This window comes from Sulfitobacter sp. KMM 9851, assembly GCF_057178245.1.
The window spans coordinates 1816945-1874366 of the sequence record NZ_CM169991.1; the positions used below are offsets into that span (position 1 = coordinate 1816945).

Below are 57422 nucleotides of genomic sequence, written 5' to 3' on the forward strand. Positions count from 1 at the left end.
CCCTTCGTCCGTCAGGATCGTATAGGCGCGCGCCACGGTGCCCGGCGTGATGCCAAGCCGCCAGGCCAGATCACGCACCGGCGGCAGCTTATCTCCGATCGACAGATCCCCCGCCCGCACGCCATCGCGAATTGTCTGAGCGACCACTTTGTACTTGGGTCCGGGTCGGTCCGGCAGGGTTGGCGTCCAAATTGTACCCATTACAATATTCCTCTGGCCAAATTGTATCGCGCTTTGTACCTTAATATTGTAGCAAGACTACACATTGTGTCAATACAATATTGCAAGGAGCTTTCCCATGACACACGCACGGCCCCATACCCCCGATACCATGACGCTGTTGGCGCAGGGCAACCTGCCCGTGCTTGCGGATATCGCTGTGCGGTTTGCGGTCCTCGTGACGAAATGGGCAACACGCCGACGCACCCGCATGGTCCTACGCCAGCTAGAACCATGGCAGCTGCACGACGTGGGACTGACACCGGACCAAGCCTCAGGCGAGGCTTACCGCGTGTTCTGGAAGGTGTAACATCCCTGTGCCACCTGCCAGACCTCTTCACTGGGCCGGGATTTCCCGGCCCATTTTTATTGCGCAGGTTCGTTCTGCTTTCAAAATCAACGCGGCGGGATCGCATAGGTCAGGCTGGCGCGCGCTACTGGCTTGTCCGACCCTTCGGAATAGATCAGCACGTCTGTCACCGACAGTTGCTTACCCAGTTTCAGCAGCTTGGCGTGGGCGATCAGGTTCACATCGGCCAATGGTTTGCGCATGAAATCAATCGAGCAATTGGTCGTCACCGCCAGCGCCTTTGGCCCGATCATCGCCAGTGTCACCAGATAAGCGGCGACATCAGCCAGCGCAAACATTGACGGGCCGGACACGGTGCCGCCGGGGCGAAGATGGCGATGGCTGGTCAGCAGGCGCATCGTAATCGCCCCCTCTTCGACGTGATCAATGGCAAAATCATCCGCCACCTGATCAAACACGTCGCGCATGAACACCGTCAGCGCATCCGCGTCCATTACCAAAGCCATACTTGTTCTCCCCTCAGACACTTGTCTAAAGTTGGCGTGATCAAAGGCGGAGGGCAAGGTGGCAATACTTGACGTTACGACACAAGGGGCCGTTGCACGGCTAACCCTGAACGCACCCGAGCGGCTGAATGCGCTATCAGACGAGATGCTGGCTGCTTTGCAAACTGCTTTGGATGGTTTTGCAAATGATCGGCAAACTCGGGTGATCATCCTATCGGGCGCGGGCAAGGCGTTTTGCGCCGGGCATGATCTGCGTCAGATGACTGAAATGCGCAACGGTAATGACGGCGGCGCTGCGGCCTTCAAAGATTTGTTTGATCGCTGCACCGCCGTGATGGCGCGCATCCAGTCCATGCCACAGGTGGTGATTGCCCAAGTTCATGGCATTGCCACGGCGGCAGGATGCCAATTGGTGGCCACCTGCGATCTGGCGGTGGCGGCAGAGGGCACGCGTTTTGGCGTGAATGGTGTCAATATCGGGCTGTTCTGCTCGACCCCCATGGTCGCGCTGTCGCGCAATGTCCCGCGCAAGCAGGCGTTTGAAATGCTGACGACAGGCGATTTCATTCCGGCAGACCGCGCCGCGGAACTGGGGCTGATTAACCGGGTTGTGCCGGCGGATGACCTCAGCGCTGAAACCACCACGCTGGCGGCAAAGATCGCGGCAAAGCTTGGCGTTGCCGTCGCCTTTGGCAAAGCTGCGTTTTATGAACAGTTGCAGATGACCACGGCGCAGGCCTACGCCTTTACCGGCGACGTGATGGTGCAGAATATGTTGCACGACGACACCGCCGAGGGCATCGCCGCATTTCTGGAAAAGCGCGATCCAGACTGGCAACAATGATTGTTTCCAAAAAAAGCACCAACTGTTGAAATCTTTGTGCTGGCAAATCTGACCAAATTGGGGCAATGATATGGCAAGGCACAGCGCCTTGATGATTTTGGGTCGCCGCCGGCGGAAGGTCCCTCCAGGTCAGCCTCTCACTGACCGACCATTCCCGCAGCGGCGACCCCAAAACCCTCCACCCGTATGACGAGCGACCAAGAGATGCCTTTCGGCTGTTGCCTGTTGCGCGCGTGGTCACCCTGCCCTACATCGCGCATATGACAAAAGAATTGCACATCATCGGCGGCGGAATGGCCGGATCAGAAGCGGCCTGGCAGGCGGCACATGCGGGCGTTCAGGTGGTGATCCACGAAATGCGCCCCAAGGTTGGCACTTTTGCCCACCAGACCGGTCTTTTGGGTGAAATGGTCTGCTCCAACTCTTTCCGATCAGACGATGACGAACAAAACGCCGTGGGCCTGCTGCATTGGGAAATGCGCGCCGCGAACGGGCTGATTATGGCCTGCGCCGACAAGAATCGCCTGCCCGCGGGCGGCGCACTGGCGGTTGACCGTGATCCATTTGCGCAGACAGTAACCGACACGCTGCTGGCGCATCCCAATATCACGGTCGAGTATGGCGAAATCACCGAATTGCCCACCGACGGGCAGTGGATCATCGCCACCGGCCCGCTGACCTCTGGCGCGTTGGCCGAGGCGATTGCCGCCGAAACCGGAGCCGAAGCGCTGGCGTTTTTCGACGCCATTGCGCCGATCGTATATTTCGACAGTATCGACATGTCGAAGGCCTGGATGCAGTCGCGCTATGACAAGGGCGAAACCGAGGAAGAGCGTACTGCCTATCTCAACTGCCCCATGGACAAGCAGCAGTATGAGGATTTCATTGACGCGCTGCTCGCCGCTGAAAAGACCGAGTTCCGCGAGGGCGAAACCGCTGGGTATTTCGACGGTTGCCTGCCGATCGAGGTCATGGCCGAGCGCGGGCGCGAGACACTGCGGTTTGGCCCGATGAAGCCTGTGGGCCTGACCGATCCGCATCAACCCGACGTCAAGGCCTATGCCGTCGTCCAACTGCGCCGCGACAACAAACTGGGCACGCTTTATAACATCGTCGGCTTTCAAACCAAGATGAAGTACGGCGCGCAAGCAGATGTTTTCAAAAGAATTCCCGGTCTTGAAAATGCCAGCTTTGCGCGGCTTGGCGGTATCCACCGCAACTCCTTCATTAACTCCCCCACGTTGCTCGACGACCAGATGCGCCTCCGCTCGCGCCCCAATATTCGTTTTGCCGGGCAGATCACAGGTGTTGAGGGCTATGTTGAAAGCGCTGCGATGGGCCTGCTTGCGGGCCGTATGGCGGCTGCTGAAATCAATGGGGGCAGCCTGCCCACGCCGCCCGACAGTACCGCCATGGGCGCGCTGATCACCCACATCACCGGCGGTGCCGACGCCAAGACCTTTCAGCCGATGAACGTGAATTTTGGCTTGTTCCCCCCTGTCGAGGGCCTGAAATCGGGTCGTCGTGGTCGCAAGGATCGCTACAAGGCCTATACCGACCGCGCCAAGGCCGACTGGCAGTCCTGGCTGGGCGCTGACGCTGTTCAGAATAGTTAACACTAGACGTCTTCAGCGATCATTCGTAGCGTTGGGGGATGACGGAAAAATATCTGGATAAGGTCTATGGCGCGCGGGATGCCACGCAAACCCGCCAACTTTATGATGACTGGGCCGCAAGTTACGAGACCGAGGTCGGCGCGCAGGGATATGCAACACCCGGTCGCGCGGCGGCGGCGCTGGCCAAGTTTATGACCGACCCAACTCAACCAATCCTGGATTTTGGCTGCGGCACCGGGCTGTCCGGCCTGGCGCTGCGGCTGGCGGGGTTCACGACGATTGATGGCGTTGATCTGTCTGCCGACATGCTCGCGCAGGCGCGCGGCAAAGATGTTTACCGCGCGCTCACTCAGATCGAAGCGGACGCCCCTTTGCTGCATCAACCCGGCGATTACGCTGCTATTTCCGCAATCGGCGTTATCGGCCCCGGCGCTGCCCCGATCACTGTCTTTGACAGTTTGATGCACGGGCTGGACAGCGGCGGCATGCTGGTGTTTTCCTTTAATGATCACGCACTCGCGGACCGAAGCAACGAAGCCCGCTTGTGCGAGTGGACCGACTGCGGTGCCGCGCGTCTGCTTTTCCGCGAACATGGCGATCACTTGCCAGGATTAGACATGAAGTCCACCGTGTATGTGGTTGAAAAGATTTGAAGTTCGTAACAAGATTTGCGCCATCTCCAACGGGGCCGCTGCACCTTGGTCATGCGCACTCTGCCCTGTTGGCCCATGATGCGGCCCGCGTCGCGGGTGGCACATTTCTGCTGCGGATCGAAGACATCGACCAAAGCCGTGCGCGGCCGGAATGGGAAGCGCAGATTTATAACGACCTTGCCTGGCTCGGGATCACTTGGCCGACCCCGGTCATGCGCCAGTCTGACCGTCTGCCCATCTACCGCCGCGCGCTGGATCAGCTATGGGCGCGCGGTTTGCTATATGCCTGTACCTGCAACCGCCGCGACATTGCTGCGGCTGTCAGCGCCCCGCAAGAAGGCGGCGCGGCTGTTCTTGGCCCGGATGGCATCGTATATCCGGGAACGTGCCGTCTGGCCGATCATCCAGCAGCGGCGGGCGCGCTTCGGCTTGATATGTCTAAGGCATTGAAAACTATCGGAAACCTCGACATTCAATTCACCGAAATTGGGACCGGACCGGACGGCGAAACCGGGCTGATTTCGGTCACGCCCGACACGATGATCGCCGCCGTTGGCGACGTGGTGCTGGCGCGGCGCGATATGGGCACGTCGTATCATTTGTCCGTGGTGCTTGATGATGCCGCGCAGGAAATCACGCATGTGATGCGCGGTCAGGACCTCTTTGAAGCCACTTGCATCCATGTGCTGTTGCAGCGCCTGCTCGATCTGCCGACTCCGGTCTATCATCATCACAGGTTGATCCGCGATGTGCAGGGCAAGCGATTGGCCAAACGCGACGACGCCCGCGCCCTTGAACGCTATCGCCGTGACGGCTTGTCGCCTGAGGATATCGCAGCAATGTTAGCATCTTAGGCGACACTGTTGACGTGCCTTAGTCGCTGTTCTGCCAACCTGAATCGGACAACATCACTCAGGATCGCCCAAAATGATGAGCCCGCAAAACGTGGATCAAGGCATCGGCTTGGTCAGTTCCACCTCGATGCCGCCGCGCACGGCGGTGTAAAAACAGCTGCGCCGCCCGGTGTGGCAGGCAGGCCCGGTTTGGCGCAGCAGCACCAGCAGGCAATCGCGGTCGCAGTCGAGCCGCATCTCGACCAGATCCTGCACGTGGCCGCTGGTGGCGCCCTTGACCCAGAATTCCTGCCGCGAGCGGCTCCAATAGGTCACGCGACCTGTGGCCAGAGTGCGCGCAATGCTCTCCGCGTTCATCCAAGCCAGCATCAGCACCTCATGGCTGTCGGCGTCCTGTGCGATGGCGGGAATAAGCCCCGCGTCATTGAATTGAAGACTTGCAGGATCGAACATCGTCAGGCACCTCGTGGAAAAGTTTTGCATCTGCGGTAGCGGCGCTTATGTAGTCATTTAGCGCAGGAAGGAACAGCCATGTCGGACGAGACGGACCTGATTAAACTTTATTCCGCCCGTATTCTGGCCTTGGCCGCGGATATTCCGCATCTGGGGCATCTGGATGCGCCCGACGCCAGCGTCAAGCGGCGCTCGCCATTGTGCGGCTCGACTGTGACGGTGGATGTGCAGGTTGATGGCGATGTATTGCGCGCGATGAAACAGGACGTGAAGGCCTGTGCGCTGGGTCAGGCCGCCGCGGCGGTTGTCGGTGCCGCAGCCCCCGGCACTCGACTGTCGCAGATCGTCGCGGCGCGTGATCAGTTGCGCGCCATGCTCAAGGGCCAAGGCCCGGTGCCTGATGCGCCCTTTGACGGGTTCGAGGTGCTAACCCCCGCCGTCGCCTATAAAAATCGCCACGCCTCAATCATGCTGAGCCTTGAGGCGCTGACCGACGCGATGCAACAGGCGCAGAACTCGGCAAATATTGGCGAATTGTAAGTTAATTTCACGTCGCGGTCACAAACGATCTCTCTGCCCTACTGAAAACCGCGTGAAAACACGTCGGTCCGGTTGACCCGTCGTTACCGATCAATGCCCGGCATAAAAAAACGCCGCCCATCCAATGGGATGTGCGGCGTCAGTTAAGGCGTTACTCATGTGGGACCCGGTTTTCCCCCTCAAAGTGCCGACAGGGACAGGCAAGTCAGTCGGCTGCACCAAATTGGGACGGGTGCGGGGAGAAAAGCGGCATGAGAGCGCAGGCAGAAATCAAACAAGATTGGGCAGATGCAACCCAACGACCAACATCACTATCAGCGCCGCGGCACCGGCGGCATCCTGCAACAACGTGTCTTGCGACCGGGTTGCGATGGATTTGAGCGTCTTGAGCGTGGTCATTGGCTATCTCCTCATCCTTGTTGCCTCTTTGTTCTCATTTCCTTAACGGGTTGTAAAGAACTTTTTGAGAACATTTGCGAACAAAAGGAACAGAAAGGTTTTAACCTACTGAAATTAAACGGATTGCCTCATCCTGCCGCATGAGCCACAGCAACACCCGCGCGGCCTGCCCGCGGGGGGACGTCAGACCGGGATCATCGTGCAGAAGTTTACGTGCGTCGGATTGCGCCACCGCCATCAGCCCGGCCTGCCGTTCCAGATCAGCGATGCGGAAGCGGGGCACGCCGGATTGCGCGGTACCGATCAAATCTCCAGTGCCTCGCATTGCCAGATCGGTCTCGGCAATGACAAAACCATCTTCGGTCTCGCGCAGCACCTCAAGACGCTTGCGGCCCGTTTCGCTCAACGGCGATTGATACATCAGCAGACAGGTCGACGCACCCTGCCCGCGCCCGACCCGTCCGCGCAATTGATGAAGTTGCGCGAGGCCAAATATTTCCGCCCGCTCCACCACCATGATCGTGGCATTGGGGACGTCGACGCCGACCTCGATGACCGTTGTGGCCACCAACACCTGCGTTTCGCCCGCTTGGAACGCCCGCATCGCCGCATCTTTGTCGGCGGGCGGCATCTGGCCATGCACCAGCCCCACGATCCCTTCGCCCAAAGTCGCCCGGAGGCGTTTGAACCGTTCTTCAGCCGCGATCAGATCGCTGACCTCGCTTTCTTCCACCAGCGGGCAGACCCAATAGCACTGGCGCCCCTCGTCGATGGCCTTGCGCAGCCGTGCGATCACCTCGTCGATGCGCCCTGTGCTGACCAGCGCGGTCTGGATCGGTTGCCGTCCGGGTGGTTTTTCATCCAGCACAGACACATCCATATCGCCATATTGCGCCAGCGCCAGACTGCGCGGGATCGGCGTCGCGGTCATCACCAACACATCGGCCTGCCGCCCCTTCTGCCCCAGTTCCAGCCGCTGGCGCACGCCAAAGCGGTGCTGTTCATCTACCACCGCCAGACGCAGATCGGCAAAGCTGACGTCGGCCTGAAACACGGCATGGGTGCCGACCAATATCTGAATATCGCCACGGGCCAGCGCTTCCAGCTTGGCACGTCGCTCGGCGCCCTTGTCGCGCCCGGTCAAAAGCTCCAGCACCACGCCGGCGTGTTCGGCCAGGGGTCGCAGCCCCATCAGATGCTGGCGCGCCAGAATTTCGGTGGGGGCCATCAGCACACCTTGCCCGCCCGCCTCGACCGCGCGGAGCAGCGCCATAAAGGCGACCAGCGTCTTGCCGGCCCCCACGTCGCCCTGCAACAAACGATTCATCCGCGTCGATTGCGCCATGTCGGCAGTGATTTCACCGATGGCCCGCGTCTGTGCGCCGGTGGGCGCGTAGGGCAATGATTTCAGCACCTTATCCTGCAACCGGCCATCACCAATGCTTTCGCGGCCCTTCTTGCGCCGTGCATTTTGCCGGGCCAACGCCAGCGTGATCTGATGCGCCAGCAGCTCATCATAGGCCAGCCTCTCGCGGGCCGGCGCGGTGGCTGTCAGATCTGTGGTGTTCTGCGGATCATGCGCCGCTGCCGCCGCTGCGGCGAAATCCGGCCATCCGGCATGGGCCACCTGCCCCGGATCGCACCATTCGGCCAATTCCGGCACCCGGCGCAGGGCTGCGCGGGTGGCTTTGTACATCAGTTTTTGCGTGATCCCTGCGGTCAGCGGATAAACAGGCTCAAACGTCGGAATCTCGTCGGCCTCGTCCTCTGGCACTGCAAAATCTGGGTGTACCATCTGGGCTACCCCGTCAAACAGCTCCACCCGGCCGGACACAATCCGTCGGCTGTCGGGCGGGAGTTGCCGCAGCCAGAAATCACCGCGGGCATGGAAAAACACGAGTTGAAAACTGGTTTTGGCGTCTTGGACCTGGATACGGTAGGCACCGCCACGGTTTTTCGCAGCCCGGTGCGCGCCCACAGTCACAGCTACTGTCACGGTCGCAGGCAGAACTGCGTCTTTTACACTTTCTTGTATCCGCCGGTCGATGCCAGCGTAGGGCAAGGTAAACACCAGGTCGCGCGGCGCCTGAATACCCATCTGACCCAGTAATTGCGCGGTCTTGGGCCCCACGCCTTCCAGCGTTTCCAGCCCGGCGAACAGCGGAAACAATGGTTCGGGGCGGCCCTTCATGTGCCCTCGATCAGGGCGAGCCAGCCGTCTTCGTCCAACGTGTGTATACCCAATTCCGCCGCCTTCTTCGCCTTGGACCCAGCCCCCGGCCCCGCGACCAGAATGTCGGTCTTGGCGCTGACCGAACCAGAAACCTTGGCCCCCAACCTCTCGGCGCGCGCCTTGGCCTCGGCGCGGCTCATCTTTTCCAGCGTCCCGGTAAAGACCACTGTCTTGCCCGCGACGGGGCTGCGAGACGTATCGGGTCGCTCTGCCGGGACCACCTGTAGATGGGCCACCAGCCGGTCGATAGAGGCGCGTTCACGGTCCTGCGCAAAGGCGCTGACAAGCGAGCCTGCCATCACCGCGCCAACACCGTCCACTCCAATCAGATCCTCCCACGCCGGGCCGGACAGATCGCGCGCGGCGGCCATCGCGCCCTCGAAACTGTTCCAATCGCCATAATGCAGCGCGATCAGGTTCGACGCTGCTTCGCCCAGATGCCGGATGCCCAGCGAAAACAGCAGCCGCGCCATCGGGATCGTGCGCTTGTCCTCAATCGCCTGAAATAGGTTGTCTGCTGATTTTTCGCCCCATCCCTCGCGGTTCTTGAGCTGCTGCATCCCACTGCCAAAGCGGTCATTGAGGGTAAAAATATCAGCCGGTTCAGCGATCCAGCCGTCGTGGTAGAACTGCTCGACCTGTTTTGCCCCCAGACCTTCGATGTCAAATGCGCCGCGGGCCACAAAATGTTTCAACTTTTCCACAGCCTGCGCCGGGCATATCAACCCGCCAGAGCAGCGGCGCACCGCATCGCCCGTTTCCCTGATCGCGTCAGATCCGCACTCAGGACAAATCGTGGGAAATTCATAGGGCGCTGCATCTTCGGGCCGCCTGTCGAGGTCCACATCAGCCACCTTGGGTATCACATCGCCAGCGCGATAGATCTGCACCCAATCACCGATGCGAATGTCCTTGCCGCCACGTATTTCACTGCCCTTGCTGTCCAGCCCCTTGATGTAATCTTCGTTGTGCAACGTGGCGTTCGACACAACGACCCCGCCAACTGTCACTGGCCGCAAGCGCGCCACCGGTGACAGTGCACCGGTGCGACCGACCTGGATGTCGATGGCTTCCAGTTCGGTCCAGGCCAGTTCCGCCGGGAATTTATGTGCCACCGCCCAGCGTGGCGTGGTCGACCGAAATCCAAGACGGTCTTGCAGCCCAAGATCGTTAACCTTGTAGACCACGCCGTCGATGTCATAGCCCAGCGTCGCGCGCTGCGCCTCGATCTGCGCGTAATGTGCAATCATCTCGGTCGGGCCATGGCAAAGCGCGGTCAGCGGGTTTGTCGCAAAGCCGAGTTCGGCCAACCCTTCAATAGCGCCCTTTTGCGTGTCAGCCAGCGGAGCCGACAGCGCCCCCCAGGCATAGGCAAAAAACCGCAGCGGTCGGGATTTGGTGATGCTGGCGTCTAGCTGCCGCAGCGATCCGGCTGCGGCGTTGCGCGGATTGGCAAACGTCTTGCCCCCGTTTTCCGTCTGGCGCGCATTCAGGGCCGCGAAATCCGCATGGCTCATATAGACTTCGCCGCGCACCTCCATCAGGTCCGGCGCGTTGGCGATCTTGTGTGGGATGTCGGCGATGGTGCGGGCATTGGCAGTGACGTTTTCGCCCACCGCGCCATCACCGCGCGTTGCGGCCTGTACCAGCACACCTTGTTCATATCGCAAGGACAGCGACAGCCCGTCAATTTTTGGCTCGGCGGTATAGGCCAGCGCTTCATCCGGCGCGATCCCAAGATACTTGCGAACACGGGCGTCAAATTCAGTGACCTCATCGGCCTCAAAGGCATTGGAAAGCGACAGCATCGCAACTGCATGGGTGACCTTGCCAAACCCGTCGGCCACGGGCGCACCAATCTGATCGCTGGGGCTGTCGCTGCGTTTCAGGACCGGAAACCGCGCCTCGATCGTTACATTACGTTGCTTCAGCCGGTCATAATCCGCATCCGAAAGCTGCGGCGCATCTTTGCGATGGTAGTCCTCATTGGCCTCTGCCAGCACTTTGGCCAGTCGTTCTAATTCGGCCTTGGCCTGCGCTTCGCTCAGCGCGTCCACTTCTATTTGGGATGTCAAAACCTGCCCCCGCACCTGTCATCTTTGGTTCTAGATAGGTGGCGTTGCTGGGCAGGTCTAGCGATTTCAGCCCTGTTTCAGGCGCTGGCGGCCAACTGTGCCGGTTCGGGGTCGCGCAGGACATAACCCCGGCCCCAGACCGTTTCAATATAGTTATCGCCGCCCGTGGCCTGGCTCAGCTTCTTGCGCAGCTTGCAGATGAACACGTCGATAATCTTGAGTTCGGGTTCGTCCATGCCGCCGTACAGGTGATTCAGAAACATCTCCTTGGTCAGGGTCGTGCCCTTACGCAAGCTGAGCAGTTCGAGCATCTGGTATTCCTTGCCGGTCAGATGGACCGGATTATTGTCGACGCTAACCGTCTTGGCATCAAGATTGACCGCAATCTGCCCGGTTTCGATGACCGATTGTGAATGGCCCTTTGACCGCCGGATGATCGCATGGATGCGTGCCACCAGTTCCTCGCGGTGGAACGGTTTGGTCAGGTAATCATCGGCGCCAAAACCAAATCCCTTGATCTTGTTCTCCGTATCATCGGCACCTGACAAGATCAGGATCGGCGTGTCGATCCGGCTTAGCCGCAATTGGCGCAACACTTCGTGTCCGTTCATATCCGGCAGCCCGAGATCGAGCAGGATCAGATCATAATCATAGAGTTTGGCAAGATCGATACCCTCCTCGCCCAGATCGGTTGCATACACGTTCAGATTGGCGTGCGTAAGCATCAACTCAATACTGCGGGAGGTGGTGGGGTCATCTTCGACTAGCAATACACGCATTCATTGTCTCCGCATCAAGGTGGCATTGGAATGGATCGTGAACAAAAAAGGTTAACCACCCGTTACCGCTGATGGAGATGTTAACTTAACAACCTAAAGTTGTCTATATTTTTGCAATGCAGTTGCTTTTAGCGCCGATTCACCGTGTTCTGTGACCGCGCGCACCCATTCGAAAAACTCATCCTCGCTGATGTCATAGCGTTCCAACGCATCGGACTGGCTGATCAGGCCGTAAACCACCCCCCGCACAACCGCGGCTTTGCGCGAGGCAACCCAGCGTCTGATCCCCGCATCCGGCAGATCGCCCCGCGACATAACGCTGCCATCTGCCAGCGTGACAGACCTTGGGCCGTCGACTTTTTTAAGGTACATCACATCATCCGCCATTGCTTTGAGGCCAAAATGCCCCCATCTGCCTTAACGTGAGGTGAAGCGTGCCCTTGTGAGTATGTAGGATTTTCCTATATTCCCCCACAAACTAAGGAGTATCCCATGGCCCTCGACCAGACCCCCCCGCTCAATTCATTGGGCTTTGCCAAGGCCCCTGCCGATACGCGGGTGGTCGTTGCGATGTCGGGCGGTGTCGACAGTTCGGTGGTTGCCGCGATGCTGGCCGAAGAAGGGTACGACGTGATCGGTGTCACCCTACAGCTTTATGATCATGGGGCGGCGCTGGCCAAAAAAGGCGCCTGCTGTGCCGGGGTCGATATTCAGGATGCCCGCCGCGTTGCTGAATCCATGGGTTTTCCGCATTACGTGCTGGATTATGAAAATGTCTTTAAGGACGCGGTGATCGACGAATTTGCCGACAGCTATCTGGGTGGGGCCACACCCGTGCCCTGCATCCGCTGCAACGAACGGGTCAAGTTCAAGGACCTGCTGGAAACCGCCCGCGACCTTGAGGCCGATTGCATGGCGACCGGGCATTACATCCAGCGCAAGGTGGGCGTCGAGGGGCCGGAACTGCACGCCGCCGCCGATGGCAGTCGCGATCAAAGCTATTTTCTGTTCTCCACCACCCCAGAGCAACTCTCGTACCTGCGCTTTCCGCTGGGCCACCTGCCCAGCAAGGATGACACCCGCGCCCTGGCAGCCAAATACGGGCTCAGCGTGGCTGACAAGCCCGACAGCCAGGACATTTGTTTTGTCCCCAATGGCGACTACGCCGCAGTGATCCGAAAACTGCGACCCGAAGCGGCCGATCCGGGCAATATCGTCGATCTGGGCGGCAATGTGCTGGCCCAGCACGAAGGTGTCATTCACTACACCATCGGGCAACGGCGCGGGCTTGGCATCGGCGGACTGGCCGACCCGCTGTATGTGGTGAAACTGGATGCCGACCGCAAAGAAGTGGTGGTAGGCCCGAAATCCATGCTCGCCACCCGCAAGATTCCGGTGCGCGAAATCAACTGGCTGGGCGATATACCAATGACAGACCGCGCCGAATGGCCGATCGCAGTGCGCGTGCGCTCAACACGTCCCCCGCGCGACGCGATTCTACGCCCCATCAGCGCCACCGAAGCCGAAGTCGAACTGCTGACACCCGAAGAAGGCGTCAGCCCCGGCCAGGCCTGCGTGTTCTACGACCCCGACAGCACCCGCATCTTTGGCGGCGGCTGGATTCACCGCGGCTGAACCTGCGGTTTGTACTTCTCTTTTTGGTCTTAAATATTCCCGGGGAGTTTGAGGGGCAGCGCCCCTCATCCTGCGCTAGAGCCGGTCCATCACTGCCCGCGCGGCCCGCAGGCCCGGTGCCTCACCGCCCTTGCCCAACCGCTCCATCGTCAGCGCCATGGCATCATGCTGCGCACGCGGCGCCTGCAATACCCTCAGCACGGCCTCGGATATTGGGCCGGGGCGGCAGTTGGCGCCGATAAACTCTGGCACCACGCGGGTTTCCGACACCAGATTGACCAGCGTCACCGTATCAACCTTCAGCATCCGACCGATGATCTGCCGGCTAAGCCAGCTCATGTCATAGGCGATGACCATGGGTGTGTCCGCAGCGGCCAGTTCCAGCGACACGGTGCCGGACGCCGCCAGTGCCACATCCGCCGCACGAAAGGCCGCGCGTTTTTCTGCGTCAAAGGCCACTGGGTCTGCGTCGCGCGGGTCAAGGATCAGCGGATTGCCTTCCCAATTGCGGGTTGCCTGTCTGACCAACTGCGCCACCGGGGCCGCTGCGGGCAGCACAATCCGCAGCTCGGGCTGGGCGGCAACCAGTCGTGCCATGACCTGCTGAAACACCGGCGCCAGACGCGTCACCTCGCCGCGCCGCGATCCAGGCAGGACCAGCAGCAATGGCGCATCGCCCAAGCGGTGCTGCGCGCGAAAGGCAGCGGCGTCGTCCTCGGTTGCCTGTGTTTCTGCGACAACCGGATGACCGACAAAATCACAGGCCATGCCGGCCGCCGTCATATAGGGCGGCTCGAACGGGAACAGCGCCAGCACGTGATCAACCCAGCGCGCCATTTTTTCCGCGCGTCCAGGCCGCCAGGCCCAGACCGTCGGCGCCACATAATGCACGGTGCGAATGTCGGATTTTTCCTTGACCCGCCGCGCCACGCGCAGCGAAAAATCGGGGCTGTCGATGGTGATCAGTACGTCTGGTACAGTGTCGAGCACCGCTGCGGCGGTCTCGTTGATGCGGGCCATCAGGGCGCGGTACTTTGGCAGGATCTCGGCCAACCCCATTACGCTCAACTCATCCATATCAAAGCGGCTTTGCAGCCCTTCGGCCATCATCTGCGGCCCGCCAACGCCGTCGAAGGTCACGTCCGGGCACAGCGTCTTGAGCCCTGCCATCAGCGCACCGCCCAGCCGGTCACCCGAAGGTTCCCCGGCAAGGATAAAGACCCTCACGCTTCGCCCCCGCGCCGCGACCACAGCACAAGTTCCAACTCATCCGCCAGCGCCACGCAGCGTTCCACATCGAGAATGATGACATCGCCCGCGTCCACGACCACCCCCGCCAACCCGGCAGCATGGGCGGCGCGCAGGGTGTCGGGCCCAATCGTGGGCAGGTCAATTTCGCGGATCTGGCCGGCCTTGGGCCCTTTGCACAGGATCGCGCGCATGTCGCGCGCAGCAGCAGGCAGGCTGGCCAGCAGATGGTCCGTGCCACCGATGGTTTCGACCCCCAGCACCTGACCTGCCCCGATCACACAGGCCTGCCCGATGTCCAGCGGCGCAAGGCCCGCCAGCACCGCCTCGCCGCGTGCCGCATCGCCGCGCATCTGGGCGTCGGGCCAGCGGTCCGACAGCACGCCGGGCGGCGCCACCAGATCAGGCACCAGTTCATCTGCCCCCAGCACGGCAAAGCCGGTCTGCTCGAATATATCCTTGATCACCTGCAATGCGCCATTGTCGCCCGCCGCCAGTGCCTCTTGGAACATCGGCACGAGAGGCGCGGTTTCAGCGTCCAGCAGGCTTGGGTCCAGCGCAGGCCGGTCGATCGCGCCACAAAAACACACCTCGCGCACACCACGCTGGCCTAATTCAACCAACAAGGTGCCAAGTGTCTCAAGCCGGAACGTCAGGTCTGCCGACAGCCCATTCGGCGCACAGCCCTCGTAGACGCAGATCAGCGGTGGATTTTGTTGCGCCGCCGCAACCCGGCCCGGCAAATCGCCGCGCCCAGCGATCAGCGCCAGCGTCATTTCGGGGTCAGGAAATGGCGGCCCGTATCGGCCATGACAAAATCAACAATCTGGCGCACATAATCACTTTGGGTCTCTTCGCCCAATTTGTGCGCCCGGTCGTAAAACGTGCCCTCGCCCTGCGCCAGCATTTGAAACGCCGCACGCAAGGCCGTGATATCGGCCCGCGCCACGCCTGCGCGTTTCAGCCCCACAAGGTTCAACCCATCCAGATCACCACGCGGCGCCTGCACCAGACCATAGGGAATCACATCGTTCGTCACCATCGTGACGGCGCCGATAATGGCGCCTTGTCCGATCCGCACAAATTGATGAATCCCCGACAGACCGCCGATGATCACATCATCCTCAAGCACACAATGCCCGGCCACGGCTGCCGAATTGACCACAATCACCCGGTTGCCGATGATGGCATCATGGGCAATGTGACAACCGGCCATGAACAGCCCGTCATCCCCGACACGCGTCACGCCGCCACCGCCCTCGGTGCCACAGTTCATCGTGACATGTTCGCGGATGCGGTTACGCTCGCCGATCACCAGACGGCTGGCCTCGCCCTTGAATTTCAAATCCTGCGGAATCTCGCCAATCACGGCAAAGGAAAAGATCACCGTGCCCGCGCCGACCTCGGTCTGGCCAGTGATCACCACATGTGATTTCACCACCACATCGGCATGCAACACCACCTGTGATCCGATCACGCAAAACGGGCCGACCTGCGCCGACGGGTCGATTTGCGCCCCGTCCTCGATCACCGCTGAGGGATGGATATTGCTCATGCGGCGTCCTTTGGCAGGTCCAGCATCGCCATAAACTCGGCCTCGGCGGCCATTTCGCCGTCCACCGTGGCGACCCCGCCAAATTTCCAGATTTTTGCGCCGGGTTTGCCGCGCAACGTCTTAAGATCCATGCGCAGCACATCGCCGGGGCCAACTTTGCGGCGGAACTTACAGTTGTCGATAGACATAAAGTAAATCAACATGTTGCGGTCCATCATCTCCAACGCGGCCCCCACCATCACACCCGCCGTCTGCGCCATCGCCTCGACGATGGTCACACCGGGCATAATTGGCGTGCCGGGGAAATGGCCCTGAAAATGTGGTTCGTTCATGGTGACATTCTTGTAGCCCACAGCGGACTGCGTGCCGTCAATCTCTTCGACCTTGTCGACCAGCAAAAACGGATAGCGATGCGGCAGGATGCGCTGGATCATCTGGATGTCGGCGCGCAGCAAGTCTTGGGTCATTGAATGTCCTTTGTCCTCAGGGGCATGTGAATGGCTATCAATTCAGCGCCGTGGGGGCAAGTACGCCAAAGGGCGCGTCAGGGTTTAACGACGCCTTCGCCGCTGCCCAATGTCTCGTCTAGCCGGACAATGGCATCATCGGTCACCTCCACCGCTGAGGAAGACACAAAGACCGACCGGCGCTCAAGAATAACCGCCGCCCCGCTGTCACGCATCAGGCGTTCCAGTACCGGCGCCGCTGCCTTGAGAAAAATGTCCCGCTCGTCGTCCAGCAATTCGTTCAGCGCGCGCCCCTTGGCGGCCTGTTCGCTGCGAGTCTGCTGCACCTTTTTGTCAAAGGCATCGGCCAGAACGCGGAAACTGGCAGGCTTCATCGCCGCCCGTTTTTTGGTCAATGCGCGTTCTTCATTTTCCAGATCGGCCTCGATCTTGCGGTTCTCGGCGGCAAGTTTTGCACTCTGTGCCTCGACTTCGGCAGCCACACGGCGGCCAAAGGCGCTTTCACGAAAGACACGTTCGGAATCAATGGTCAGAACCGGGCTGATTACGGCCGTCCGGTCTGTTGTTCCCGTTGGTGCCTGCTGTGCAGCGACGGGTGCCGCCCCGGTCAGGGCCATCACACAGGTGGCAATGACGAGGGCGGCACGCATCCGATCAGAACCGGGTGCGCAATGTGATCTCGAAGGATTGTTCCTTGTCGTAGGTTTCCTTGCGCAGCGCCTCAGAGACGTTGAACTGCAACGGACCAACCGGGGTTTCCCAGAAGATAGACAGACCGATCACGTGACGGAACGACCCGTTTTCGCCGACGATCGTGCCACCTGTCGTGTTTACGTCACTCAGATCCCACAGGTTCCCCACGTCATAGAACACGCCACCGGTGATGCCATATTCTTCTGGCAGGCCCAGCGGGAATTCCGCCTCGAACCGTGCCGCAACATAAAGGTTCCCGCCCAGCGGATCATCTGCCGTGCCGGATTGGTCGCGCGGCCCGATGCCACCCGGCTCAAAGCCGCGCAGGATTGACGGGCCAAGCACAAAGCGGTCAACCACGCGGTTGGTGCCACTGCTCCAGGCCAATGCGCCACCTTCGAGCGTGGCGCGCAGGGTCACTTCTTCGTTCAGGATACGCTTTTCGCCCGTCACCTTTGCGGTGGTCTTGATGTACTTGCTGTCACCACCAAGGCCGGCAAAGTCCTGGCCAAACTGGAACAACACACCCGACGTCGGGTCCAGACCGGTGGTGCGGGTATCATAGCTGTACTCATAACCGATGGACGAGCTGGCCTGCGGACCTGCGGCAATCTCCGACCCGATCACGACGCCATGTGTTGGCGTATCCCGCGCCAGCATCTCGATATTTTCGTAAGTATAGCGCAGCTGCATCCGACCGTTTTCGCTGACCGGGAAGGTCAGACTAGGCTGAAACACCGCCCGATTGGTGTCGTAGGTAGAAAAGGACGAATTCGTCTCGGCATAATCCAGCTTGAGCCCAAAGGCCACGTCGCGGCCCAACAGGCGCGGCTCGACAAAGTTCAGCCCATAGCGTGTGGCATCTTCTGCGGTCGAAATCGACAGCGACAGCTTCTGACCACGCCCGAGGAAGTTCTCTTCCTGAAAACTCACGGCCACACCGATCCCGTCGTTGTTGGAATAGGAGCCACCAAAGTTGAGCGAGCCTGTCGGCTTTTCGGTCACGTCCACATCGACGACAACCTGTTCGCCGCTTGACCCTTCACGGGCGTTGACTTCGGCCGTCTCAAAATAGCCCAGGGCGCGAATGCGTTCGGCGGCCTGGCGAATTTCACGCGGGTTGAACGGGTCGCCTTCAACACTGTCAAACTCGCGCCGGATTACCTGATCCTGCGTGGTAGTGTTGCCCTCGATGTCGATCCGTTCGACAAAAACGCGCGAACCGCGGCTTAGCTTGTAGGTGACGTTAAGGGATAGATCACGGTCATTACGGTCGATCACCGGCTCAACCCGCAGGAAATCAACGCCATCGCGGATTGCCTGGCGTTCAAGACGCGCGATATCAGCCTCAACCAGCGTCGGTGAATAGATCACACCGGGACGCACCTTGATGATCTTGCGATAGGCTGCGGCATCGACGCCCGGGATATCAACCTCAAGGTTGACCGCCCCGAATTTGAATTGCTGCCCCTCGGTGATGTTATAGGCGACGAAAAAGCCATCGCGCTCTTCGGTCAACTCGGCGTTGACCGCAGACGTGCGCATATCGACATACCCGCGAGACAGGTAGAAATCGCGCAGCATCTGCTTGTCGGCCTCAACACGGCCCTCGACGAAGGTGTCGCGCTTGACCAGACGGCGGAAAAGGCCAGCCTGCTTGGTACCCAGGACACGGCGCAGGCGACGGTCAGAATATTTGCGGTTGCCGACAAAGCTCAACCGTTCGATTTCGACGTTATCACCTTCAAAGATTTCAAACACCAGATCGACCCGGTTCTGGTCGCGGCGGATGATGCGCGGCTGCACACGGGCCGACAGGCGGCCTTCGTTGCTATAGGCCTCGGCAATGGCGGCGGCATCGGCTTCGGCTTGGGTTGGGTTGAACACCCGCCGTTCGGTCGACTTCACCAGCGCAGTCAGCGCCTCGTCCTTGATGCGCTTGTTGCCCTCAAAGGTGATGCGGTTCAATGTCGGCAGTTCGACCACGTCGATCACAAGCGTCCCGCCCTGCGGCTGAATGGACACGCTTTCAAAAAGACCGGAGTTTTGCAGGTTCTGATATGCGTCGTTCAACTGGCCGCCGCTGACCGCCTGACCGCGTGCGATTCCTGCCCGTGACAGGATGGCACTGTCGCCAATCCGTTCGTTGCCGTTGATCACAACGCTGTTAAAGCGATACTCCTGCGCCACCGCTTCACTGCCCGGCACCAGCCAAGCCACTGACAACATGACAGAAAGTGAACCAGCCCGCAGGGCCGTGGTGAATGTATCGCGCTTTGCCTGCTCGGAAGGCTGCGCGCCCTCGTTCCTCAGTCCCATGGTTCTAACCCAATCTTAAGACATCATTGACGTCCTGAGTACGCAGGTTGGTCTGATTTGTCAAAAGCAACAGGATCAAAAAAGCACTACATCATGCAGTGACCCAAAAGATTTCGACATCATGGTGTGTGAAAAGCAACGCAGCGCGGCGCCAACCTGTCAGAGTGATCCGACAAATGCGCCGGCGGCAAGCGCCACGGCGATGGTTGCGACATATAGCGCGCGATCCCAGTTGAGGTCCATCAACAGGCTCAGGCCGCGGTATGATCTTTGAATCGCTTGCATGATCTTATCCTCAGATAGGTAAGACTATGGTTATCAGCGCATTGCGGCATGATTTTGACCAAATGTGGCAATTTGAGGGCATCGCCCTGCCCGGCGGCCCATTTCCCGATTTGTTGGACCTGAAATACCCTCGGGCGGCGGCGCGTCACGCGCCGGGGGGCTGGCCCCCGGCACCACCTGCGTCCATCACGGACAGAACAGATCATTCCCCAGCGCAAAGACCATCAGCATCAACACCAGCGTGATGCCGATGCTCATCAGCACGCGAAGCGCGCCATCGCTTGGCGGTTTGCCGGCCACGGCTTCATAGGCGTAAAACACCAGGTGCCCGCCGTCCAACGCCGGGATCGGAAAGAGGTTAAGCAGGCCAACAGCGGTGGACAGCACCGCGATAAAATAGATGAACGACTGCGCGCCCTGGCTTGCCATGGCACCCGAGGTCTGTGCGATGCCGACCGGACCGCTTAGGTTACAGGTGCTGATGTTGCCAATGATCATCTGCTTCAGGCCGGAAATCGACCCGGTGATGATGCGCCAAGTATTCGCCCCCGCCCCGGTCAGCGCCTCACCCAGACCCGGAGCTTCGGTGGCGGGCTCGAACGCCATACCGCCAACGATCCCGATGCGCAGGTTCTGCACAAAACTGCCATCTGCCTGCGGCTCGTCCGTGGCCTTGGGGATCATGGTGAATTCCAGGGTTTCGCCGCTGCGCCAGACGGTCAGCAACAGCGCCGCGCCATTTGAGGATTCAACCGCCTCTTTCAGCTGGTCAAAGTCAAAGATCGGCGTGCCGTCAACGGCGGTGATCACGTCACCGCCCTGAAGACCGGCATCATGTGCCGCCGATTGCGGCATCACGCTGCTGACCAGCGGCGGTAGCAGATAGGGCCCGCGAACGGTTACATCCGCCCCATCGCGCTGGACATCATAGGAAAGCTCTGGCGCGCGTGGCAGCGCGTCCATAAAGGCACCATAGGCCCCAGCGTCTTCCAGCGACGGCACCGGCACACCTTCGACAGCGCGCAGCACATCGCCCGACTGCAACTCAGACCCCTGTCCCGGCAGAGCACGCATCTGCCCCACAGTCAGCGGATCACGGGCCGTGCCAGATGTCATCGCCACGGCAAAGAAAATTAGGATCGACAGCGCAAAGTTGAACACCGGCCCCGCAGCCACGGTCAGCGCCCGAGCCCAAAGCGGGGCGCCGTGCATGGTGTGGCGCAAAGCGGCAGGATTATCGGCTGCGGCTTCCATTGCCGCCACATCCTTGCCCGACGCGGCGTTGGCATCGCCTGCGAATTTTACATAACCGCCAAAGGGCAAGGCCGCGACCTGCCAGCGCGTGCCACGCTTATCATGGCGCGCCCACAGCACCGGGCCAAAGCCAAGGCTGAACACATCCGCCTTGATCCCGGTCCAGCGGCCCACGATGTAATGCCCGTATTCATGTATTGCGACGATCACCGACAACGCGACAACAAAGGCCAGCAACATCCAAATCACGCCGCCAAATTGCGGCAGAAGTCCCATAATGTCCAAAACGCTACCCTGCTCTTTTGTTGATCGCGGCGCGTGCCGCCTGTCGTGCCAGATGGTCGGCCTGCGCGACGTTATCAAGGGTCATGGCCACCTGCACAACCCCGCTTTGCCCGACGAGGTGATCCAGCACCTCCTCAACCACCTGCGCCATCTGCGTGAACTGCAACTGTCCCGCGATGAATCCGTCCAGCGCCACTTCCTTGGCGGCGTTGAAAACAGCCCCCGTCAAACCGCCTGCCGCCATTACATCGCGGGCCAGACGCAAGGCAGGCCAGCGGGCATCATCTGGTGCGGAAAAATCAAGCTGCCCAATGCGCCCCAGATCCAGCCGTTCCACCGGCACCTCGCGGCGCTGCGGATGGTGCAGCGCATAGCCGATGGCATGGCGCATATCGGCCGGTCCTACATGCGCCATCAGCCCGCCGTCGCAGAACCCTACCAGCGCATGAACCAACGACTGCGGATGCACCAGCACCTCGATATCGTCAGGCGCAATCCCAAAGAATTCACGTGTTTCGATGACTTCCATTGCCTTGTTGAACATCGACGCAGAATCGATCGTGATCCGCTGGCCCATGTCCCAATTGGGATGCGATGACGCCTGATCCAGCGTGGCATTGCACAAATCACCCAGCGGCCAGTCACGGAACGCGCCACCGCTGGCGGTGATGATGATGCGCTCAACCGTTGCGATATCCTCGCCCACCAGCGCCTGAAAAATTGCAGAATGTTCACTGTCCACGGGCAGGATCGTCGCCCCATGCGCGGCCGCCTGCCCCAGCATCAACGCGCCGGCACAGACCAGCGATTCCTTATTGGCCAGTGCCAGCGTGCCGCCCTGGCTTAAGGCCGCCAAACCCGGCGCAAGCCCGGCAGCGCCGACGATGGCCGACATCACCCAATCCGCAGGGCGCGTCGCCGCTTCGGTGATCGCGGCGGTGCCTGCGGCGGCTTCGACCCCGCTGTCGGCCAGCGCATCGCGCAGATCGTCCAGCAGATCATCCCGCGCGGTCACGGCCACATCGGCGCGCAGGGCAATGGCGTCGGCGGCCAGTTGTGCCACATTGCCATTGCCGGTCAGCGCCACGACGTCATAATCCGCCGGCGCGCGGCGGATCAGATCAATTGTGTTCTGCCCGATGGAGCCGGTGGCCCCCAGTATCGAGATCCTGCGCGACATCGCGGATCAGCCCAGACCGGGCGGAAAGCCGATCAGTGGCCCGACGATCAGCAAAAATACCGAAGCGCCCAGCATGCCGTCAAAGCGGTCCAGCAGCCCACCATGACCGGGGATCAGAGACGAGCTGTCCTTGACGCCCATCTTACGCTTCATCCCGGATTCGGCTATATCGCCCATCTGGGACGCCATCGACAGCGCCACGGACACGCCGATCAGGTGCAGACCCATCCCGGTGTTGATCGAGAACAGCAATCCGACGATGGCCGCCCCGACCCAGCCCGCAGCGGTGCCGGACCATGTTTTCTTGGGGCTGACGGCCGGCCAGAACTTTGGCCCGCCAATGGCGCGCCCGGCGAAGTAGCCCACCACATCCGTGACCACAACAACGGCGACCAGCCACATCAACCAGCCAAAGCCCATATCGTCGCGTACCTGCATCAGGCCAAAGCCTGCGAGCAGGATCATCACCGTGAACGCCATATAAAGCGTGCGGTTCTGCGCCAGCAGCGCAAACCCCGCCAGCGCGGGCAGCATCAGCACCGGCAGACCCAGCCCGACGGGCATATAGACCGCCGCCAACAGTGCTGCGCCGGTCAACCCACCCAGTTGCAGCGCGGTGTTGCGCGCCTCGGGGCGCAGCATCGTGACCAATTCCCACACCATCACCCCGCAGATCAGCGCGACCAGCAGGTGAAAGAAATGCCCGCCGAGCCAGATGCCCAGCACGCCGATGACCACCATCGCCGCCGCCGACAACATCCGCGCGCGCAGGTCCGACCATTGTTCCGCTGATCTCATCGCTTGCTCCTTCAGGTTTTGACCGCGCCGAACCGCCGGTCCCGGCCACCATAGGCGGCACAAAGCCGGGCAAATTCCTCACGCGAGAAATCAGGCCAGAGCGTGTCGATAAACTCATACTCCGCGTAGGCCGATTGCCACAGCAGAAAGTTGGAAATCCTCGCCTCACCGGAGGTGCGGATCACCAGATCAGGATCGGGTAAAACGTAAGTATCCAAGTACTTTGGCAGCGTTTCTTCATCCACGCTATCGGGGTCGAGCTTGCCCGATGCCACATCCTGCGCCAGCCGGTGGGTCGCGCGCGCAACCTCGTCGCGTCCGCCATAGTTCAGCGCGATGGTCAGATGCACGCGGGTGTTATGCGCCGTGGCCTGCTCAAGCTCGTTCATCAGCTTGATCAGCTTGTCATCCAACCGCACCCGGTCGCCAATGAACCGCACGCGCGCGCCAAACTGGCTGAGGCTGCGAGTTTCTTTGGAAATATAGCGCCGGAACAGGGACATAAGGCCCGCCACCTCGACCTGCGTGCGCTTCCAATTTTCGGTCGAAAAGGCAAAGATCGTCAGGTATTCCACGCCCACATCCGGGCAGGCCTCGACGATCTCGCGCACCCTCTTGGCACCCGCGTGGTGGCCAAACAGCCGGGGCCGCCCGCGCTGGGTTGCCCAGCGGCCATTGCCATCCATGATGATCGCCACATGGCGCGGCCCGCCGGGGATCTTCTGATCTGGGTTTTCGGCGGTGCTCATGGTTCGACCTTTTCCTTCAAGTTTGGCATCTGTCCTACCGGTGATGGCAGGGCAGGATTAAACTTGCATGATTTCGGCCTGTTTCGTCTCAAGCTGTTCGTCGATCAGCGAAATGAACCGGTTGGTCAGGTCCTGCACTTCGCCTTCCCAGATTTTCTGGTCGTCTTCGCTGACGTCGCCATCGTTCTTGGCTTTCTTGATCTGGTCCATGCCGTCGCGGCGCACGTTACGGATCGACACGCGGGCATGTTCGGCATACTGCCCCGCGACCTTGGTCAACTGGGTGCGGCGCTCTTCGTTCAGTTCGGGGATCGGCAACATGATGATGGTGCCGTTCAGCTGTGGGTTGATGCCCAATCCACTTTCGCGAATGGCCTTTTCGACCTTGCCCACCAGTCCCTTGTCCCAGACGTTGATCGTAACCATCCGAGGTTCAGGTACGTTGACGGTGCCAACCTGGTTGATCGGCGTCATAGAGCCGTAGGCGTCTACCATCACCGGCTCCAGCATCGAGGCCGACGCACGCCCGGTGCGCAGCGAGGCAAATTCAGTCCGCAAAGAGGCAATCGCCCCGTTCATCCGGCGTTCAAGGTCGTCGGTATCCAGCATAAATTCGTCTGACATGGTCAAGAGCCCCCGTAAATAATTGTCCGGCTTATAACGTGCCTAGTTAATCAGTGTACAGAACGTCCTTGCGCATTTTTTGCATTGCGCCTTGGCCCGCTCATTGTGTGGAATATCACGGCCCATGCGGTGAGGCACCGCAGGGATTAGCGCGCCGCTGGGTTCAGTAGCGCAAAAACTTGCCGCTTAGAAACCCGACAACCCCGCTGTCACTGCGCACCCGGTACCAGATGGCATTGGTCTCAAAACATTGGTTAAGATCGGCCATTTGGACAGCATCCATCGGCCCCCCGTAGGCCCCTTGGCACAGGGACATGCAATGGGGCGTGGCCGTGTCAGCGCCGTAAAACGCGTCGTCGGTGCGACTGACCCGCGCATCGCGTGGCACCTCGGCCACCAGCGGCGCAGCAAAGGCCGGGGCCGCGCGCAGATTGGCGAACTCTGTCACGTTGGTGACAAAAGCGCCGCCCTGCAACGCGGCACAGCGGCTGCGCAGGGGGCTCGTGGGATCAAATTGACCAGATGCCAGATAGCGCGCGGCGCGGGCCTCGATCTGACGGGCGGCGTCATTGGCCTGTGCCAAGGGCTGCGCCGGGTCCAGCACCGCGCGGGCATCGAAATCATAGACGTAGTTCAGATCGGGCGTGTCCCCGACCGAAAAGCATTCCCGCCCCCCGATGATGCGATTCTCCATGCCCAGCATCCCGCAGGCATAAAGTTGGGGCGCGGCATCGGCGCTATAGCTTTCAAGCTTGAGCAGGCAGAAATGTGGTGCGTCGCCCTCGAAATGGCCGCGCACCGCCCAGATCGCTCCGGTCGGGGTCACCGACACCAATTCGGCACCGGGATAGTTTGGGCTTTGGCGGGTCGGTTTGGGGTCATAGCGCGACTGCCAGACGCCCAGGTTGGTGCAGGCCTGATAAGCGGCATCGCCGTCCATGGCGCGGGGCAAGGCCAACCCGTCCACCTGGATGTTCCACCGCGCGGTCTTGCCGATGGTATCAATCTCAAAGTAATCCGCGCCCTCATGGGCAAACATCGCCTCGATCAGGTCCGACGGAATCATCGTCGTCGTCACCGACCCCTTATTTGCCAGCCGGACAAATTCCAGCGTGGCGGCGATGGCGATGTTGAATGATTTTTCCACCGCTGCCGCGTCAAAGGTACCGTCGTTGTTCAGACTGATCTGGGGCTTGTGAAACCCCAGACGCGCCGACAGATGCATCGCGCGGTTGGCGTTGTGACCATCCCCGACGCCCTCGTAGAAATATCGGGTGCCAAGCATGAACAGAACCGCACAGGCCGACAGGCAGGTGCTGTCGCGGGGCAATCTGGTGCCGATGCCGCTGTCATACAGAATCTGGCCCATCTTCAGCGCTTCTGCCAGTGATCCGCCGGGGCTGTTCAGACACAAAATCTGATCCGAGGTTTCACCATCTTCAAAGTCAAAGGCACCCAGATTGTCGTGCAGCCGCTGCGCGTCGCCCGCGGTGATCGTGCCGGAAAACGCCAACTGGCATTGCCCCGCCTGACCGGCGTCAAATTGTCCGGCACTGGAAGCGGTGGCGCAGAAAAGCCCAAAAAGGGCCGTGAAACAGACGGTCGTGGCGGTGCGCAGCATAGGGGGCCTTTCGTGTAGATGCCCCCCAGCCTAACCCGCAGCCGCCGTCACAACCAAGCCATTTGCGCCCGGCGTCAGCCCTGCACCCGCGTATACGTCCCCTCACCCGCCAAGATGCCTTTGAACCCGCCGGGTTCATCCAGTGAAAACACGATGATCGGCAGGTTGTTGTCGCGCGCCAGTGCAATGGCAGAGGCATCCATAACCCCCAGTCGCTTTGCCAGCACGTCATCATAGCTGACCGTGTCATAGCGTTTGGCATCGTCGAATTTGTTGGGGTCTTTATCATACACACCATCAACCTTGGTGCCTTTGAAGATCGCCTCGCAGGACATCTCGTTGGCGCGCAGGGTCGCGGCAGTGTCGGTGGTGAAATAGGGGTTGCCGGTGCCCGCGGCAAAAATGCAGACCCGCTTTTTCTCAAGGTGGCGCACGGCGCGGCGGCGGATATAGGGTTCGGCCACTTCGTTCATCGTGATGGCGCTGATGACCCGCGTGTGGATGCCCAGACCCTCAAGTGAGGATTGCATCGCGAGCGCGTTCATCACCGTTGCCAACATGCCCATGTAATCAGCGGTGGTGCGTTCCATCCCCTGCGCCGAGCCTTGGAGCCCGCGAAAGATATTGCCGCCACCGATCACCATGCAGATCTCGACGCCAAGGCTGTGAACGGACTGTACCTCGCGCGCGATGCGTTCAACAGTGGGCGGATGCAGGCCAAATCCCTGGTCCCCCATCAGCGCCTCGCCTGAGATTTTCAACATCACACGTTTGAATGTCACTTTGGGGGTGTCTTGTGGCATCGGGCGCACCTTTTTTGATCACCGGGTGGTGACGGGGTTTTCATTGGGGCGCAAAATGTCGCAAATAGCCCCAAGTTTCAATGCACCGCGAAAGGTTCACGCAAAGAAATGCCGGATATTCCCGACGCCCAGCTTGATGCCATCTTGCGCGACCTTGCCCCAGACCAGCCAGTGCTGATCGCGGGGCCGACGGCATCGGGGAAATCGGCGCTGGCGCTGGCGATTGCCGAGGCCCAAGGCGGCGTGATCGTGAATGCCGATGCGTCGCAGGTCTATGACTGTTGGAGCGTGATATCGGCGCGCCCGGATGCCGCTGATCTGGCCCGCGCGCCGCACGCGCTTTATGGGCATCTGGCCGACGACGCGCCTTATTCCGCAGGTCATTGGCTGCGTGAGGTGACACCGTTGCTGACGGCCGGCGTGCGGCCGATCATCACCGGTGGAACGGGCTTGTACTTCACCGCGCTGACCGAAGGATTGGCCGATATCCCCCCGACACCTGTCGCGGTTCGGGCGGCCGGCGATGCGATGGACCTGGCCGGTCTGCTGGCCGGTCTCGACGCGCCGACCGCTGCGGTCATCGACACACAAAACCGCGCCCGCGTGCAACGTGCCTGGGAGGTATTGCAATCCACCGGGCGCGGATTGCGCGACTGGCAGGCGCAGACCGCTGCCCCCCTGTTGCCGCTGTCGCGCTGTTATCCGGTGGTGTTTGACGTTGACCGCGACTGGTTGAACGCACGGATCGCGCGGCGGTTTGACCTGATGCTGGACCAAGGCGCGCTGGCCGAGGTGGCGGCGGTGCGCCCGCGCTATGATCCTGCCCTGCCCGCGCACCGCGCCATCGGCGTGCCGGAACTGATGTCGCATCTGGCGGGCGAGATGACCCTGAATGAGGCCCGCGCGCGCGCGGTGATCGCCACCCGGCGTTTCGCCAAGCGCCAGCGCACATGGATGCGCAGCAAGATGAGCGATTGGCACAAGGTTGTGCCGGGATAACGTGCGGCGTTTTCGGCAGCGCAAGCACCGGGGGGCCAGCCCCCCGGACCCCCCGAGGGTATTTATGACCCAGAAAAGTATAAAAGCCGCAGGTTGCTCGGGACAGGCAGCCCACGACTTGTGCAATTGCGACAGATTGTTAACCTGAGGAGGTACAACGGCTAATTAACTGTACGATATTCAACATATGGATGGGGCTGGCCCGTGGATGATATTCGCATATTGACCCTTGCCCAGCTTGCGACAGGGCAGGAATGGCAGCTCCAGCTGGCCCATGACCGGGCCTATCATCTGCTGCTTTGGGTGACCCGGGGTCAGGGGCGGTTGGTGTTGGATGGGCAGCGGCGCGGCGTTGGTGCCCATAATGCAATTTTGGTGCCTGCGGGTGCGCTCTTTTCATTGGATCTGGGACGTCAGGGTTTTGGCCAGGCGGTGGTGATCCCGCAGGCGACGCCGCTGCGCCTGCCCGCGATTCCACGTCATCTGCGCATCCGTGACGTGAACATGCAGTCCGAGCTGACGGCTTTGATCGAACAGGCCCAACGCGAACAGCAGCAGGCCCGCCCGCTGCGCCAGGATGCCGCCGAGGCCTACGCCGCCTTGATGTCGGTCTGGCTGCGGCGTCAGATCATGCGCGACGAACATGTGCCCGAGCCGCGCCGCGCCGCGGGCCGGCTGAGCGCGCGGTTCTGTGCAATGATCCCCGAGACCTATCGCACCGGGGTGCCGATGGCGGACTACGCGGCGCGGTTGGGCGTCACCCCGACCCATCTGACCCGCGCAGTCAAAGAAGCAACGGGCAAGACGGCTGCCGATCTGCTGGCCGACAGGCTGACCCATGCCGCGCGCACATTGCTGGCCGAAACCGCCGAGCCTGCGCAGGACATCGCGCGCCATCTTGGCTTTGGTTCGGCGGCCTATTTCACCCGATTTATCCAGCAGCATACCGGCCTGCCCCCCAGCAAGCTGCGCGGCGACAGGCCCCGGCGCTGACCACAACGTGGCCGACCGGCGCAGATGTCGCTTTCAAGCATTAGACATGTCGCAAAATAACACTCAAATGGTAAATCCGGACATTGACGGACCGGGGCCATCCGTGCCTCACTGACAGCACAAGCAGCGCGGGACGCCTGAAATCGCCTTTCGTGCCACTGCGCCACAAGGTGCGGTTGCCGACGGTTCGATCACTGACCGTCACGCCTGCTGCGGCGGTTTTTTCGGGCTGTTTTTCGCAGCTTTTGCACGACTGGCCGAAGGGCCAGAACAATCCGGTGGGGATCAACTTGCCTGGCCACGCAACAGGGGCACCATATGGGACTATTCATTCTTCGCCGGCTGGGCGTGATGCTGCTGACGGCGCTATGCCTGACGTTCATCGTGTTCTGGCTGACCAACCTTTATCCCAACCTCGAAAAGCTCGCCAAGACCCAGGGCAATTTCCGCATGACCGACGAGGCCGTGACCAGCTATCTGGAAAACCGCGGTTATTTGCAGCCGACCTATGACAAGTTCGGTGAATGGCTGGGCGTGATGCCCGGCTGGGTGACGGTAACCGAGGACCCGGCCAAGACATTTGGGCGCTGCTTTTCCGCAGGCACGCCGGTCGAGCAGCGCCCGACACGCTGCGGTATCCTGCAAGGCGACTGGGGCTATTCGACCGTGTTCAAGGAACCGGTTGGCGCCACCGTCATGACGCGCCTGGCGCTAACCGGCAAGCTGATGGCGTGCGTTCTGCTGCTGATGATCCCCTCGGCGCTGTTGGTGGGGGTTCTGGCGGGGATGAAGGAAGGGTCGAAGCTCGATCGGTCGCTGTCGACCTTCTCTATCGGCACCACCGCGACGCCTGAATATGTGTCCGGCGTGATCTTTATCGCGCTGCTGGCCTCGTCAAACTTTGGCATTTCGCCGCTGCTGAATGACTGGGGCTGGATCGACAGCAAGACGCTGTTTCTGGGCTCGGCCACGTCAGCCACAAAAGACGCTAACTTTTGGAATTTCTTTCTGCCGGTGCTGACGATCTCCCTTTACGGCATGGGGTATATCGCGCGAATGACGCGGGCGTCGATGACCGAGGTGATGACGGCGCAATACATCCGTACGGCGCGGCTGAAGGGCGTGAAATTCAGCGATATCGTTCTGAAACATGCCCTGCGCAACGCGCTGATCGCGCCCTTTACCGTGATCATGCTGCAAATCCCCTGGCTGCTGAACGGTGTCGTGATCGTCGAAACCCTGTTCAATTACAAAGGCTTTGGATGGCTGTTGGTGCAGGCGGCGTCGAACAATGACATCGAGCTGCTGCTGGCGGTCTCGGTTGTATCGGTTGTGGTGGTTCTGGTGACGCAACTGATCTCGGACATCGGGTATGTCTATCTTAACCCGCGCATTCGCATTTCTTAAGGGAGCATGGACATGGAAGAACTGACATGGACCGGGTCCCTAAGCGGGCTGAACATCATATTTCTGTTGGTGCTGGGGCTGCTGGGTCTGGCCGTCGTGGCGCAAATCCTGATGTCGTTCGTTCCCCAAGGCGGCGGGCGTGAGATCAACGCCGACGGTACATTGGCGGCCCATAAGGGACCTGCGGGGCTGCTGAACGCCGCTGTAGGCTATCTATTCTATGCCCTGATCGTGCTGATCCTCGTCTATGTGCTGGGCGGCATCGTGATCGGGCCGAGGGCGGGTATTTTCGGCGGCATGGCGCAACAGTTGCTGCCGGTCTGGACCGCGCTGATCGTGACCTTTGCCCTGTCGATCCGGTTCAAACGTCGGCTTGGGCTATATGGCAAGCTGTTTGACAGCACGGTGGGGATGATCGGATTTGCACTGGTGATGTTCTGGGTCTTTACCGGCATCTTCGGCGGCGTGTTTGATATGTTGGTGACCCACGACAGCCTGAGCCAAGCCTCTGGCATGAAGAACAAGTTACCCGGCACCCCCCTGCGCGGTGCGACAGAGGGCGAATACCCTTGGTACCTGCTCGGCGGTGACAATCTGGCGCGGGATGTGTTTTCGCGGCTGATCACCGGGTCATGGGTGGTGGTGCAGATCGCACCGATGGCGACGCTTTTTGCCTTTATGGTCGGGATCACGCTGGGCCTGCCTGCGGGCTATTATGGCGGGCGGCTTGATACGCTGTTGTCGTTCCTGGCCAACCTGATCCTGGCCTTTCCGGTGATCTTGTTGTTTTACCTGCTGGTCACACCGGAAATCGTGCAGACGGGCATCCCCAATTACATGGCGGTGTTTCTGTTCATCTTTCCGCTGGTGTTCCTTGCGATCCTGCTCAATTCGCGTTTCTACACCCAGCCAACCGTGCGCACACCGCTGCTGATTGTGGTGCTGGGCATCGTTGGCTGGCTATACCTATCGCTGATTTCGACCAATGGCACCGTGGTCGCGACACCAAGCTACCGTATTCCGGGGCTGCCACGGTTTCTGGATCTGTTCGACATTGATGCGGGGATTCTGGTGGTCTTTGTGTCGGTTGTGTTTGTGAATTCGCCCACGGTGTTTCGGATCGTGCGCGGCCTCGCGATGGATATCAAGACACGCGATTATGTGGCCGCTGCCCAGACGCGGGGCGAAGGGCCTTGGTATATCATGCTGTGGGAAATCCTGCCCAACGCGCGCGGACCGCTGATCGTCGATTTCTGTCTGCGCATCGGCTACACGACCATCCTTTTGGGCACGCTGGGGTTCTTTGGTCTGGGGCTGGAATCAGAAAGCCCGGACTGGGGCAGCACAATCAACGCCGGGCGGCGGTTGCTGTCGCTCTATCCGCATGCCGCAATTGCGCCGGCGCTGGCATTGCTGTCGCTGGTGCTGGGGTTGAACCTGCTGGCGGATGGGCTGCGCGAAGAGAGTTTGCGCGATTGAGCAAAGCATGTTCCGGGGGCGCTGCCCCCCGAACACCCGGAGGTATATTTGGCAAGATCAACGGGACCCCCCGGTGCTTGCGAGAGAGGACGAAATGGCCAAGCAAGACTATGACGGACCCATCTTGGAAATCGACAAACTGTCGATTTCGTTCTTTACCCGGCTGCGCGAAATCCCGGCGGTGATGGATTTTTCGGTCTCGGTCAAACCTGGCGAAGCCGTAGGGCTGGTGGGCGAATCCGGGTGTGGCAAATCCACCGTTGCGCTGGGCGTGATGCAGGACCTGGGCAAGAACGGCCGCGTTGTGGGCGGCTCGATCAAGTTCAAGGGCCGCGATCTGGGCGCGATGAGCGATGACGAACTGCGCGACATCCGCGGCAGCGAGATCGCGATGATCTATCAAGAACCGATGGCCAGCCTGAACCCGGCGATGAAGATCGGCAGGCAATTGATGGAAGTGCCGATGATCCACGCCGGGATGGGTGAAAAAGAGGCCTACGCGAGGGCGTTGCAGGTGGTGACGGACGTGAAACTTCCCGACCCCGAACGCATCCTGAAATCCTATCCGCACCAGTTGTCGGGCGGCCAGCAGCAACGCATCGTGATCGCCATGGCACTGATGTCTGAACCATCGTTGCTGATCTTGGATGAACCTACAACCGCGCTTGATGTGACGGTTGAGGCGGCGGTGGTGCAACTGGTCAAGGAACTGGGCACCAAATACGGCACCTCGATGCTTTTCATCAGCCACAACCTCGGCCTGGTGTTGGAAACCTGCGACCGGATCTGCGTGATGTATTCCGGCGAAGCGGTCGAGCGCGGGTCGATCGAGGATGTTTTCGACGAGATGCAGCATCCTTATACGCAGGCGCTGTTCCGGTCGATCCCCCTGCCCGGCGCAGACAAGAACGCGCGCCCGCTGATTGCCATTCCCGGCAACTTCCCTCTGCCACATGAACGCCCCAAGGGCTGCAACTTTGGTCCGCGCTGTGACTACTTTCAGGCCGGGCGCTGTGATCAGGCACCGATCCCGATGGAACCGGTGCCGGGCAATGACCGCCACCATACCCGCTGTATCCGCTTTCAGGAAATTGACTGGCAGGCGCCGCTGGAACTGGCCGAGGTCAAGCAGAAGGGCGAGATTGGCGAGGTGGTTCTAAAAATGGACAACCTCAAGAAATACTATCAGGTTGCGGCCAGCGCGCTGTTTGGCGGCGGTGACACCAAGGTGGTCAAAGCCAACGAAACCCTAAGTTTCGAGGCCCGCGAAAGCGAAACACTGGCCATTGTGGGTGAAAGCGGTTGCGGCAAATCCACTTTTGCCAAGGTGCTGATGGGGCTAGAGACAGCGACCGAGGGGCATATCTACCTCGATGGCCGCGACATCGGCAATGTACCGATTGAAAACCGCACAACGCAGAATGTGGCCGATGTGCAGATGGTGTTTCAAAACCCTTTTGACACGCTGAACCCGTCGATGACGGTGGGCCGCCAGATCATCCGCGCGCTTGAGATTTTCAAGATCGGCAAGACCGGAAAAGCGCGCCAACAGCGGATGCTCGAACTGCTTGATCTGGTGAAACTGCCGCGCGAATTTGCCACAAGGATGCCGCGCCAGTTGTCCGGGGGGCAAAAACAGCGGGTCGGTATTGCCCGCGCCTTTGCCGGCGATGCGCGGATCGTGGTGGCAGATGAACCGGTGTCGGCGTTGGATGTGTCCGTTCAGGCGGCGGTGACGGATCTGTTGATGGAAATCCAGCGGGAACAGAAAACCACCCTGCTGTTCATCAGCCACGACCTGTCCATCGTGCGCTATCTCAGCGACAGGGTGATGGTGATGTATCTGGGTCATGTGGTCGAATTAGGCACGACGGATCAGGTGTTCAGCCCGCCCTACCATCCCTACACAGAGGCATTGCTGTCAGCGGTGCCGATTGCCGACACCCGCGTCAAGAAAAAGCACATTGTGCTGGAGGGCGATATCCCGTCGGCCATGAACCCGCCGCCGGGCTGCCCGTTTCAGACGCGCTGTGGCTGGAAATCGCAGGTGCCGGGCAACCTGTGCGAGAAAGAGGTGCCACCAATGCGCCAGATGGCCGAGGGCCATCAGGTGAAATGTCATCTGTCCGAAGAGAAATTTGCGCAGATGGAGCCGGTGATCGAGCTCAACATTCCCGCCGAATAGTAGAATAAGGGTCAGGACTCATAACCAGAATATAACCGTTGCTGCGAGAGCGATTGCTGACAGGAAGACCTTTGGGCAGCGGTCATAACGGGTTGAGACACGTCGCCAGTCTTTGAGCCTGCCGAACATTCTTTCGATGCGGTTGCGGCGTTTGTATCGTCGCTTGTCATACTTGACGGTCTTCTTGCGCGATTTGCGCCCCGGGATGCAGGGTTTGGTGCCCTTATCTGCAAGGGTTTCGCGGAACCAATCAGCATCATACCCTCGATCAGCGAGAAGCCACTCCGCCTCAGGCAGGCCGTTCATCAAAGCCGCAGCACCAGTATAATCGCTGACCTGCCCAGCGGTTATGAACAGGCGGACAGGACGGCCGCTGGTGTCTGTTACAGCATGCAGCTTGGTGTTCATGCCGCCTTTAGTCTGCCCAATCAGGCGTCCACGCCCCCCTTTTTCAACCGCAGGCTGGAAGCCGTGCGATGCGCCTTGAGGTATGTTGCATCAATTGAGATAGTTTTGTTATCAGGGTCTTGTTCGGCCAATCCCATCATGATCCGGGCAAACACGCCCATATCACTCCAACGCTTCCAGCGATTATACAACGTCTTTGGTGGGCCATACTCCGTTGGTGCATCGCACCACCTTAAACCATTGCGATTGATGAAGATAATGCCACTCAGAACACGCCTGTCATCAACGCGAGCACGACCTCGGCTCTTAGGAAAGTAAGGCCGCAGACGCTCCATCTGCGCCTCATTCAGCCAGTATAAGTTGCTCATAATATCCCCCAAAACTGGGGATCGTAAATCATGACAACGCGACAAGCTCAATCGATTAATGGGTCCTGACCCAAAGGTGGGCGCGGACCGAGGGGTGATCCGCGCCCTTTTCCCAGGCCGGGTTGGCGGGGTATGGCCTGAAGGAAACTGTTGTCAGCGTTATTTGCTGATGGCGTCGCCAGCTGTGTTCACGTTGCTCAGACCTTCAACAACGCTGCTCGCAAAGGCCGCAACCATCGCGGCATAGAAGTCTTCGTCCGATGGCAGAACGGCAATATAGCCTTCTGGGACCACTTTTTCACCGCTATAGGCCGCGATATTTATAGGAAAGCTCAACCCGGCATTGGCGCCAGTTGGGTTTGTGATGTTAACAACGCCTTCCAACTCGTTGAATTTCTTGTGGTCCGGCAGCATGGTGGTGCCGTCCATCGAAATCTTGCGGATGTCGATGCGGATTTCTGGATCAGCGCCATCATCGCTCAACGGGACCATCGAAGCGACGGCTGTCTGGATGTCTGTGGCGATTTCAGGATAGAACTCCATAGCGTTGCTGTCGGTAGCGGCCGACATCGAGGCTTCGACGTTGACGTTTGAAATCTTGATGTCGGTGTCGGCGATGGCCGCACCGCTAAGGGCGATCATGCTGACGCTGGCCGCAAGGGCGATTTTTTTGACTTGGGTGAACATTTGGATGCTCCTGTCGTTCTTTGCGCGGTGGCGGGACAACCCCAACCTCCTGACGCTCTGACTGGACAACACCATAATGTACCTGCTGGTTCCGTTATGGTCGGTCGATTACCAAATAGCAGGGCACCGCGGCCTGACGAAAACAGGAAGATTTGCAGTCTTTATAAATTAATATCAAAGGGTTAACTCCCTCCGATAACCTTTACATAATTCATCGTTTCTTTGTAGGGCGGCACGCCACCGTACTTTTTCACGGCCCCGGGACCGGCGTTATAAGCAGCTAGGGCCAGTTGCCAGGTGCCAAAGGTGCGGTACTGTTGCTTGAGATATCGCGCGCCGCCTTCGAGGTTCTGCGCCGGATCAGCGGGATCAACCCGCAGCCTGCGCGCCGTCTGCGGCATCAGTTGTGCCAGGCCCATCGCGCCCTTATGCGAGACGGCCTGCGGGTTCCAACCGCTTTCCTGCTGCACCAACCGCAGGAACAGATCTTCTGGAATACCATGTTTGGTCGCGGCATCACGTGCCATGCCAAGGTAGACACCTTTATATTTGCCGCCATATTTCGGCACGTCCCATTTGGTGGGCGTCACCACGCTGGGCGGTTGCAAACGGACAGAAGCGGAATATTGCTTGGAGGCGCGGTTATCGAGGATGCTCTTTTGCGATTTAAACAATGTTGCGCGGTTTTTCGACGAAAACACATCTGCCGAGGCCGAGGTCGCGCACACCATGATCATCCCGGCCAATAAACCGGTCCCCAAACTTGCCTTATGCATGCCGTACTGCCCCCAGCCGTTGAATTGGGGCGACTATATCAAAAAACACCCCCTCTGCCAGTCAAAGTTTGCCGCCACCCAGGGTGGGAAAACGCGTGGTCCCTCTAGGTTATCCAAGTTATAACCTGTCGGATCAGGACGCGGGCGGATTCGCGTTCGCAGACATTCAATATAAAACAGGGGGCAGAATGGCCGGCTCAGTGAACAAAGTGATCCTTATCGGCAATCTGGGGCGCGACCCCGAGGTGCGGGCGTTCCAGAACGGGGGAAAAGTGTGCAACCTGCGCATCGCCACCTCGGAGACATGGAAAGACAAAAACACCGGCGAACGCCGCGAAAAGACCGAATGGCATTCGGTAGCGATCTTTCAGGAAGGACTGGTTCGGATTGCCGAGCAGTATCTCAAGAAAGGGTCAAAAGTATATATCGAAGGCCAGTTGCAGACCCGCAAATGGCAGGACCAGTCCGGCGCGGACCGTTATAGCACCGAAGTTGTGCTGCAAGGCTTTGGCGGGACGCTGACAATGCTTGACGGCCCAGGCGGCGGTGGCGGCGGCGCAGGTGGCGGCGGTGGCGGTGGCGGTTATGACGACCGCGGTGCCGGCGGTGGTTACGACAGCGGCGGTGGCTATGACAGCGGTCCGTCGTCTTCGGGCGGCGGTGGCGGTGGCGGTGGGTCACGCGATCTGGATGACGAAATTCCGTTCTAAGCAGTCACCACACCGAGATAGATATGAGGGCGCGCAGGGGTATCCTGTCGCGCCCTTTTTCTTGTCCGGGGCGCGCCGCCCGCTTGATCCGGGCGGCGTTTTTACGCCAGTGCGTCCCGCAACAGCCCCAACACCGCGTCGTTGTCGACCTTGGCGCCGGTAAAGGCCTGTCCAATTCCACGCGCCAGCACGAAATGTACGCGGCCATCCACGACCTTTTTGTCCTGGCCCATCAGCGCCAACAGCGCCTCGGCATCGGGCAAATCGCCTTCGATGTCACCCAGATCCTTTTTCATCCCCATCGCCGCCAGATGCGCACGCACCCGGCTAGGGTCTTCTTGCGCGCACAGCCCCAGCCGCGCCGACATCTCAAACGCCAGCGCACAGCCGATTGCCACGCCTTCGCCATGCAGCAAACGCTGGGAATAGCCTGTTGCCGCCTCCAGCGCGTGACCGAACGTGTGGCCGAGGTTCAGCAGCGCACGGTCGCCCTGCTCGGTCTCGTCGCGCATCACGATGTCGGCCTTCATCTGCACCGACCAGCGCACCGCCTCGACCCTTGCGGCCATGTCACCTGCCGCCAAGGCCGGGCCGTTCTGCTCAAGCCAGTTAAAAAACGCAGCATCCCCCAGCAGGCCATATTTCACGACCTCGCCGTAGCCCGCCAGGAAATCGCGCGCCGTCATGGTGGACAACACGGCGGTATCAGCCAGCACCAGCGACGGCTGATGAAACGCCCCGATCAGGTTTTTGCCATGGCGGGCGTTGATCCCGGTCTTGCCGCCCACAGAACTGTCGACCTGCGCCAGCAGCGATGTGGGGATCTGCACAAAACGCACCCCGCGCCGCAGAACGGCGGCGGCAAAGCCCACCAGATCACCGATCACCCCGCCGCCAAAGGCCACCACGACATCGCCGCGCTCCACCTGTTGATCCAACAACCAGTCCACGCAGGCCTGTAGATTTGCCCAGTCCTTGGTCCCCTCGCCGGGAGCCAACTCAAGCGTCACCATCTCGATGCCCTGCCCTGCCAATCCGGCGCGCAGCTTGCCCAGATGCAGCCCGGCAACATGGGTTTCGGTGATCACCGCCACGCGCGGGCGGCGCAGCAAAGGGGCGATATGCGCCCCCGCCTCGGCCAGCAGATCAGGCCCTACGACAATATCATATTCCCGCCCCGGCAGGTCGACCCGTATTGTCTCACGCATCCACGCTCTCCAGAATATCGGGGCGCGTCAGCAGGCAGGCGATGACCCGATGCGCCATGGCATCTATTGACAGGTTCGGCGCGCAGGACACCCGCAAATCCGCCTGCGCATACAGCGGCACCCGCGCATGATAAAGTTCAGACAAGGTGCGGCGCGGGTCCTTGGTATGCAGCAAGGGGCGCGTTTCCTTGTAGCGCACCCGGTTCCAGAGCAGATCCAGATCCGCGTCCAGCCAGACGGCGACACCGCGCGCTGCTATATTGGCGCGGTTGACCTCGGCCAAAAACGCCCCGCCACCGGTCGACAGGATGCCGCGTTCCTCGTCGAGCAACCGCGCGATCACCTCGGTCTCGCGCTTGCGAAAGAACGCCTCGCCGTCGCGGCTGAAAATCTCCGGCACGCTAAGATTGGCAGCGGCCTCGATCTCGGCATCGCTGTCCAGAAACGGCACACCCAACTTGACCGCCACCGCGCGGCCCACCGCTGTTTTCCCGGCACCCATCATACCCACCATCGCCACCGTCTTTTTCAAACGGTAACGTGGGTGCGGTTTTCCGCCATCGGCCATGGTTTGCTCAATTCCGCTCATTTTTACCTGAATGACGTGATCTTGCCCAAAAGGCCATATATAGAATGGACAAAACAAGCAGAAATTCGGGCAGGCGCATCTTATGGGAAAACTATTCAAGCTACTGATATTCCTGACGGTTATTGGGTTTATCGGGCTTGTGGGCTATGCCTATCTCGGCCCGTTTTTCGGAGTCGATTTTTCACCGGAACAAGTGGAAACCCGCCATCCCATCACCCTGAAAGCGGATTAAGCGCATGACAGGGCATATGTCGTTCCGGTCTGGCGGCGCGCTTGGCCTTTTGCTGCTTGCGCTGTGCGGGCCGCCCGTATCGGCGCAGGGGGCCAAGGTCGATTCCCCGCCTCAGGGCGGCACCGGCGATCAGCCCCTGTCGGTGATTGATTGGCTGGAAAATAAGCAAAGCGTGCCGCGCCGACCACCGGCCGCTCCGGTTGGCCTACCGAACCGGCGCGAACCGGCCACCGCGGTTTCCGCCAACGCGCCTGTCGTCACCGTCACACCGCTGGGCGAAGGTGCCCCGCGCGAGATCGGTCTGGTGCCCAGTGCCGTTACGGGCCTGCCGGCCGACATTTGGCGCAACAGTACGTCAGATCAGATCATCACCCTGATCGAAGACCTGCCAGACCCGCATATCCCCGCCGCCCAGGCCCTGCTATACACCGTGCTGCTGGCCGAGGCACAGGCCCCCAAGGGGCTGGCCCGCGAAGGTGACGCGCTGGCCTTGGCGCGGGTGCAGAAACTGCGCGACCTTGGCGCGCTTGACCCCGCGTTGTCGCTGATCGAACAGGCCGGCGTGGCCACATCGACAGCGCATTTCGACCTGTGGATGCAGATTGCCCTGCTGACCGGAACCGAAGACCGCGCCTGCGCCCGGCTGGTTAAATCGCCCCATCTGACCCGCGAATACAGCACCCGTATTTTTTGCAGCGCCCGGATCGGTAACTGGGACAACGCCGCGCTGACCTTTGGCTCGGCGCAAGCGCTAGGCCTGATGAGCGAGGAACAGCTTGATCTGTTCGACCGCTTTCTCAACCCTGACCTTTTTGAAGGTGCCGCGCCCCTGCGCGCCCCGCGCAAGATGGACCCGATGACCTTCCGGTTGTTTGAAACCATCGGAGAGCCGTTGCCCAGTGGCACCCTGCCGCGCGCCTATGCCGTGGCCGATCTGCGTGATCTGGCCGGGTGGAAAGCCCAGCTTGAGGCGGCAGAGCGGCTGACCCGCGCCGGTGCGCTGCCGGACAATCACCTGTTGGGGCTCTATACTGACCGCGCGCCTGCCGCCTCTGGTGGGATATGGGACCGGGTCGAGGCCCTGCAACGCTTTGAAACGGCGCTTGGCACCACAAGCGTCGATGCCGTCACCAAAACCTTGCCCAACGTCTGGCGCGCCATGCAGGAGGCCGAACTCGAGGTTGCCTTTGCCACCCTGTTTGCCGACCAACTCAGCAGCCTGCCGCTGCACGGGCGGGCGGCGGCGATTGCCTTTGACGTGGCCCTGCTGTCACCAGGCTATGAGGTGGCGGCGAACAGCCCTGCCGCCTCAGAGGCCAGCGCGGCGCGCGCGCTGCACATTGCCGTGGCCCGTGGCGAAGCGCCCGAGGCGCGCCCCGATGACGCGATGGCCGAGGCCATCTGGACCGCTTTCACAACCCCCGTTCCGCGCGCCGACCTGATGGACCAAGCCCGCGATGGTCAACTTGGCGTAGCGGTACTCCGCCTGCTGGCGCTGATGGACGACGGGGCCAACGGCGATTCCGGTGCACTGCGCGACGCGCTTGCCACCCTGCGCGCGCTGGGTCTCGAAGATACGGCGCGACGCGCCTCGCTTCAGATACTGCTGTTACAACGATGAGCCTGATGCACACTCAAACTTTCCACTGGATTTCCACCTTTCTGGAGGCGCAGGCCGCCGAACAGGGTGCGGCGACAAACACGCAGCTCGCCTATGGCCGCGACCTCAAGGACTTTGACAGCTGGCTGGCCCGGCGCGACCGCGATTTTACCTCCGTCCTGCGCGACGATGTTGAAGAATATCTGGTCTATTGCGATGCGCAGGGTCTGGCCAAATCGACCCGCGCGCGGCGGTTGTCGGCGATCAAACAGCTCTACCGCTTTGCCTTTGAAGAAGGCTTGCGCAGCGATAATCCGGCGGTCCAGATTGCCGGGCCGGGTCAGGACAAGCGTCTGCCCAAGATCCTGTCGGAAGCCGAGGTTGACCGCCTGCTCGACGCCGCGCGCGAATCCGGGCGCGCGTTGTCGGACCAGTTGCGCAACACCTGCCTGATGGAATTGCTTTATGCCACGGGGATGCGGGTCAGCGAATTGGTCAGCCTGCCGGTCAGTGCCGCACGCGGTGATCCGCGCCTGCTGCTGATCATGGGCAAAGGCGGCAAGGAACGTATGGTGCCGCTGTCGCCCCCCGCGCGCGACGCGCTGGCCGCTTGGCTGACGATGCGCGACAAGGTTGAGGCGGCAAACCTCACCAAAGGCAAACCCGCCTCGCGATTCCTGTTTCCCTCACGCGGAGCAATGGGCCATCTGACGCGGCACCGGTTCTACCTGCTGATCAAGGAATTTGCCGTAGCCGGCGGCGTTGACCCGTCCAAGGTCACACCGCACACCCTGCGCCATGCCTTTGCCACGCATCTGCTGGCCAATGGTGCCGATCTGCGCGCGATCCAGACCATGCTGGGCCATGCGGATGTCGCCACCACCGAAATCTATACCCATGTTCTGGAAGAACGTCTGACCGAACTGGTGCTGGACCATCACCCGCTGGCCAAGGACGGCAGCCGCAAACCCGGCGGCAGTACATCCTCAGAGGGCCAATAGCCGCTTTGCAGCGCGTCGCGGTAGGCGCGCGGCAGGCCTGCCGCGTCCATGTCGGCAATCGCACCCGCCACATCATACGATAGCCGGTGTACCTGGACCTCGCCCCCATCTAGCAGGGCGTAACGCGTTTGTTGCCGCCCGTCATGGGGCGGCATCCCGATAACGCCCGCGTTGATCCAGCAGCCGCGCGGGGTGTTGCGGATAAAGGCAAGGCCGGAATGCCCCGAGACGATGTGATCGACCGGGCCGATCGCCTCCTCAAGTGCGCGCCATTCCTCGATCAGCAGCGCATCCGGGGCGTCCGACCAGACAAACCGCGCCACATCCGCGACCCCGCCATGGATCACACCATAGCGCGCGCCTTGATGCCGAAAGCTGATCACATCGGGCAGCCCCGACATCCATGCCTTGTCGGCATCGCCCAAAACCTGCGCCGCATGGGCATACCAAGCCCCGCTCAGCAGATCACAGTCACTGCCCGCATCAAAACCACAGCCGCAGTCGGGCGCGCCGCTGCCCAGCTGCGCCTCGCAATTGCCGGCCACCACCGCGCAGCCCGCGTTTCGGATTGCCGCGACCGAGCGCATTGGCGCCCCGCAATAAGCCACCACATCGCCGGTACAGACCATATGATCGCCCGCGATGCCGCGCTCTGCCGCGACGGCAAGAACCGCCCCAAGCGCCTGCACATTGCTGTAGGGCCCGCCAAACAGCAGCACCGGACCGTCCAGCACCCCTAAATCGTGATGTCGTAGCGCGCGCATTGTTTTCCCCCGCAGCGCGACCCTTGAATGACCGCGCCCCTATGCCCATAACCAGTGCTGAACATATAGTGTATGGAATTGACGCAAATGGAAACGGGCACCGCCCTCTTCGACGCAAGCTTTTGGATCAGTGCCGGGATTATCCTGCTCTTACTTGTGCTGTCCGGCTTTTTCTCGGGTTCTGAAACCGCACTGACAGCCGCATCACGCGGCAAGCTGCGCGCGCAGGCCGACAAGGGGTCACGCGGGGCGCAGCGCGCGCTCAAGATCACCGAAGACAACGAACGCCTGATCGGGTCGGTGCTGCTGGGTAATAACATGGTGAATATCCTCGCCGCCTCGATGGCGACGGCGCTGTTCACCCGCCTGTTCGGGCAAAACGGCGTGGCGCTGGCGACGCTGGTGATGACGGTGCTGGTGCTGGTGTTTTCCGAAGTGCTGCCCAAAACCTATGCCATCACCAATGCCGAACGCGCCGCAGCGCTGGTGTCGCGCCCCATCGGTGTTATAGTACTGGTGTTTTCGCCCATCGTCAGTGCCGTGCGGCTGTTCGTGCGCGGCATCCTGCGCGTCTTTGGCGTGCAGATCGACCCGGACAGCAACATCCTTGCCGTGCGCGAGGAAATTGCGGGTGCGCTGCAACTGGGCCATTCCGAAGGCGTTGTCGAAAAAGAGGACCGTGACCGGATCCTGGGCGCGCTTGATCTGCGCGAACGCGCGGTCGAGGAAATCATGCTACACCGATCCGGGATTGAGATGGTTGATGCCGCGGCAGACCCCTCTGATATTCTGGAACAATGTCTGCAATCCAATCACACCCGCCTGCCCGTCTACCGCGATGATCCCGAAAACATCATCGGTGTCGTCCATGCCAAGGACCTGCTGCGCGCCATGTACAAGCTGATCGGCGGACCCGAAGGCGAAGCTGCGGCACTCAAGGACTTTGACGTCGCAAGTGTGGTGATGAAACCCTATTTCGTGCCAGAAACCTCGACGCTGGACGAACAAATGCGCCAGTTCTTGCGCCGCCGCACCCATTTTGCGCTGGTGGTGGACGAATATGGCTCGCTTCAGGGATTGATCACGCTTGAGGACATCCTCGAAGAGATCGTGGGCGAAATTACCGATGAATTCGACCCCGACGCTGACCACCCGGTGCGGCCCGCCGAAGACGGGCACCTGATGGTGGACGGCGCCATGACCATCCGCGACCTGAACCGCGCGACGGACTGGTCGCTGCCCGATGACGAGGCCAATACCGTCGCCGGGTTGGTCATCCACGAGGCGCAGATGATCCCGACCAAGGGACAGGTGTTTTCCTTCCACGGGTTCAGGTTCGAAGTGATGGCGCGCGAGGGCAACCGGATTACGCAACTCAAGATCAGACCGCTTTAACAGCTCCGGCTGGATGCGGGCCGGGCAGCGCCAGCCCGTCCGGGCGGTCTGGCGCTGTTTGACGCGCCTATCCCCTTAACCGCGTGCCCGCCGCATCAAACGGCGGTTCTGCCAGCACCACTGCATTATGCGGCGCGCCCAGCACCATCACCTGCACCACGTCGCCGGCCGCGACGCCGCGCACAAACCCCAGCGCCAGCGATTGCCCCACGCCAAAGCCATAGGCGCCCGAAGTGACCCGGCCTATTCCCTTGCCGTCTTTGAAAATCGGTTCCCCCCCAGCCGCATCGGCATTTGATGCATCGGTCTGCCCCGCATCGAGCGCCAGTACCACAAGACGCTCGCGGGCAGGTTCTGCCAGCGTCTGTTCCAGCGCTTCCTTGTTCAGAAAATCCTTGTCGAGCTTGCACAGTCGGTCCAGCCCGACCTCTTGAGGCCAGTATTCCGGACTGTATTCCCGCCCCCATGATCCATAGCCCTTTTCGATCCGCAGCGACATCAATGCGCGCGATCCCACCGGCCCCGCGCCCAGATCATCCCCAGCCTCAAGCAACGCCTGCCACAGCGCCAGTTGATCCGCCTCGGCGCAGTGCAGCTCCCACCCCAGATCACCGGTAAACGACACCCGCAGCGCCACGACCTTGATCCCTGCCAGTTCGATCCGTTTTGACCGCATGAAGGGGAAATCGGCATTCCCTAGCGGTGCATTGGTCAACCGCTGCAACAACGCGCGCGACTTTGGCCCCGCCACGTTGAACCCACAGACCGCCTGCGTCAGGCTATCAAAGACCGTGCCTTGCGGCAGTGGCACCGCACGAAAAAACCGCTGGTGATAGCGTTCTGCCATGCCGGACCCAATGATCCAAAACTCATCCTCGCCCAGCCGCGTTACGGTGAAATCCCCCGCGATCCCGCCGCGTTTGCCGATCAGCGGCGTGAGGCAGGACCGCCCCACCGCCCCCGGCATACGATTGGCAAAAAGCGCGTTCAACCACGCCTCAGCCCCCGGCCCCGCGACCCGGTATTTGGCAAAGTTCGAGATGTCGATGATCCCGGCATGAGCGCGCAGCATCCGCGCCTCGTGGCCGACCACATCCCACCAGCCCTGCCGGGTAAAGCCGTGGGTCTGATCCTCGGCACCCACGTCATCACCATAGTAAAGCGGATGTTCCCAGCCATAGTTAAACCCGAAAACTGCCCCCCGCGCCCGCTGGTCGTCATACGCCGGCCGCTTGCGGACCGCACGGCCTGCGGCGCGTTCTTCATGGGGGAAATGGATTTTGAAACGGTTGGCATATTGGTCGCGGACGCGCGCGCGGGTAAAGGCCGCATCGGCCCAATCGCCAAAGCGCGCCACATCCCAGGCGAACATGTCATAGCGCGTTTCGCCCGTGACGATCCAGTCTGCGGCCAGCAGCCCCATACCCCCCGACTGCGAAAACCCCGGAATGATCCCGTTGCAGCAAAAGTAGTTGCGCAGCTCGGGCACCGGGCCAAACAGTACGTTTGCATCGGGCGACCAGATCATCGGCCCGTTGATCACCCGTTTGATCCCCGCCGTGCCGACCGCCGGCACCCGGTCAATGGCGCGCATCATATTGTCTTCGATACGTTCCAAATCGTCGGGAAACAGTTCATGGGCAAAATCCAAGGGTGTGCCTTCTTCGGCCCAGAACCGCATGTCTTTTTCATAGGCACCGATCAGCAGGCCCTTGCCCTCTTGGCGCAGGTAATATTCGCCGTCGCGGTCGGCCACCGACGGCAGGCGCCGGTCCATGGCTGTGATTTCGGCAATCGCTTCGGTCACAAAGTACTGGTGTTCCGTCGGTTGCAACGGCAGTTTCAGCCCGGCCAATGCGGCCACCTCGCGTCCCCAGAGCCCGGCGGCATTGACGACCCACTGCGCCCTGATATCGCCTTTTTGGGTCCGCACGATCCAACTGCCGTCAGGCTGCTGTTCGGTCCCGGTGACGGGGCAAAAGCGCACAATCTCGGCACCCGCCGCCCGCGCGCCGACCGCATAGGCATTGGTCACGCCTGACGGGTCCACGTTGCCGCCATTTTCCTCAAACATGATACAGCGGATGCCGTCGTAATTGACCAGCGGATGCAATTCTTCGGCTTCAGCGCGGCTGACCTCGCGAAATGGCAGCCCGTAGTATTTCGCTTTGGCTGCTTGCAGACGCAACTGGTGTTCGCGCGCCTCAGTCTGCGCCAGATACAGTGATCCGGGCTGAAACACACCGCAGCTTTGCCCGGTTTCGGCCTCCAGCGCGTTGTACAGATCCATCGTGTAATTTTGGATGCGGGTGATGTTGTTGTTGTCGTGCAGCCCATGAATGTTTGCTGCCGCGTGCCAGGTTGATCCCGAGGTCAGCTCATTGCGCTCTAGCAACACAACATCGGTCCAGCCCAGTTTGGTCAGGTGATAAAGGATAGAACAGCCAATGACGCCGCCCCCGATGATGACAGCCTGGGCATGGGTGCGCATGTTGGCTCCTGATGTGACAATGCTCTGGCCCCATCCTCGCCCCGGCACGGGGGAACAGGGTTGCCCATAACCGACACAGATGGTCGCCAAAGGCCAAGAGGCACGGCTTTTGCAGCCCACCGCCTGCCGCCCGCGTCAATTTTCCACATAAACTTGGCGGCGGGCTTGGGGATTACAAAGCCCCCAGCACCGGCGGCTTGGTTACCGAGCTTGGGTGACCGCATCGCGCACATCACTGCGCGCAGCACTCAGTACCCGCGCCCGGTCAGGCTCAAAACCAATCGCCTGTAACGCGCGCTGCAAATGCACCTCCGCCGCCGCCCGCGCGGCCTTGCTTAGCCCGATGTCCGGGTGGCGCATCAGCCCGGCCAGCACCTCCTGCAGGATTTGTTGCACTTCGACCACGGTTGCACCGTCGCGGGCCAGTGGGCCAAAGCCGTCTTCGATCAAGTCGTCTGGTTGGATCGGTGCAACATGCAGATGCGACAGCGTAACCTCGCGTTTGGCCGCGGCCTCGTCAGAATACAGCGACAGTATCCGCCCGATGCGGGTGATCACGTCGATGGCGGTGCCGGGGTCGTTAACGCCCGGCGACAATGCTTTCGACGCCACCTCGCCCATCACCACCAAACCGAAACGCGGATCTTGGTCAAAGCTGCGCAGATCGCCCAGGCGAATATTGTCACGGACCGCCTCCTCCAGACTTTCCCAATCGTGGTCACTGTCTTTTGGCGCGCCGCGCGGGGCCGCCATCAGCAGGGGTTCGTTGAGAAAGACAAAATCCCCGATATTGCGCGTGAGATACAACGCGACCCCATGATCTGCGGCCTGCGCGTCCAGCGCTTCGGGATAGATATGCTGGATATAGCCGCTTTCGTGGGCGCAAATGACCCGTGCGTCATCGGGTGGCGCGGCGGTCAGGGCATGGCCGCCCAGGCAAGGCGTATCCAGACGTTCCTTGAATTGGGCGCGGGTGACCCGTTCGATCTGCCGGGTGGTGTCGATCAGGCTGCCGAAGCCCTGTAGGTGCAGCACCCAGCGGATCAGGTAGATGACGATAACGGCCAGCACCAGCACCGTCGTGGCAAACAGCACAAGCGCGCGTTCGTCAACATAGACGCCCAATTCGCGCAGAATGATCGCGATCAGCGCATAGACATAGGCCCCGATGAACACCGCCAACGTGTTCTGCGTCGTACGGTCCTGAATGATCAGGCGGTGCGCGCGTGGTGTGAACTGCGCCGAGGACGCGCGGTAGACGGTCACCATGATGGTGATCGAAAAGATCGTCACCGCCAGCATGGCGTCCGCTATGATCTGCAACAGTCGGTCCGCCGCCTCGCCCGTCAGGCTGGTGGCCAGTTCCTTGGGCACAAAACTTTCGACCAGTTGCGTCAGCCCCAGCGCCAGAATAGCCAGCAATCCCATGATCACCACCCGCACCCAAAGTTTGCGGGTATATTCGCGCGTCTTGCGCAGCAGGGTCTGCGGGATGAGGTTTTCCAGTTTCATTGCCGACAGATAGCACGCTTTACCGCCGCGCCAACCGACCAAATCGAATTTCACCCAAGCGGCGCGCGCCCGTGCGTCATGTGCCAAAATCGACCAACTGCGTCGGAAACCTACATGAAGGCGCGGGCCCGCTTTGGCAGGTTTCGGGTGAACAATGCTGGAGAATCCCATGAAGACCACCACACGTGCGCTTGTCATCGGGGGCGGTGTTGTCGGCGCTTCGGTGCTGTATCACCTGACCAAACTGGGCTGGTCGGATGTCATGCTGGTCGAACGGTCTGAACTGACATCAGGATCTACCTGGCATGCGGCGGGCGGGTTTCATACGCTTAATGGCGACACCAACATGGCCGCCCTTCAGGGCTATACGATCCGGCTGTATAAAGAGCTGGAAGAGATCACCGGGATGTCTTGCGGGCTGCACCATGTGGGCGGTGTCACGTTGGCCGATACCCAAGAACGCTTTGACATGATGCTGGCCGAACGGGCCAAGCACCGGTTTATGGGTCTGGACACCGAGATTGTCGGCCCAGAGGAAATTGCCAAAATCGCGCCGATCACCAACATGGATGGTATTATCGGCGGGCTATATGATCCGCTCGACGGGCATCTGGACCCGTCTGGCACCACCCACGCCTATGCCAAGGCGGCACGCATGGGCGGCGCGACGATAGAAACACATTGTATGGTCCGCGAAACCAACCAGCGCCCCGATGGCACCTGGGATGTGGTGACCGACAAGGGCACGATCCACACCGAACACCTGATTAACGCGGGCGGGCTTTGGGCGCGCGAAGTGGGCGCGATGGCGGGCATCTATTTCCCGCTGCACCCGATGGAACACCAATATATCGTCACCGACGACATCCCCGATATCTACAACCGCGACGCGGAACATCCACATGTGATGGACCCCGCAGGCGAAAGCTATCTGCGGCAGGAGGGGCGCGGGCTGTGCATTGGTTTTTATGAACAGACCTGCCGACCGTGGGCGGTGAACGGCACACCCTGGGGCTTTGGCCACGAACTGTTGCCGGATGATTTCGACAAGATCGAAGACAGCATTGCATTCGCCTACAAGCGCTTCCCGATCCTTGAAACGGCGGGGGTCAAATCGGTGATCCACGGGCCGTTCACCTTTGCCCCTGATGGCAACCCGCTGGTCGGTCCGGTGCCGGGGGTACGCAACTATTGGTCGGCTTGTGGTGTCATGGCGGGCTTTAGTCAGGGCGGCGGTGTCGGACTGACGCTGGCGCAGTGGATGATCGAGGGTGAACCCGAACGCGATGTGATGGCGATGGACGTGGCGCGGTTTGGTAAGTGGATATCGCCCGGCTATACGCTGCCCAAGGTGACGGAGAACTATCAAAAACGCTTTTCCGTGTCCTATCCGAACGAGGAACTGCCCGCCGCGCGCCCGTACCGGACCACGCCGATGTATGACATCTTTAGCGGCATGGGGGCCGTCTGGGGCCAGCAATACGGGCTGGAGGTGGCAAACTACTTTGCCCAAGGGGATGAGCCGACCTTTGAAACGCCGTCCTTCCGCCGTTCGGACGCTTTTGGTGCCACGGCACGCGAAGTGGCGGGCGTGCGCAACGGAGTCGGCATCAACGAGGTGCAGAATTTTGGCAAATACCGCGTCACCGGGCCAAAGGCGCGGGATTGGCTCGACCTTATCATGGCCGGCCGGGTGCCGCAGCAAGGGCGCATCAGCCTGACGCCCATGCTGTCGGACAAGGGCAAGCTGATCGGGGATTTCACCATGTCCTGTTTGGGCGAGGAGGAATTCCAGCTTACCGCCTCTTACGGGGCGCAGGCGTTTCACATGCGCTGGTTCCTGCAACATCTAAAGGACGGCGTCTGTGTCGAGAACATCTCGGACGCGCTGACCGGGTTTCAGATTGCCGGGCCAAAGGCGCGCGATGTCCTACAGGCCTGCACCCGCAGCGACGTGGCGGCGATGAAGTTTCTCGACGTCACCCGTATGACCGTGGGGATGGTCGACTGTATCGTGCAACGCGTCAGCTATACTGGCGATCTAGGCTATGAGATTTACTGCGACCCCATGGGCCAACGCGCGCTCTGGACCGTGCTTTGGGCCGCGGGGCAGGATCATGGCATGGTCCCGTTCGGTATGCGCGCGATGATGTCGCTGCGGCTCGATCGGTTCTTTGGCTCTTGGATGTCAGAGTTTTCGCCCGATTACACCGCCGCTGAAACCGGGTTGGACCGGTTTATCAGCTTCAAGAAAAACACCGCCTTTATCGGTCGTGAGCTGGCCGAGGCTGAACGTGCCACGCCGCCTGTGCGCAAGCTGGTCGCCTTTGAGGTCGCGGCAACGGACGCGGATGTGCACGGCTACGAACCGATCTGGCTGGACGGTGCCGTGGTGGGGTTCTGCACCTCGGGGGGCTATTCGCACCATGCGCAAAAATCCATCGCCATGGGGTTTGTGCCGACCGAACGGGCCGAGGATGGTTTGCAGGTCGAGATTGAAATTCTGGGCCAGATGCGCCCGGCTACGGTTATTTCGACCCCGCTGTTTGACGCCGATGGTGCCCGGATGCGCGGCTAGGCATTGCCCATGTGCGGCGGTAAGGTGGGGCCATGACCCACCTGCCCGTGATCCTTTTGGCCGCCGGAGCGTCTGCGCGGATGCGCGGGCGCGACAAGCTGCTTGAAGATGTGGGCGGCCAGCCACTGCTGCGGCGTCAGGCGATCATGGCGCAGCGCATCGGCCCGGTAGTTGTGGCCCTGCCACCTGCGCCGCACCCGAGATATACGGCGCTGTCGGGTCTGGATATCACCGTATTGCCCGTGCCGGATGCCGCCAAAGGGATGGGCGCCAGCCTGCGCGCGGGCTTTGCCGCCCTGCCCGCCGGCACCCGCGCCGCGATGGTGCTTTTGGCCGACATGCCCGATCTGACGGCAGACGATCTGGCCCACGTCGTGGCGGCGGTTGATTTGGACAGCGACACACTGATCTGGCGCGGGACGACGGCTTCGGGCGCGCCGGGCCATCCGATTGTCTTTGCCGCTGCGCTGTTTGCCCAGATGGCCCAGCTTACGGGAGACGATGGTGGGCGTAGCGTGGTGGCGCAGGCCGGGGACCGGGTGCAACTGGTCCCCCTGCCCGGCAACCGCGCGCGGCTGGACCTCGACACGCCGGAGGATTGGGCAAAGTGGCGATGCCAGATGCGGGACTGACCGGCAGTGGCCGGGCGCGGTTAAGGCAAATAGTCGCATTCGATTGATGGACGTTGCATCTATTGCAAGCAGAGCATTGGATCAGCGCATGAAACCCAAAATCCTGACGACACTCAAAACCTATGACCGCCAGCAGTTTGTCGGTGATCTGATTGCGGGGGTGACGGTGGCCATGGTGGCGCTGCCGCTGAGTCTTGCCATTGCGATTGCATCGGGTGCGGGGCCGGAAAAAGGGTTGGTCACAGCCATCGTTGCCGGGTTGATCATCTCGCTTCTGGGCGGCAGTCGGGTTCAGATCGGTGGCCCAACGGGCGCGTTTATCGTGGTGGTTTACGGCGTGATCACGCAGCACGGTTATGACGGGCTGATCCTTGCTACCTTGATGGCAGGTATCATCATGCTGGTCGCCGGATACCTCCGCGCAGGAAACCTTGTCGCCTATGTGCCCGAACCCGTGATCAATGGATTCACCATCGGTATTGGTGTCATCATCGCCACAAGCCAGCTCAAGGATTTGTTTGGCCTGTCGGTGAATAAGGTACCTGCCGAATTCATCGGCAAGATGGAGGCCTTATGGCAGGCCCGTGACAGTCTGAGCCTTTCTGCGCTGGCCATTGGCATCGTCACGATGGGGCTGATTACCCTGCTGCGCCGGATCGCCCCAAGGTTTCCGGGGCTGATCGTTGCCGTTGGTGTCACCTCGGCTGCTGTTGCCTTGGCAGTCTTGCCCGTCGACACGATCTTTTCGCGCTTCGGTGCCTTGCCAAGCACATTGCCGCGTCCCAGCTTGCCCGACATCAGCATGGGGCGCATCATTGAATTGCTGCCCTCCGCCTTTGTCATTGCCTTTCTGGCCAGCATTGAATTGCTGCTGTCGGCGATGGTGGCAGATCGGATGATCGGCGGCCATCACCGGCCCAACGCCGAAGTCTTGGCACAGGGCTTTGCCAATATTGGCTCAGCACTTTTTGGCGGGCTTCCAGCCACCGGTGCCATTGCCCGCACGGCCACCAACGTGCGCGCGGGTGGCAAGACACCCGTGGCCGGTATTGTGCATGCGTTGACGATCCTACTGGTCATGCTGTTGGCCGCGCCCCTAGCGGGGTATCTTGCGATGCCGGCACTGGCGGGTTTGCTGATCCTGACCGCTTGGAACATGAGCGAACCTCACAAATGGCGCGGCTACATGCAGACCCGCATGTCAGACCGGATCTTGCTGCTGCTCACGCTGGTGCTGACCGTGTTTGCGGATCTGACCATCGCCATCGGCGTCGGTGTCTCTGTCGGGCTGGCCCTCAGACTGCGGCGGCGAAAGGCGGTTGAGGAAACCGACTGGACACCGCCGGATCGCTAGGTTGGTCCTTCCAAATTCATCATTTGACCCAACAGCCCGGACTCATGGGCGTAGCCCGGCTCCTCAATCGATTTGTATTGGGATACTTTCTACCCCCGCAAAAAAGAAAACGGGGCGGTTGCCCGCCCCGTTTATGTCGTTGGTCTGAATTGCTCAGCACAACAGCTGCATATTACGTGTCCTGCGCCCCCGCAGGAATTACTTGATCAGCAGCTTGGCCTCGTGTTTTTTCAACGAGCGGCGCGCGGCGGCGTAGCCGTCGATGCCGTCCTGCGTGGCCAGTTCCGGGAACAGTTCCAGGATTTCGCTGCGCTGGGCCTTGCCGATACCGGCCAGTGACATGTCGCCCGGCTGGAAGCTTTCGGTCCAGGTGCCGTCTGACAGGATCACTTCGTGGCGGTCGAACATCACGTGGATATACGTGGTGCTGGACACATCGACGATGTCGATACCGTCCAAGCCGGTCAGGTGCTTTGCCGCGACCAGCACTTCACGCTCTTCAAAGTAGAGCGCCGTCTTGTCGTTGGCCACCAGAACACGGTGGTTCGGGCTGACCATCATGTCACGCTCTGGCAGATCATTGCCAAGCGCGCCCTGACGGATCAGGACCGGCTTGAGATGCGCTGCCCCTTCCAGTTCTGCGCCCGTCATGTCACGTGCACCGATCCAGCGGATTGTCTGGATGCCGTTGTCGCGGGTGATGACCCGGTCACCGACCTGCAGATCCTCGACGCGCACTTCGCCTTTTGGCGTGGCAATGCGGGTGCCGGGGGTAAAGCAGGGGATGACGTTTTCGATTTCGACAAAGTTCAGGCGGCCCGCGTCGGTGCCGTCTTCGTTAAAGTAATCAACATAGCCATCTTCACGGTCGTCAGAGGTATAGGTGACCTCCAACCGACCGCCCTCTGGTGCAGAGCCGCGCAGGTCGAGCGTGTCATAGTCGATCGCACCGCTACCGCCGTCGACATCGTCGCCTGCGTTGACGTTGACGAATGTGTCCTGACCGGCACCACCGGTCATGATGTCATTGCCAGCACCGCCATCGAGCAGATCGTCGCCTTGCGCACCTTGCAGCGTGTCGTTGCCGTCACCGCCCATAAGGGTGTCATTCTCGCCGCCGCCGTCGAGCATATCGTCGCCCTCTCCGCCTTCGAGAAGGTCGTCGTCACGGTTGCCGCGCAGCGTATCGTTGCCGGTGCCGCCGCGCAGGATGTCGTTGCCCTGCCCGCCAGAGATGCTGTCGTCACCGCCGCCACCCAGCAGGGTGTCGTTGCCAGTGTTGCCGTTGATGATGTCATCGTCGATCTGGCCGTCGATGAAATCGTTACCCGAACCGCCGTGCAGCTCGTCGCGGTCATCGGCGCCATAAATGACGTCATCGCCCGCGCCGCCATAGACGGTGTCCATGCCATTGGTCGGGTTGCGGTCTGGGGCAAATGGGTTGGTGCCATCGGCCACGTCGGGGATGTCGAGCACGTCAAGGCCAAGCTCTGGGTCGTTGCCGGCATAGATCGTGTCATTGCCCGCCCCACCAATGAGCAGATCATTGCCTTCGCCGCCTACGATCCGGTCATTGCCAGTGCCGCCATCGACGATATCATCGTCGATGCCTGCGTTGATCACGTCATCGCCTGCGCCGCCGTAAATGGTGTCGCGGTCGTCGCCGGTGCTGATCGTGTCGTTGCCCGCCCCACCATCGACATAGTCGCGGTCATTTTCGGGATCGCTGTCGGGGTCGAAACCAAGCGGATCGCTGCCCGCTGCGGGATAGCCCTGATCGGGTGCCAGCTCGCCGTTGCCCGTGTTGATCACATCATCGCCGTCGCCGCCCATAACGGTGTCGGAGCCTGTACCGCCTTCGACTGAATCGTCGCCCGCGCCCGCTTCGATGATGTCGTCGCCTTCTCCAGCCAGGATGGTGTCGTTGCCGTCACCGGCGCGAACGTAGTCATCATTGGGGCCAGCACCGGGCAGAATTTCGTCGTTGGCATCAACCATGTCGCCATCAGGGTCACCGGTATAGGCGGTGTCGATCAGATCGTCGCCCACAGTGCCGTCAACATAGCCGTCACGCGCGCCGGTGGGATCGGTGACTGTTACGGTCACGATTGCATCGTCGGTCAGCCCGTCGGGATCGGCCACGGTATAGGCGATGGTCGCCTCGCCGGTGAAACCGTCGTTGGCCTCAAACGTGATGGTGCCGTCGCCGTTGATTGTTACCGTGCCGTCGTCGCTGGTGGCCGTGAGAACATTCAGCATGTCGCCGTCAACGTCTGTGTCGTTGGCCAGAACCGGAATGATCACGGCGGTGGTGCCGCTGGTCGTGGCGGTGTCGTCATTGGCCTCGGGCGCGTCATTCACCGGGTTCACTGTCACGTTGACGGTGCCAGTGGCGGTGCCGCCGTTGCCGTCATCGACGGTATAGCTGATTGTGGTTTCGCCGTTGTAGTTTTCATCGGGCGTGAAGGTCAGCGTGCCATCTGGGCCAATATCAACTGTGCCGACGGGGCAAGACGCCATTGTCACGGTCAAAGGATCGCCGTTGGCGTCGGTGTCGTTGGTCAGGACATTGACAGTGCCGACGGTATCTTCGTCGATGATCAGTTCGTCGTCGTTGGCAACGGGTGCGTCGTTTTCGCCGCCGGTGTCAGGCTTGCCATCGTCCCATGTCAGGTTGTCGATCGCGCCCGACCCCTGGAGACGGACTTCCATCCGGGCCACGCCAGTCACGTTGAGCTGAACCGTACGTTCGCCGCCGTCACCTGTTGGATCGACAAAGTGGTTTGCAATCTCGTTGCCATCGGCATCAAAGAAAATCATCCGGGTGCCTTCGCCGCAGTTCTCTTCGATGTCCTTGAACGTCAGGCTCTTGACGCGCACGCCCTCTTCGAAATCAAAGAACAGGCTGCCGCCGCCTGCGTTGTCATCGGGATCGGTGCTGTCCCCGTCTTCGGACACGATCAGCAGGCCGCCCAGCGTATCGGACGCCAGATCGTCGTCACCCCCGGTGGGGTTCGAACTGTCGAAAATCATCGCCTGGCCCGACCCGCCGCTGGCAGAAACAGCAACGCCCAGAGCGGCGTATTCATCATCCACCACAGTACCGGCGGGAAGGGAATTGAAATCAATGGTTCTGATCATTGTAAGCTCTCCTAAGCGTTGTTGCGTGCGGCGCGCAACGCGGCCGTATTGGATGATGTTGAAAGAGACGTATCTGGTGCGGAGCAAGCGAAGATGAGACCTGCCAGCCGGGCCATCGCCGGAAATCTGGTCTCGTCGGTAACGTTCATTCTCTCACTCCGTTCATACACAAACGCCCCGCTGAGCAGCGACCACAGGTCAGGACGGCACACACCATTGCACCAAAAAGCGGGAGACAGCTGTCAGAGCAGCTAACACCGGGGGCAGACCCGGCATCATTGTGAATTACGGTCGCAAACTTTGCGCCCACACATCTCCCGCATCCCCAGATGCGAATAATGTGGCCGCCCCCGTGACCTACAGACTTGTGCCCCCCAGTTGGGCAAGATCATTCATAGCGAAGCGTCCGTTACCAACAAAGGGAAAAATGTCTGAAAAGTGTCTTATAACGCTAAATTATTGCCGTAATTTCCGTTTGTTACCCGTTTTGGTTGTGCGGATTGTTTCCACCGCGAAAGGCTGGAATCCGAACTTATATATATAAATATGGCGATCAGCCGGGTCCGCGCTGAATTCGAGGCCGTGATTTTTGGAAATTGTTTCTAAAGGGGCAACAGTCTGCGCGGGTCAAGGCCGATGGAATTGTCGCCTTGTTGCGGTCTTGATTGATCAGAACTTGTTCGCAAGCTGGAACCAATGGCCAGCAATCGGGCCAACTGGTGATGAACCGACGGCCGCTCTGCCACATTTGTGTCGAATCAAAATCAAATATGTCTGCGCAGATAATCGTCCGCGCTGGTTTGGTTTTGCGGCGGAACCTGTCGTTAGATTTATGGCCGATACCGGGATGCCTATGGGCAATCCCTGGGCCGGACGTGGGTTATCTTTGGGGAAAAAACGGAAACCTGTAAAACAGGTTGGTACCCAAGGCCGGACTCGAACCGGCACGCCTCGCGGCGGGGGATTTTGAATCCCCTGCGTCTACCATTCCGCCACTTGGGCACGAGTGGCGATGTAGCCTGCTTGGCCGAGACGGGCAAGCAGATTTTCACGGGCTCAAGCACCCGCCCCCCTGCGCAGGCTTGACCTTGGCGGCTGCGCATGGTGTTGCAGGGCAAACAGCCGGAGCGAGCGTGATGATCCGTGGCCTTTATGACTGGACTTTGGGCATGGCCCATCACCGCCACGCGCTTTGGGTGCTGGCGGTCGTTGCCTTCATCGAAAGCTCGGTCTTTCCGATCCCACCCGATATCTTGATGATTCCCATGATCATCGCCCGCCCCCGGCGCGCCTGGCTGATCGCCAGCGTGGCCCTGATCGCTTCGGTCCTGGGTGGGCTGCTGGGCTATGGCATCGGCGCGCTGGCGTTCGAAGGGATCGGCCAGCCCATCCTGGCAAGTCTGGGCAAGGCCGACGCGATGGCTGAATTTTCCACGCGGTTCAACGACATGGGGTTCTGGGCTGTGCTGACCGCCGGGGTCACGCCCTTTCCCTACAAGGTTATCACCATCATGTCGGGCTGGACCGGAATGCCGCTGGGCACCTTCATCGCCACCTCGATACTGGCGCGGGGGCTGCGGTTCTTTATCGTGGCGGGGCTGCTGTGGCACTTTGGCGCGCCGATCCGGGATTTCATTGAACGCAGGCTGGGTCTGATGTTTACACTGGCGCTGGCGCTGCTGATCGGCGGCTTTATCTTGATACGGTATCTATGACACGCAAATCTTTGATCATTCTGGCCACGCTTGGCTCGGCGCTGTTGTTACTCGGGGCGTTTGGGTTTCAGCATCTGGGCGGCTTTGCCCCGTGCAAGATGTGCCTGTGGCAACGCTGGCCACATGCGCTGGCGGTTGTTGTCGGTGTGGCACTGCTGGCCGGGGCCGGCCGGGCCTTGATCGCGCTTGGGGCGCTGGCAG

Annotated in this window: 53 protein-coding genes and 1 tRNA gene (2 of these 54 only partly in view); 22 read left to right on the forward strand and 32 right to left on the reverse strand. The window is 60.7% G+C overall.

Annotation, left to right across the window (positions count from 1 at the left end; all coding sequences use genetic code 11):
• Positions 1-201, reverse strand: partial view of an aminotransferase-like domain-containing protein gene (locus AC1965_RS08920; protein WP_483886918.1) — the beginning only. The gene continues 1215 nt to the left of window position 1, outside the view; 201 of the gene's 1416 nt are visible here — the first part of the coding sequence; its start codon is at positions 199-201; its stop codon lies off the left edge, out of view.
• A 97-nt stretch (positions 202-298) separates the two neighbouring features.
• Between AC1965_RS08920 and AC1965_RS08925 the strand changes: the two genes are divergently transcribed.
• The gene (locus AC1965_RS08925; RefSeq protein ID WP_483886919.1) at positions 299-529 is read left to right on the forward strand and encodes a DUF1127 domain-containing protein; all 231 of its coding nucleotides are present in this window, start codon (positions 299-301) and stop codon (positions 527-529) included.
• A gap of 86 nt (positions 530-615) precedes the next feature.
• Here the strand turns inward: AC1965_RS08925 and AC1965_RS08930 are convergent, their stop codons facing one another.
• Positions 616-1035, reverse strand: a complete 420-nt coding sequence (locus tag AC1965_RS08930; RefSeq protein WP_483886920.1) for a PaaI family thioesterase — start codon at positions 1033-1035, stop codon at positions 616-618.
• A gap of 58 nt (positions 1036-1093) precedes the next feature.
• Here AC1965_RS08930 and AC1965_RS08935 point away from each other — a divergent pair, with 58 nt between their 5' ends.
• The 4 genes from AC1965_RS08935 to gluQRS all read left to right on the forward strand — a co-directional run bounded on the left by AC1965_RS08935 (position 1094) and on the right by gluQRS (position 5002).
• Positions 1094-1879: an enoyl-CoA hydratase gene (locus AC1965_RS08935; RefSeq protein WP_483886921.1), complete on the forward strand. Its 786-nt coding sequence runs from the start codon at positions 1094-1096 to the stop codon at positions 1877-1879.
• A 260-nt stretch (positions 1880-2139) separates the two neighbouring features.
• Positions 2140-3495: a methylenetetrahydrofolate--tRNA-(uracil(54)-C(5))-methyltransferase (FADH(2)-oxidizing) TrmFO gene (gene trmFO, locus AC1965_RS08940; protein WP_483886922.1), complete on the forward strand. Its 1356-nt coding sequence runs from the start codon at positions 2140-2142 to the stop codon at positions 3493-3495.
• A 38-nt stretch (positions 3496-3533) separates the two neighbouring features.
• Positions 3534-4148, forward strand: coding sequence for a class I SAM-dependent DNA methyltransferase (locus AC1965_RS08945; RefSeq protein WP_483886923.1), 615 nt, complete (start codon positions 3534-3536; stop codon positions 4146-4148).
• Positions 4145-5002 carry a tRNA glutamyl-Q(34) synthetase GluQRS gene (gene gluQRS, locus AC1965_RS08950; RefSeq protein ID WP_483886924.1) on the forward strand — a complete coding sequence of 286 codons (858 nt, stop codon included), beginning with the start codon at positions 4145-4147 and terminating at the stop codon, positions 5000-5002. Before AC1965_RS08945 ends, gluQRS begins: the two co-directional genes overlap by 4 nt.
• Before the next feature lie 96 nt (positions 5003-5098).
• Here the strand turns inward: gluQRS and hisI are convergent, their stop codons facing one another.
• The gene (gene hisI / locus AC1965_RS08955) at positions 5099-5455 is read right to left on the reverse strand and encodes a phosphoribosyl-AMP cyclohydrolase (RefSeq protein WP_483886925.1); all 357 of its coding nucleotides are present in this window, start codon (positions 5453-5455) and stop codon (positions 5099-5101) included.
• Between the two features lie 78 nt (positions 5456-5533).
• On the opposite strand from hisI, the gene AC1965_RS08960 reads away from it, so the two are divergent.
• Entirely contained in the window at positions 5534-5995 is a 462-nt protein-coding gene (locus AC1965_RS08960) for an iron-sulfur cluster assembly scaffold protein (RefSeq protein WP_483886926.1), read from the forward strand.
• A 270-nt stretch (positions 5996-6265) separates the two neighbouring features.
• On the opposite strand, the gene AC1965_RS08965 is transcribed toward AC1965_RS08960, so the two are convergent.
• From AC1965_RS08965 to sciP, 5 genes are all read right to left on the reverse strand, one after another.
• Positions 6266-6394 (reverse strand): hypothetical protein, encoded by a 129-nt coding sequence (locus AC1965_RS08965; RefSeq protein WP_483886927.1) that lies wholly within the window; start codon positions 6392-6394, stop codon positions 6266-6268.
• Between the two features lie 100 nt (positions 6395-6494).
• The gene (recG, locus tag AC1965_RS08970; RefSeq protein ID WP_483886928.1) at positions 6495-8585 is read right to left on the reverse strand and encodes an ATP-dependent DNA helicase RecG; all 2091 of its coding nucleotides are present in this window, start codon (positions 8583-8585) and stop codon (positions 6495-6497) included.
• Positions 8582-10702: an NAD-dependent DNA ligase LigA gene (gene ligA / locus AC1965_RS08975; RefSeq protein WP_483886929.1), complete on the reverse strand. Its 2121-nt coding sequence runs from the start codon at positions 10700-10702 to the stop codon at positions 8582-8584. Before ligA ends, recG begins: the two co-directional genes overlap by 4 nt.
• 77 nt (positions 10703-10779) lie before the next feature.
• Positions 10780-11481 (reverse strand): response regulator transcription factor CtrA, encoded by a 702-nt coding sequence (ctrA, locus tag AC1965_RS08980; protein ID WP_483886930.1) that lies wholly within the window; start codon positions 11479-11481, stop codon positions 10780-10782.
• 93 nt (positions 11482-11574) lie between these two features.
• Positions 11575-11853 (reverse strand): CtrA inhibitor SciP, encoded by a 279-nt coding sequence (sciP, locus tag AC1965_RS08985; RefSeq protein WP_483886931.1) that lies wholly within the window; start codon positions 11851-11853, stop codon positions 11575-11577.
• 120 nt (positions 11854-11973) lie between these two features.
• Here sciP and mnmA point away from each other — a divergent pair, with 120 nt between their 5' ends.
• On the forward strand, positions 11974-13116 hold the full coding sequence (gene mnmA, locus AC1965_RS08990) for a tRNA 2-thiouridine(34) synthase MnmA (protein WP_483886932.1): 1143 nt from the start codon (positions 11974-11976) through the stop codon (positions 13114-13116).
• 75 nt (positions 13117-13191) lie between these two features.
• Here mnmA and lpxB read toward each other — a convergent pair whose 3' ends face one another.
• From lpxB to pyrH, 14 genes are all read right to left on the reverse strand, one after another.
• Positions 13192-14343, reverse strand: coding sequence for a lipid-A-disaccharide synthase (lpxB, locus tag AC1965_RS08995; RefSeq protein ID WP_483886933.1), 1152 nt, complete (start codon positions 14341-14343; stop codon positions 13192-13194).
• A complete protein-coding gene (locus tag AC1965_RS09000) occupies positions 14340-15140 on the reverse strand; it encodes an LpxI family protein (RefSeq protein WP_483886934.1) in 801 nt (266 codons plus the stop codon). The genes lpxB and AC1965_RS09000 overlap by 4 nt, the downstream gene beginning before the upstream one ends.
• A complete protein-coding gene (lpxA, locus tag AC1965_RS09005) occupies positions 15137-15919 on the reverse strand; it encodes an acyl-ACP--UDP-N-acetylglucosamine O-acyltransferase (protein WP_483886935.1) in 783 nt (260 codons plus the stop codon). Before lpxA ends, AC1965_RS09000 begins: the two co-directional genes overlap by 4 nt.
• Complete coding sequence (fabZ, locus tag AC1965_RS09010) at positions 15916-16386, reverse strand: 3-hydroxyacyl-ACP dehydratase FabZ (RefSeq protein ID WP_483886936.1); 471 nt, start codon at positions 16384-16386, stop codon at positions 15916-15918. The genes lpxA and fabZ overlap by 4 nt, the downstream gene beginning before the upstream one ends.
• A 77-nt stretch (positions 16387-16463) precedes the next feature.
• Positions 16464-17036, reverse strand: a complete 573-nt coding sequence (locus AC1965_RS09015; RefSeq protein ID WP_483886937.1) for an OmpH/Skp family outer membrane protein — start codon at positions 17034-17036, stop codon at positions 16464-16466.
• 4 nt (positions 17037-17040) lie between these two features.
• On the reverse strand, positions 17041-19398 hold the full coding sequence (bamA, locus tag AC1965_RS09020; protein ID WP_483886938.1) for an outer membrane protein assembly factor BamA: 2358 nt from the start codon (positions 19396-19398) through the stop codon (positions 17041-17043).
• A 159-nt stretch (positions 19399-19557) separates the two neighbouring features.
• Complete coding sequence (locus tag AC1965_RS09025; protein ID WP_483886939.1) at positions 19558-19683, reverse strand: hypothetical protein; 126 nt, start codon at positions 19681-19683, stop codon at positions 19558-19560.
• Between the two features lie 186 nt (positions 19684-19869).
• Positions 19870-21222: an RIP metalloprotease RseP gene (rseP, locus tag AC1965_RS09030; RefSeq protein WP_483886940.1), complete on the reverse strand. Its 1353-nt coding sequence runs from the start codon at positions 21220-21222 to the stop codon at positions 19870-19872.
• A gap of 4 nt (positions 21223-21226) precedes the next feature.
• Complete coding sequence (dxr, locus tag AC1965_RS09035; RefSeq protein ID WP_483886941.1) at positions 21227-22402, reverse strand: 1-deoxy-D-xylulose-5-phosphate reductoisomerase; 1176 nt, start codon at positions 22400-22402, stop codon at positions 21227-21229.
• Between the two features lie 6 nt (positions 22403-22408).
• On the reverse strand, positions 22409-23200 hold the full coding sequence (locus AC1965_RS09040; RefSeq protein ID WP_483886942.1) for a phosphatidate cytidylyltransferase: 792 nt from the start codon (positions 23198-23200) through the stop codon (positions 22409-22411).
• 11 nt (positions 23201-23211) lie between these two features.
• Positions 23212-23949, reverse strand: coding sequence for a polyprenyl diphosphate synthase (gene uppS / locus AC1965_RS09045; protein ID WP_483886943.1), 738 nt, complete (start codon positions 23947-23949; stop codon positions 23212-23214).
• Between the two features lie 57 nt (positions 23950-24006).
• Positions 24007-24573: a ribosome recycling factor gene (gene frr, locus AC1965_RS09050; protein WP_483886944.1), complete on the reverse strand. Its 567-nt coding sequence runs from the start codon at positions 24571-24573 to the stop codon at positions 24007-24009.
• Between the two features lie 163 nt (positions 24574-24736).
• Positions 24737-26194 (reverse strand): hypothetical protein, encoded by a 1458-nt coding sequence (locus AC1965_RS09055; RefSeq protein WP_483886945.1) that lies wholly within the window; start codon positions 26192-26194, stop codon positions 24737-24739.
• A gap of 74 nt (positions 26195-26268) precedes the next feature.
• Complete coding sequence (gene pyrH, locus AC1965_RS09060) at positions 26269-26997, reverse strand: UMP kinase (RefSeq protein ID WP_483886946.1); 729 nt, start codon at positions 26995-26997, stop codon at positions 26269-26271.
• A 108-nt stretch (positions 26998-27105) separates the two neighbouring features.
• On the opposite strand from pyrH, the gene miaA reads away from it, so the two are divergent.
• From miaA to AC1965_RS09085, 5 genes are all read left to right on the forward strand, one after another.
• Positions 27106-27996 carry a tRNA (adenosine(37)-N6)-dimethylallyltransferase MiaA gene (miaA, locus tag AC1965_RS09065; RefSeq protein WP_483886947.1) on the forward strand — a complete coding sequence of 297 codons (891 nt, stop codon included), beginning with the start codon at positions 27106-27108 and terminating at the stop codon, positions 27994-27996.
• A gap of 204 nt (positions 27997-28200) precedes the next feature.
• Complete coding sequence (locus AC1965_RS09070; RefSeq protein ID WP_483886948.1) at positions 28201-28989, forward strand: helix-turn-helix transcriptional regulator; 789 nt, start codon at positions 28201-28203, stop codon at positions 28987-28989.
• A gap of 318 nt (positions 28990-29307) precedes the next feature.
• The gene (locus AC1965_RS09075; RefSeq protein ID WP_483886949.1) at positions 29308-30396 is read left to right on the forward strand and encodes an ABC transporter permease; all 1089 of its coding nucleotides are present in this window, start codon (positions 29308-29310) and stop codon (positions 30394-30396) included.
• Positions 30397-30408: 12 nt separating this feature from the next.
• A complete protein-coding gene (locus AC1965_RS09080) occupies positions 30409-31875 on the forward strand; it encodes an ABC transporter permease (RefSeq protein WP_483886950.1) in 1467 nt (488 codons plus the stop codon).
• Between the two features lie 94 nt (positions 31876-31969).
• Positions 31970-34060 carry a dipeptide ABC transporter ATP-binding protein gene (locus tag AC1965_RS09085; RefSeq protein ID WP_483886951.1) on the forward strand — a complete coding sequence of 697 codons (2091 nt, stop codon included), beginning with the start codon at positions 31970-31972 and terminating at the stop codon, positions 34058-34060.
• A gap of 18 nt (positions 34061-34078) precedes the next feature.
• On the opposite strand, the gene AC1965_RS09090 is transcribed toward AC1965_RS09085, so the two are convergent.
• The 3 genes from AC1965_RS09090 to AC1965_RS09100 form a co-directional block, all read right to left on the reverse strand.
• Positions 34079-34836, reverse strand: a protein-coding gene (locus AC1965_RS09090; protein ID WP_483884328.1) for an IS5 family transposase whose coding sequence is annotated in 2 segments (ribosomal slippage) — positions 34079-34515 and positions 34515-34836 — 759 coding nt in all. Because the reading frame shifts where the segments join, the coding sequence is not laid out codon by codon here.
• Between the two features lie 159 nt (positions 34837-34995).
• Positions 34996-35523, reverse strand: a complete 528-nt coding sequence (locus AC1965_RS09095; RefSeq protein WP_483883560.1) for a hypothetical protein — start codon at positions 35521-35523, stop codon at positions 34996-34998.
• Positions 35524-35705: 182 nt separating this feature from the next.
• Positions 35706-36299 (reverse strand): lytic transglycosylase domain-containing protein, encoded by a 594-nt coding sequence (locus AC1965_RS09100; protein WP_483883561.1) that lies wholly within the window; start codon positions 36297-36299, stop codon positions 35706-35708.
• A 188-nt stretch (positions 36300-36487) separates the two neighbouring features.
• On the opposite strand from AC1965_RS09100, the gene ssb reads away from it, so the two are divergent.
• Entirely contained in the window at positions 36488-37009 is a 522-nt protein-coding gene (gene ssb, locus AC1965_RS09105; RefSeq protein ID WP_483883562.1) for a single-stranded DNA-binding protein, read from the forward strand.
• 101 nt (positions 37010-37110) lie between these two features.
• Here ssb and aroB read toward each other — a convergent pair whose 3' ends face one another.
• On the reverse strand, positions 37111-38217 hold the full coding sequence (aroB, locus tag AC1965_RS09110) for a 3-dehydroquinate synthase (RefSeq protein WP_483883563.1): 1107 nt from the start codon (positions 38215-38217) through the stop codon (positions 37111-37113).
• Complete coding sequence (locus AC1965_RS09115; protein ID WP_483883564.1) at positions 38210-38806, reverse strand: shikimate kinase; 597 nt, start codon at positions 38804-38806, stop codon at positions 38210-38212. Before AC1965_RS09115 ends, aroB begins: the two co-directional genes overlap by 8 nt.
• 82 nt (positions 38807-38888) lie before the next feature.
• On the opposite strand from AC1965_RS09115, the gene AC1965_RS09120 reads away from it, so the two are divergent.
• From AC1965_RS09120 to AC1965_RS09130, 3 genes are read left to right on the forward strand one after another with little or no spacing between them, the layout of a single operon-like run.
• Positions 38889-39038, forward strand: a complete 150-nt coding sequence (locus tag AC1965_RS09120) for a hypothetical protein (RefSeq protein WP_483883565.1) — start codon at positions 38889-38891, stop codon at positions 39036-39038.
• A gap of 4 nt (positions 39039-39042) precedes the next feature.
• Positions 39043-40659, forward strand: a complete 1617-nt coding sequence (locus AC1965_RS09125; RefSeq protein WP_483883566.1) for a hypothetical protein — start codon at positions 39043-39045, stop codon at positions 40657-40659.
• A gap of 5 nt (positions 40660-40664) precedes the next feature.
• Positions 40665-41639, forward strand: coding sequence for a site-specific tyrosine recombinase XerD (locus tag AC1965_RS09130; RefSeq protein ID WP_483883567.1), 975 nt, complete (start codon positions 40665-40667; stop codon positions 41637-41639).
• Here AC1965_RS09130 and AC1965_RS09135 read toward each other — a convergent pair.
• Entirely contained in the window at positions 41576-42403 is an 828-nt protein-coding gene (locus tag AC1965_RS09135) for a metallophosphoesterase family protein (protein ID WP_483883568.1), read from the reverse strand. The two genes, AC1965_RS09130 and AC1965_RS09135, sit on opposite strands and share 64 nt — an antisense overlap.
• 72 nt (positions 42404-42475) lie before the next feature.
• Here AC1965_RS09135 and AC1965_RS09140 point away from each other — a divergent pair, with 72 nt between their 5' ends.
• Positions 42476-43798 (forward strand): HlyC/CorC family transporter, encoded by a 1323-nt coding sequence (locus tag AC1965_RS09140; protein ID WP_483883569.1) that lies wholly within the window; start codon positions 42476-42478, stop codon positions 43796-43798.
• A 67-nt stretch (positions 43799-43865) separates the two neighbouring features.
• On the opposite strand, the gene AC1965_RS09145 is transcribed toward AC1965_RS09140, so the two are convergent.
• Positions 43866-46289: a GcvT family protein gene (locus AC1965_RS09145; protein WP_483883570.1), complete on the reverse strand. Its 2424-nt coding sequence runs from the start codon at positions 46287-46289 to the stop codon at positions 43866-43868.
• Between the two features lie 201 nt (positions 46290-46490).
• A complete protein-coding gene (locus AC1965_RS09150) occupies positions 46491-47855 on the reverse strand; it encodes a DUF2254 domain-containing protein (protein WP_483883571.1) in 1365 nt (454 codons plus the stop codon).
• A gap of 115 nt (positions 47856-47970) precedes the next feature.
• Here AC1965_RS09150 and AC1965_RS09155 point away from each other — a divergent pair, with 115 nt between their 5' ends.
• From AC1965_RS09155 to AC1965_RS09165, 3 genes are all read left to right on the forward strand, one after another.
• Positions 47971-50379, forward strand: coding sequence for a GcvT family protein (locus tag AC1965_RS09155; protein ID WP_483883572.1), 2409 nt, complete (start codon positions 47971-47973; stop codon positions 50377-50379).
• Positions 50380-50411: 32 nt separating this feature from the next.
• Positions 50412-51011 carry a nucleotidyltransferase family protein gene (locus tag AC1965_RS09160; protein ID WP_483883573.1) on the forward strand — a complete coding sequence of 200 codons (600 nt, stop codon included), beginning with the start codon at positions 50412-50414 and terminating at the stop codon, positions 51009-51011.
• 88 nt (positions 51012-51099) lie between these two features.
• The gene (locus AC1965_RS09165; protein WP_483883574.1) at positions 51100-52365 is read left to right on the forward strand and encodes a SulP family inorganic anion transporter; all 1266 of its coding nucleotides are present in this window, start codon (positions 51100-51102) and stop codon (positions 52363-52365) included.
• 198 nt (positions 52366-52563) lie between these two features.
• Here AC1965_RS09165 and AC1965_RS09170 read toward each other — a convergent pair whose 3' ends face one another.
• Together AC1965_RS09170 and AC1965_RS09175 are read right to left on the reverse strand one after the other, a co-directional pair.
• On the reverse strand, positions 52564-55506 hold the full coding sequence (locus AC1965_RS09170) for a Hint domain-containing protein (protein WP_483883575.1): 2943 nt from the start codon (positions 55504-55506) through the stop codon (positions 52564-52566).
• 918 nt (positions 55507-56424) lie between these two features.
• Positions 56425-56508: transfer RNA gene (locus tag AC1965_RS09175), tRNA-Leu, on the reverse strand.
• 134 nt (positions 56509-56642) lie between these two features.
• Here AC1965_RS09175 and AC1965_RS09180 point away from each other — a divergent pair.
• Both AC1965_RS09180 and AC1965_RS09185 read left to right on the forward strand, forming a co-directional pair.
• Positions 56643-57221, forward strand: coding sequence for a YqaA family protein (locus AC1965_RS09180; protein WP_483883576.1), 579 nt, complete (start codon positions 56643-56645; stop codon positions 57219-57221).
• Positions 57218-57422, forward strand: partial view of a disulfide bond formation protein B gene (locus tag AC1965_RS09185; RefSeq protein ID WP_483883577.1) — the beginning only. It continues 263 nt past the right edge of the window; 205 of the gene's 468 nt are visible here — the first part of the coding sequence; the start codon lies at positions 57218-57220; the stop codon falls past the right edge of the window. The genes AC1965_RS09180 and AC1965_RS09185 overlap by 4 nt, the downstream gene beginning before the upstream one ends.

What these genes read in the sequence shown, in the direction of transcription:
- AC1965_RS08965 (WP_483886927.1), bottom strand. Translation starts at nt 6,394, where the DNA reads ATGACCACGCTCAAGACGCTCAAATCCATCGCAACCCGGTCGCAAGAC.
- AC1965_RS09115 (WP_483883564.1), bottom strand. Translation starts at nt 38,806, where the DNA reads ATGAGCGGAATTGAGCAAACCATGGCCGATGGCGGAAAACCGCACCCA.
- hisI (WP_483886925.1), bottom strand. Translation starts at nt 5,455, where the DNA reads ATGTTCGATCCTGCAAGTCTTCAATTCAATGACGCGGGGCTTATTCCC.
- AC1965_RS09080 (WP_483886950.1), top strand. Translation starts at nt 30,409, where the DNA reads ATGGAAGAACTGACATGGACCGGGTCCCTAAGCGGGCTGAACATCATA.
- trmFO (WP_483886922.1), top strand. Translation starts at nt 2,140, where the DNA reads ATGACAAAAGAATTGCACATCATCGGCGGCGGAATGGCCGGATCAGAA.
- ctrA (WP_483886930.1), bottom strand. Translation starts at nt 11,481, where the DNA reads ATGCGTGTATTGCTAGTCGAAGATGACCCCACCACCTCCCGCAGTATT.
- AC1965_RS09100 (WP_483883561.1), bottom strand. Translation starts at nt 36,299, where the DNA reads ATGCATAAGGCAAGTTTGGGGACCGGTTTATTGGCCGGGATGATCATG.
- AC1965_RS09040 (WP_483886942.1), bottom strand. Translation starts at nt 23,200, where the DNA reads ATGAGATCAGCGGAACAATGGTCGGACCTGCGCGCGCGGATGTTGTCG.
- AC1965_RS09015 (WP_483886937.1), bottom strand. Translation starts at nt 17,036, where the DNA reads ATGCGTGCCGCCCTCGTCATTGCCACCTGTGTGATGGCCCTGACCGGG.
- miaA (WP_483886947.1), top strand. Translation starts at nt 27,106, where the DNA reads ATGCCGGATATTCCCGACGCCCAGCTTGATGCCATCTTGCGCGACCTT.
- AC1965_RS09085 (WP_483886951.1), top strand. Translation starts at nt 31,970, where the DNA reads ATGGCCAAGCAAGACTATGACGGACCCATCTTGGAAATCGACAAACTG.
- bamA (WP_483886938.1), bottom strand. Translation starts at nt 19,398, where the DNA reads ATGGGACTGAGGAACGAGGGCGCGCAGCCTTCCGAGCAGGCAAAGCGC.
- mnmA (WP_483886932.1), top strand. Translation starts at nt 11,974, where the DNA reads ATGGCCCTCGACCAGACCCCCCCGCTCAATTCATTGGGCTTTGCCAAG.
- lpxA (WP_483886935.1), bottom strand. Translation starts at nt 15,919, where the DNA reads ATGAGCAATATCCATCCCTCAGCGGTGATCGAGGACGGGGCGCAAATC.
- fabZ (WP_483886936.1), bottom strand. Translation starts at nt 16,386, where the DNA reads ATGACCCAAGACTTGCTGCGCGCCGACATCCAGATGATCCAGCGCATC.
- AC1965_RS09025 (WP_483886939.1), bottom strand. Translation starts at nt 19,683, where the DNA reads ATGCAAGCGATTCAAAGATCATACCGCGGCCTGAGCCTGTTGATGGAC.
- AC1965_RS09180 (WP_483883576.1), top strand. Translation starts at nt 56,643, where the DNA reads ATGATCCGTGGCCTTTATGACTGGACTTTGGGCATGGCCCATCACCGC.
- AC1965_RS09165 (WP_483883574.1), top strand. Translation starts at nt 51,100, where the DNA reads ATGAAACCCAAAATCCTGACGACACTCAAAACCTATGACCGCCAGCAG.
- frr (WP_483886944.1), bottom strand. Translation starts at nt 24,573, where the DNA reads ATGTCAGACGAATTTATGCTGGATACCGACGACCTTGAACGCCGGATG.
- ssb (WP_483883562.1), top strand. Translation starts at nt 36,488, where the DNA reads ATGGCCGGCTCAGTGAACAAAGTGATCCTTATCGGCAATCTGGGGCGC.
- AC1965_RS09095 (WP_483883560.1), bottom strand. Translation starts at nt 35,523, where the DNA reads ATGTTCACCCAAGTCAAAAAAATCGCCCTTGCGGCCAGCGTCAGCATG.
- AC1965_RS08945 (WP_483886923.1), top strand. Translation starts at nt 3,534, where the DNA reads ATGACGGAAAAATATCTGGATAAGGTCTATGGCGCGCGGGATGCCACG.
- AC1965_RS09130 (WP_483883567.1), top strand. Translation starts at nt 40,665, where the DNA reads ATGCACACTCAAACTTTCCACTGGATTTCCACCTTTCTGGAGGCGCAG.
- AC1965_RS09075 (WP_483886949.1), top strand. Translation starts at nt 29,308, where the DNA reads ATGGGACTATTCATTCTTCGCCGGCTGGGCGTGATGCTGCTGACGGCG.
- AC1965_RS09055 (WP_483886945.1), bottom strand. Translation starts at nt 26,194, where the DNA reads ATGCTGCGCACCGCCACGACCGTCTGTTTCACGGCCCTTTTTGGGCTT.
- AC1965_RS09120 (WP_483883565.1), top strand. Translation starts at nt 38,889, where the DNA reads ATGGGAAAACTATTCAAGCTACTGATATTCCTGACGGTTATTGGGTTT.
- dxr (WP_483886941.1), bottom strand. Translation starts at nt 22,402, where the DNA reads ATGTCGCGCAGGATCTCGATACTGGGGGCCACCGGCTCCATCGGGCAG.
- sciP (WP_483886931.1), bottom strand. Translation starts at nt 11,853, where the DNA reads ATGTACCTTAAAAAAGTCGACGGCCCAAGGTCTGTCACGCTGGCAGAT.
- AC1965_RS09145 (WP_483883570.1), bottom strand. Translation starts at nt 46,289, where the DNA reads ATGCGCACCCATGCCCAGGCTGTCATCATCGGGGGCGGCGTCATTGGC.
- AC1965_RS09160 (WP_483883573.1), top strand. Translation starts at nt 50,412, where the DNA reads ATGACCCACCTGCCCGTGATCCTTTTGGCCGCCGGAGCGTCTGCGCGG.
- AC1965_RS08930 (WP_483886920.1), bottom strand. Translation starts at nt 1,035, where the DNA reads ATGGCTTTGGTAATGGACGCGGATGCGCTGACGGTGTTCATGCGCGAC.
- aroB (WP_483883563.1), bottom strand. Translation starts at nt 38,217, where the DNA reads ATGCGTGAGACAATACGGGTCGACCTGCCGGGGCGGGAATATGATATT.
- AC1965_RS08925 (WP_483886919.1), top strand. Translation starts at nt 299, where the DNA reads ATGACACACGCACGGCCCCATACCCCCGATACCATGACGCTGTTGGCG.
- AC1965_RS09135 (WP_483883568.1), bottom strand. Translation starts at nt 42,403, where the DNA reads ATGCGCGCGCTACGACATCACGATTTAGGGGTGCTGGACGGTCCGGTG.
- AC1965_RS09140 (WP_483883569.1), top strand. Translation starts at nt 42,476, where the DNA reads ATGGAATTGACGCAAATGGAAACGGGCACCGCCCTCTTCGACGCAAGC.
- uppS (WP_483886943.1), bottom strand. Translation starts at nt 23,949, where the DNA reads ATGAGCACCGCCGAAAACCCAGATCAGAAGATCCCCGGCGGGCCGCGC.
- AC1965_RS08960 (WP_483886926.1), top strand. Translation starts at nt 5,534, where the DNA reads ATGTCGGACGAGACGGACCTGATTAAACTTTATTCCGCCCGTATTCTG.
- AC1965_RS09000 (WP_483886934.1), bottom strand. Translation starts at nt 15,140, where the DNA reads ATGACGCTGGCGCTGATCGCTGGGCGCGGCGATTTGCCGGGCCGGGTT.
- recG (WP_483886928.1), bottom strand. Translation starts at nt 8,585, where the DNA reads ATGAAGGGCCGCCCCGAACCATTGTTTCCGCTGTTCGCCGGGCTGGAA.
- AC1965_RS09155 (WP_483883572.1), top strand. Translation starts at nt 47,971, where the DNA reads ATGAAGACCACCACACGTGCGCTTGTCATCGGGGGCGGTGTTGTCGGC.
- pyrH (WP_483886946.1), bottom strand. Translation starts at nt 26,997, where the DNA reads ATGCCACAAGACACCCCCAAAGTGACATTCAAACGTGTGATGTTGAAA.
- AC1965_RS09125 (WP_483883566.1), top strand. Translation starts at nt 39,043, where the DNA reads ATGACAGGGCATATGTCGTTCCGGTCTGGCGGCGCGCTTGGCCTTTTG.
- AC1965_RS09170 (WP_483883575.1), bottom strand. Translation starts at nt 55,506, where the DNA reads ATGATCAGAACCATTGATTTCAATTCCCTTCCCGCCGGTACTGTGGTG.